General features: G+C 46.3%; 39 protein-coding genes (2 of these 39 only partly in view). 7 read left to right on the forward strand and 32 right to left on the reverse strand.

All coding sequences use genetic code 11. The features are described from left to right. The 5 genes from AC506A_RS16185 to AC506A_RS16205 all read right to left on the reverse strand — a co-directional run. A protein-coding gene (locus tag AC506A_RS16185; protein WP_495462049.1) for an extracellular solute-binding protein crosses the window boundary here: on the reverse strand, positions 1–1,293 show its 5' portion. It extends 174 nt beyond the left edge of the window; the window shows 1,293 of its 1,467 coding nt (coding positions 1–1,293); it begins with the start codon at positions 1,291–1,293; its stop codon lies beyond the left edge, outside the window. Between the two features lie 89 nt (positions 1,294–1,382). Continuing rightward, complete coding sequence (locus tag AC506A_RS16190) at positions 1,383–2,312, reverse strand: carbohydrate ABC transporter permease (RefSeq protein WP_495462050.1); 930 nt, start codon at positions 2,310–2,312, stop codon at positions 1,383–1,385. Between the two features lie 3 nt (positions 2,313–2,315). Then, complete coding sequence (locus AC506A_RS16195; RefSeq protein WP_495462051.1) at positions 2,316–3,302, reverse strand: carbohydrate ABC transporter permease; 987 nt, start codon at positions 3,300–3,302, stop codon at positions 2,316–2,318. Positions 3,303–3,332: 30 nt separating this feature from the next. Beyond that, the gene (locus AC506A_RS16200; protein ID WP_495462052.1) at positions 3,333–4,883 is read right to left on the reverse strand and encodes a GxGYxYP domain-containing protein; all 1,551 of its coding nucleotides are present in this window, start codon (positions 4,881–4,883) and stop codon (positions 3,333–3,335) included. Positions 4,884–5,053: 170 nt separating this feature from the next. Continuing rightward, positions 5,054–6,232, reverse strand: a complete 1,179-nt coding sequence (locus tag AC506A_RS16205) for a GntR family transcriptional regulator (protein WP_495462053.1) — start codon at positions 6,230–6,232, stop codon at positions 5,054–5,056. Positions 6,233–6,536: 304 nt separating this feature from the next. Between AC506A_RS16205 and AC506A_RS16210 the strand changes: the two genes are divergently transcribed. Further along, positions 6,537–7,520 carry a hypothetical protein gene (locus AC506A_RS16210; protein WP_495462054.1) on the forward strand — a complete coding sequence of 328 codons (984 nt, stop codon included), beginning with the start codon at positions 6,537–6,539 and terminating at the stop codon, positions 7,518–7,520. 85 nt (positions 7,521–7,605) lie between these two features. On the opposite strand, the gene AC506A_RS16215 is transcribed toward AC506A_RS16210, so the two are convergent. From AC506A_RS16215 to AC506A_RS16270, 12 genes are all read right to left on the reverse strand, one after another. Beyond that, entirely contained in the window at positions 7,606–10,440 is a 2,835-nt protein-coding gene (locus AC506A_RS16215; RefSeq protein WP_495462055.1) for a GxGYxYP domain-containing protein, read from the reverse strand. Between the two features lie 306 nt (positions 10,441–10,746). Continuing rightward, the gene (locus tag AC506A_RS16220; RefSeq protein ID WP_495462056.1) at positions 10,747–11,943 is read right to left on the reverse strand and encodes a GntR family transcriptional regulator; all 1,197 of its coding nucleotides are present in this window, start codon (positions 11,941–11,943) and stop codon (positions 10,747–10,749) included. Between the two features lie 83 nt (positions 11,944–12,026). Continuing rightward, on the reverse strand, positions 12,027–14,048 hold the full coding sequence (locus AC506A_RS16225; protein ID WP_495462057.1) for a GxGYxYP domain-containing protein: 2,022 nt from the start codon (positions 14,046–14,048) through the stop codon (positions 12,027–12,029). Positions 14,049–14,696: 648 nt separating this feature from the next. Beyond that, a complete protein-coding gene (locus AC506A_RS16230; protein WP_495462058.1) occupies positions 14,697–15,956 on the reverse strand; it encodes an FAD-binding protein in 1,260 nt (419 codons plus the stop codon). Between the two features lie 146 nt (positions 15,957–16,102). After that, positions 16,103–16,363, reverse strand: coding sequence for a hypothetical protein (locus AC506A_RS16235; RefSeq protein WP_495462059.1), 261 nt, complete (start codon positions 16,361–16,363; stop codon positions 16,103–16,105). A gap of 74 nt (positions 16,364–16,437) precedes the next feature. Continuing rightward, positions 16,438–18,606 carry an S-layer homology domain-containing protein gene (locus AC506A_RS16240; protein ID WP_495462060.1) on the reverse strand — a complete coding sequence of 723 codons (2,169 nt, stop codon included), beginning with the start codon at positions 18,604–18,606 and terminating at the stop codon, positions 16,438–16,440. Between the two features lie 16 nt (positions 18,607–18,622). Continuing rightward, positions 18,623–20,932 carry a GAP1-N2 domain-containing protein gene (locus AC506A_RS16245; RefSeq protein WP_495462061.1) on the reverse strand — a complete coding sequence of 770 codons (2,310 nt, stop codon included), beginning with the start codon at positions 20,930–20,932 and terminating at the stop codon, positions 18,623–18,625. Then, positions 20,932–22,194 carry a TRAFAC clade GTPase domain-containing protein gene (locus AC506A_RS16250; RefSeq protein ID WP_495462062.1) on the reverse strand — a complete coding sequence of 421 codons (1,263 nt, stop codon included), beginning with the start codon at positions 22,192–22,194 and terminating at the stop codon, positions 20,932–20,934. Before AC506A_RS16250 ends, AC506A_RS16245 begins: the two co-directional genes overlap by 1 nt. Positions 22,195–22,206: 12 nt before the next feature. Beyond that, positions 22,207–22,848, reverse strand: coding sequence for a hypothetical protein (locus AC506A_RS16255; RefSeq protein WP_495462063.1), 642 nt, complete (start codon positions 22,846–22,848; stop codon positions 22,207–22,209). 42 nt (positions 22,849–22,890) lie between these two features. After that, the gene (locus tag AC506A_RS16260) at positions 22,891–25,212 is read right to left on the reverse strand and encodes a hypothetical protein (protein ID WP_495462064.1); all 2,322 of its coding nucleotides are present in this window, start codon (positions 25,210–25,212) and stop codon (positions 22,891–22,893) included. Between the two features lie 63 nt (positions 25,213–25,275). Next, positions 25,276–28,668, reverse strand: a complete 3,393-nt coding sequence (locus tag AC506A_RS16265; RefSeq protein WP_495462065.1) for a tubulin-like doman-containing protein — start codon at positions 28,666–28,668, stop codon at positions 25,276–25,278. Positions 28,669–28,680: 12 nt separating this feature from the next. Continuing rightward, complete coding sequence (locus AC506A_RS16270; RefSeq protein ID WP_495462066.1) at positions 28,681–30,501, reverse strand: vWA domain-containing protein; 1,821 nt, start codon at positions 30,499–30,501, stop codon at positions 28,681–28,683. Between the two features lie 176 nt (positions 30,502–30,677). Here AC506A_RS16270 and AC506A_RS16275 point away from each other — a divergent pair, with 176 nt between their 5' ends. From AC506A_RS16275 to AC506A_RS16285, 3 genes are read left to right on the forward strand one after another with little or no spacing between them, the layout of a single operon-like run. Continuing rightward, positions 30,678–30,827, forward strand: a complete 150-nt coding sequence (locus tag AC506A_RS16275) for a hypothetical protein (RefSeq protein WP_495462067.1) — start codon at positions 30,678–30,680, stop codon at positions 30,825–30,827. Then, on the forward strand, positions 30,820–31,776 hold the full coding sequence (locus AC506A_RS16280) for a hypothetical protein (RefSeq protein ID WP_495462068.1): 957 nt from the start codon (positions 30,820–30,822) through the stop codon (positions 31,774–31,776). Before AC506A_RS16275 ends, AC506A_RS16280 begins: the two co-directional genes overlap by 8 nt. Position 31,777: 1 nt before the next feature. After that, positions 31,778–33,535: a hypothetical protein gene (locus AC506A_RS16285; protein ID WP_495462069.1), complete on the forward strand. Its 1,758-nt coding sequence runs from the start codon at positions 31,778–31,780 to the stop codon at positions 33,533–33,535. An 86-nt stretch (positions 33,536–33,621) separates the two neighbouring features. Here the strand turns inward: AC506A_RS16285 and AC506A_RS16290 are convergent, their stop codons facing one another. Continuing rightward, a complete protein-coding gene (locus AC506A_RS16290; RefSeq protein WP_495462070.1) occupies positions 33,622–34,530 on the reverse strand; it encodes an ATP-dependent DNA ligase in 909 nt (302 codons plus the stop codon). A 72-nt stretch (positions 34,531–34,602) separates the two neighbouring features. Next, positions 34,603–35,208 (reverse strand): MSMEG_1061 family FMN-dependent PPOX-type flavoprotein, encoded by a 606-nt coding sequence (locus AC506A_RS16295; protein ID WP_495462071.1) that lies wholly within the window; start codon positions 35,206–35,208, stop codon positions 34,603–34,605. 131 nt (positions 35,209–35,339) lie between these two features. Between AC506A_RS16295 and AC506A_RS16300 the strand changes: the two genes are divergently transcribed. After that, positions 35,340–35,813 (forward strand): YeeE/YedE family protein, encoded by a 474-nt coding sequence (locus AC506A_RS16300; RefSeq protein WP_495462072.1) that lies wholly within the window; start codon positions 35,340–35,342, stop codon positions 35,811–35,813. After that, on the forward strand, positions 35,810–36,211 hold the full coding sequence (locus AC506A_RS16305; RefSeq protein WP_495462073.1) for a DUF6691 family protein: 402 nt from the start codon (positions 35,810–35,812) through the stop codon (positions 36,209–36,211). Before AC506A_RS16300 ends, AC506A_RS16305 begins: the two co-directional genes overlap by 4 nt. A 66-nt stretch (positions 36,212–36,277) precedes the next feature. On the opposite strand, the gene AC506A_RS16310 is transcribed toward AC506A_RS16305, so the two are convergent. The 7 genes from AC506A_RS16310 to AC506A_RS16340 all read right to left on the reverse strand — a co-directional run bounded on the left by AC506A_RS16310 (position 36,278) and on the right by AC506A_RS16340 (position 47,919). Next, a complete protein-coding gene (locus tag AC506A_RS16310) occupies positions 36,278–40,900 on the reverse strand; it encodes an InlB B-repeat-containing protein (protein WP_495462074.1) in 4,623 nt (1,540 codons plus the stop codon). A 491-nt stretch (positions 40,901–41,391) separates the two neighbouring features. Then, entirely contained in the window at positions 41,392–42,606 is a 1,215-nt protein-coding gene (locus AC506A_RS16315) for an MFS transporter (RefSeq protein ID WP_495462075.1), read from the reverse strand. Positions 42,607–42,918: 312 nt separating this feature from the next. Next, the gene (locus AC506A_RS16320) at positions 42,919–44,967 is read right to left on the reverse strand and encodes an alpha-amylase family protein (RefSeq protein WP_495462076.1); all 2,049 of its coding nucleotides are present in this window, start codon (positions 44,965–44,967) and stop codon (positions 42,919–42,921) included. A gap of 149 nt (positions 44,968–45,116) precedes the next feature. Continuing rightward, complete coding sequence (locus tag AC506A_RS16325; RefSeq protein WP_495462077.1) at positions 45,117–45,296, reverse strand: hypothetical protein; 180 nt, start codon at positions 45,294–45,296, stop codon at positions 45,117–45,119. 12 nt (positions 45,297–45,308) lie between these two features. Beyond that, the gene (locus AC506A_RS16330) at positions 45,309–45,902 is read right to left on the reverse strand and encodes a hypothetical protein (protein WP_495462078.1); all 594 of its coding nucleotides are present in this window, start codon (positions 45,900–45,902) and stop codon (positions 45,309–45,311) included. Between the two features lie 515 nt (positions 45,903–46,417). Continuing rightward, entirely contained in the window at positions 46,418–47,164 is a 747-nt protein-coding gene (locus AC506A_RS16335) for an S-layer homology domain-containing protein (protein WP_495462079.1), read from the reverse strand. Further along, positions 47,161–47,919: a hypothetical protein gene (locus tag AC506A_RS16340; protein WP_495462080.1), complete on the reverse strand. Its 759-nt coding sequence runs from the start codon at positions 47,917–47,919 to the stop codon at positions 47,161–47,163. Before AC506A_RS16340 ends, AC506A_RS16335 begins: the two co-directional genes overlap by 4 nt. Before the next feature lie 167 nt (positions 47,920–48,086). On the opposite strand from AC506A_RS16340, the gene AC506A_RS16345 reads away from it, so the two are divergent. Continuing rightward, the gene (locus AC506A_RS16345) at positions 48,087–48,263 is read left to right on the forward strand and encodes a YjfB family protein (RefSeq protein WP_495462081.1); all 177 of its coding nucleotides are present in this window, start codon (positions 48,087–48,089) and stop codon (positions 48,261–48,263) included. A gap of 63 nt (positions 48,264–48,326) precedes the next feature. Here the strand turns inward: AC506A_RS16345 and AC506A_RS16350 are convergent, their stop codons facing one another. The 6 genes from AC506A_RS16350 to AC506A_RS16375 all read right to left on the reverse strand — a co-directional run. Further along, positions 48,327–49,910, reverse strand: a complete 1,584-nt coding sequence (locus AC506A_RS16350; RefSeq protein WP_495462082.1) for an extracellular solute-binding protein — start codon at positions 49,908–49,910, stop codon at positions 48,327–48,329. Positions 49,911–49,915: 5 nt separating this feature from the next. Then, positions 49,916–52,231 carry a helix-turn-helix domain-containing protein gene (locus AC506A_RS16355; protein ID WP_495462083.1) on the reverse strand — a complete coding sequence of 772 codons (2,316 nt, stop codon included), beginning with the start codon at positions 52,229–52,231 and terminating at the stop codon, positions 49,916–49,918. A gap of 106 nt (positions 52,232–52,337) precedes the next feature. Beyond that, positions 52,338–54,587, reverse strand: coding sequence for a glycosyl hydrolase family 95 catalytic domain-containing protein (locus tag AC506A_RS16360; protein WP_495462084.1), 2,250 nt, complete (start codon positions 54,585–54,587; stop codon positions 52,338–52,340). Positions 54,588–54,597: 10 nt separating this feature from the next. After that, complete coding sequence (locus AC506A_RS16365) at positions 54,598–56,235, reverse strand: extracellular solute-binding protein (protein ID WP_495462085.1); 1,638 nt, start codon at positions 56,233–56,235, stop codon at positions 54,598–54,600. Positions 56,236–56,338: 103 nt separating this feature from the next. After that, the gene (locus tag AC506A_RS16370) at positions 56,339–57,220 is read right to left on the reverse strand and encodes a carbohydrate ABC transporter permease (RefSeq protein WP_495462424.1); all 882 of its coding nucleotides are present in this window, start codon (positions 57,218–57,220) and stop codon (positions 56,339–56,341) included. 9 nt (positions 57,221–57,229) lie between these two features. Next, positions 57,230–57,671, reverse strand: the final stretch of a protein-coding gene (locus AC506A_RS16375; RefSeq protein WP_495462086.1) for an ABC transporter permease. 518 nt of this gene lie beyond the right edge of the window; 442 of the gene's 960 nt are visible here — the last part of the coding sequence; its start codon lies off the right edge, out of view; its stop codon occupies positions 57,230–57,232.

Below are 57,671 nucleotides of genomic sequence, written 5' to 3' on the forward strand. Positions count from 1 at the left end.
GTACATTTCCGGATGCTTCGTTTTGTAGTCATCCGACTCCGCGATTTCTTTCAGAATTGGCGAGCGCGTATTGGAATCCGCAATCAGCTGCTGTACTTCTGTGCTGTACATCGCTCTGATGTAATCAAATGCCGCTTCTTTATTCTTAGCATCTACAGGAACGGAGTGGAAAGCTGCTCCGATTGTTACGTTACCCGGCTTGCCGTTTGGCGACACTGGAATCGGCGCCATACCGCATTCTAGGCCAACATTCTTACATTCTTGTGCACGCCACGGACCATCAATCAAGTAGGCCAGTTGACCTTTATTCCAAGCATCGAAGTATGTACCTTCGTTGTTATTCAACATCAGACCTGCAGGATGGTTAGCGTTCAGTGCTCTCAGCAGCTCGACAACTTCAACGTTAGCATCGGAATTGAAGGTCGGTTGTCCGTTTGCATCGGCAAATGTTCCGCCGTTGATTGCAACCAGAGCACCGTAGCGAAGGTATCCGCCGAAGTTAGGAGCGCCATATACGCCGCCGCCGTAAAACTTGCCTTTACCTGCGTCCGTTACTTTCTTCGCGTTGTCTACAAGCTCAGCCCAAGTCGTAATGGCTTTCTCAGGATCCAAGCCCGCTTCTTTTACCAACTTCTTGTTCCAGAACAAGCTGCTTACACCTGGCTGGGAAGCCAAACCATAAATCTTGCCGTCGATTTCCATCGGTTTCCATGCTGCAGGAGCAAGCTTCTCACGAATTTCTGCTGCCATATCATCCGGGAATGCTTCAAGCAATCCTTGTTGAGCAAAACCAGGCATTTGCGTTTCGCCTACGATGATGTCCGGAATGTTCTTTGCTAGGAAACCTGCTGTTTCTTTCTGGATCAGCGGCTCGCCCCAGCCCCAGTCTTCGGTTTTGACGCTTATATTTTTTTCTTTCAATTTCTCGCTAATGAATTTTTGATAATAAAGACCGAATGCTCCGCCTTCAAATTGATTGCCCGGCGTATAGCTTGTATCTGTGCCGCCGTCTTTCAGCTCTTTCTCTTTCGTAACAAGCAATTCATCCACTAAGCCCACGCCAATGCCGACAGCGCCTTCATTCAATACAGTAAGCGTAACAGGTTCTGCAGCAGCAGGCGTATTCTCCGTGGTGTTAGCCGCCTCATTCGTTGCTTCAGTAGTATCCGTTGTTGCTGTGTTGCTTGGCTTCTCATTCTCTGCTGCGGTTTTGTTGTTATTCCCGCCGCACGCCGTCAGAGCAACCATCAATAGCGCTGTTCCCATCAAGGCTGTGGTCTTTTTTAATTTCACTTGAACCCCTCCATTTGTGGATGACTATTTGCTACACCTGAAATATAACATATCAATACAATATATTCAATATATTATTTAGATAATTTTTAACCTTTTATTCCGGTGTTCGCCAATCCTTGCACAATGTACTTCTGGAAGAAGAAGAACATCAACAGCGCAGGAATTGTTGCGCCAAGTCCGAGTGTAATAATGAGCGGCCAGTTCGGTATTCCGGCCGGGCCGGCTGCGGCTGACGACAGTCTCGTAATCGCAGCAGGAAGCGTCTGCAGGGAGTCTGTCGATGTATAGAAGAACGGTGTAGCAAAATCATTCCACGTACCAAGTGCTGTCGTAATTGCTATATAGGCCATAATCGGCAGCTGAAGCGGTAATAAGAGCTGAAAAATAATCCGGATCGTACTCGCACCGTCCACTTTTGCCGCTTCATCCAATTCAAACGGAACCTTTTCAATCGATTGCTTCACTAGGAATGCGCCCATAATGTTAATGCTTGGCCCGCCGATAAGGTACACCCACCACGTGTCCAGAATACCTGTGCCGCCATTAAAGATGTGATTGCCTCCGGCAAACGGAAATCTCGCATACTCCAGATAAGTAGGGATTAATGCGATCGTGCCTGGAATCATTTGCGTGCCAAGCAAGAACAAGAACAACTGATCTTTCCCTTTAAACTTCAACCGAGCGAACACATAACCCGCCAGGAAGGAGGTCAATAACGCCCAGAATGTGTTGTAAACCGTTCGAATGGAGGAGTTAATGAAATATTTCTGCACGCCTGCTTCAGTAGATCCATAGAACAGCACCAAATAATTTTTCAGCGTCGGTTCCTTCGGAATCGGGAGCAGCCCTAATACGGATGATGTGAATTCAGCTCTGCTGAAGAAACCCGCCAGAACCATAAATACTAAAGGATATAACAATATAAGGCCGACACCGAACAATACGATATGTGCGAATAAATGAGTTGGCTTTAATTGAACGGCGACTTGTTTACGAAATCCTGCTGTTGCTGCCATCGTTTATTTCCTCCCTTTCAACGGGATCGTATTGCTTCTGTCTGAATTCGTGGACCAGCGGTAGTAGAGCACCGTTACCGCGAATACAACGACTGCCATTACAAGAGATGAGGCTCCCGCCATTCCCATATTGAAATCCCAGAATGCATCCCGGTAGATACGGAACACGAGCACTTCTGTCTGTCCGTACGGACCGCCATTTGTCATAAACAAGACCTGCTCATAAATTTGAATCGCACCGATCAAACTCGTGATGACGATATAAGTTGCAATCGGCTTCAGACCGGGCAGCGTGACATTGACTAATTTCCCCCAGCGGCCGGCGCCGTCAATTTCCGCTGCTTCGTACAACGTCGGATCGACGGATTGAAGTCCGGCAAGCCAGATGAGCGCAGCACCGCCTACGCCTTTCCAAACCGAGTACACCACGATCCAGAACACGCCCCAGAACACGGAGTATTGCCATATAATCGGTTCCTTGCCAATCGACTTCAGGAAGTTATTAATGACACCGTTATTCGTATCCAGAAGAATGTTGAAAATTTGGGTTGTTGCAACTGCCGAGGTAACTGCCGGGATGTACCAGACGGAACGGTATACCCCTTTACCGAACAAGGGCATGTTCATCAGCATGGCTGCTCCGAAACCGGCCGCTAAGGTCACTACCGTCACCAAGCCGCCCATCCATATGGATCTCCAGAGCGCATTGTAATACAGCGGATCCTGAAAGAATCTGATGTAGTTATCTATACCAACGAACTTCGGACTGCCGGCAATGCCGATCCATTCGAAGAATCCAAGCAAGAAGCCGAATAGAATCGGAAAACCGGATAATACCAGCCACCATAATATCATTGGACCCAAAATTACCGTGGCTATAATTGCATCTCGATGTTTCTTGGTGAATTTCTTTAGTGAAGACTGCTTGCTCACATTTACACTGTTTTGCAGCGAAGCTTGGCCGCTCACAGTTAAACTGCTTTTCTCCATATTCACACGCCTCCCATGCCCCATGTCGAATTATTGTTCTTCTCGTTTCAAATCACGGTTTACTCGCTGGAATAACTCTTCAGGTGAAATGACTTTGACATGTTTATCTAAATGCTTAATCAAAGTGGACACATCATCCATCGTATGGCTCCAAGGGTGCACGTTCACAACCGTATAGCCTTCTTCTGACGAGGAGTCGGTCTGATAGCCGTTTATTCGCTCCGCCATTGCAACGGGGTCGGTCTCCCAGAGCGTCTCCCGCGCGCTTACGAAAGGTTTGCCGCCAATCCACCTGATTTTACCGTGATCTCCAGAATAACGATTTCCGAAATAGACGATGGCTCCATCTAACGAAGGTACGGCTGCATATTTCGCAAGCACTTCGTCTTCCGTGCGACCCTGATCAAGGATCGTTACAATGCTCATATCTGTCGCCTTCAAGTAGCCGTCCAGACGTTCCATGTTCAAGTTCATGGCCTCTTCCGGATAATCATTCGGATAGAAATAACCTGTGCCCGAAACGCCGGCAACGAAGTAGTCCTTCTTCGCATTGGCGTAGATCCATGACATAACATTCGGCGCCAAATCGCTTAATACGGGCGCCATCTGCCATCCCATCGGGAACTCTCCGCGAACTGCACTGCCGTAATACTTGGGATTGCGTGCAAAATCATTCAATAAATACTGCACATTGTCTCCATCACTCATGACGAAGGACACATAATGCACATCCTTCTCGCTGTCCCCTGCTTCGACGTGATACTGCTGCTTCAGCTTGCTATCTAGCTTTACACCGGAGAACACCGATAAATTCAATGCCCAATCGGTAGCAATGGTGTTCTTCCCGTAGAACGTCGCTAAGCCCACATGCCCTGCCTCATCGCCGGGTCCCCAGCCAAGCCGCGGCGCATCAGGCTCGATAGCATTCATAATAGCGGAATAGTCTTCTGTGGAAGCGCTGTTATAGATGTACATCGCTTTGTGCGCTACGCCGATATCGCGCAGGTATTGATTCCCCACATCTTGCTGCACGAAGAAATCCTTGGCGAACTTCGTTCCATACTCATTAAACATCCAGCCGTCATCTTTATCACTTACATCTTGTATTTGTTTCAATCCGATCTGCTTGGCTTTATCAATTAACGTGGCATCCACAGCGATTGCTCGCTCAATTCCGGCCAGTGATGTCGCGACATTCACGGAGGCGGTATGACTTTCATATTGGATATACCCATGAATGCGATCCTTAAATTTCGCCGCCAACTGCCATGGGTCGTTTACGGTTTCGGTTTCAACGCCGTAATTTTCTTCTAAATCTTTCAGCCATACGTCATAGTTCGCATCCGATATGTAAATTTCCGGCCGTTCCTGTGCCACAATGCCTTGAAGCGTCTCCACCATTGTCATTTCCTCAGCTGTCATGTCATCCTTCTGAATGACGTATAGATGCTCAGGCTGCTTCAGAGGCTCAAAGTAAGAAAACCTCGGTGAATCAGAAGAATTACACGCCACCACGGATATTGCAGCAGCAATTACAATGAATGCGGCATAAATGCGTCGAGATGACTTTCTAGCGGCCATCACTGTCCCCCCTCGTCTCATACGTAACATTCCATATATTAACCTCTATAATATAAATTATATTAATTATATCATTATAGTCAAATGAAATTTATAAAAAAAGACCGATAGCACTGTGAATGGTACATCCACAGCGCTATCGATCTTTCATTTGTGTAATCGCGCACCGGTTAGTTTAACTGACCTGTTGTTTTGCGAATGACAAGACTTGGTTGTAGGTTGATCTTCTTGTAGCTTGGCTGTTTGCCTCTATTGTCTATCACTTGCAGCAGCAAACGAACGGCTTCTCTGCCGATCTCTTGCTCGGATTGGTCAATGTGCGTCAGTAAGCTGAACTCCTCCAGCAGCGGACTTGGGTTATCGAAGGTAACAATCGAGATATCCTCCGGTACGCGCAGCCCGACTTGTTTGGCAATCGTCAGGATGTGGACACCGAGCGCACAGTTCAGCGCAATGTAGGCCGTTGCCATCCGATTCTTAATGAAGCGGTACAGCGGGTGCTCCTGATTCAATATGGTTTGATTCTCGCTCGACGTGGTGAATAACGTATTTACGCTCTCTTGCTTTGCATTTACAAGGAAATCGGTCAGAATCAGCGCCGGGTTAATGAGAGCGCCTTTCTGCTTCAGCGCTTCATTGTAACCTTGAATCCGTTCCTCAACCGATACCGTCATCAGCGGAGAATCCGAGCAGATCGCAATATTGCGGTGACCCAGGCTCCATAGATGATCAACCGCCAATATGGAAGCTTGGACACTATCAGAGGATACGACATTCGTTTCGACGCCCGGCAGATGTCGATCAATTAGCACGAACGGATAATTTTGCATCTTGAGCGCGATAATCTCTTCATTGTACACTTCAGCATCCACGGGGAAAATAATCAATCCGTCCACGTTATTCTTCAGTTCACGAATGACTTCTTTCTCCATTTCCTTGGAGTTGTAGGTGAACATGACCACTACGGAATACTTGCTTGCCTCCAGCACCTCGGTGATCCCATGAAGCAGCCGGATGGCGAAGTAATCGCCGATGAAAGGAAAGACCAACCCGATCTTCGCCCGGTATGTCGCCCGCTCCGGAACAGGGGTCTCGATAATGGTTCCTGCAGCAATATACGTCTCCGGAATCCCTTTGATAAAGCTCCCTCTACCAGGTATCCGATAGATCCAGCCGTCTTTCGCCAGCTCCGCCAAAGCATTAACAACCGTGATCCGACTGACCTCGAACTGATCCATTAGGTCTTTCTCTGTCGGAATTTTATCATCCTCTACCAGCTTCCTGGTTATAATCAAATCCTTAAAATAATTTTGAATCTGAATATATAGAGGCTCTCTATCTTGACTCATGAGCCACTCCCCCATTATCTATTTATTTCACCGCACGCTGCTTTATATCAAATATATCATAAACAATTTGGTTTATAAAGTAACCTAACATGGCATACGCAATAAAAAAATCGCAGCCTCCCCCATAACCAAACATTTATGCTATTTAATAGATATTCTGTCTTCTAAGCGGTTGTTTTAAACAATATAATGATCATGTTAAATGATGTGAACCCCAGTGTCGTAGGAGGTGATATCGGGATCAGCTGTTCCGGCAGGCTCATCAACCATGTAGTTCCATAACCAAGAAAGCGGGATGATGATGTTGAGAAAAAGCAAACTAGGCAGTCTCCTATTAGCCGTCGCATTGATTAGCTCCATATTCGCCGCGCAGGCATTCGCCGCCCCACCTTCAGATCCAATTCGAGCCGAACTCAAGGGTAAAATCGCAAACGTCACAGGCGCCGCCGCTAAGAAATTTAATGCCAAAGACAACCTCGGAAACAACATGGATACCGCAAAAATCATTGTAAACCCTTATGTATCCGGTCAATTTCTCGCCGTCTATCACACTTATACTTCAGGCGTAGCGAAAGTGAATCTCGCCAAGTCTACCGATTTGCTCAACTGGACCTTCATCCGCGCATTGGCTGGCTCATCCGGCAACAACGCTACGCAAGGTGCGATTAAGGCGGCATCCGACGGCGGTTTCGTCGTCGCTTGGGAGCAGGAGCCGAACAATCACTTGAAGGTTGCTTATTACAGCAGTTGGAGCAATCTGCAGAACGGTATCGCTTCCAAAACCTACAACTGCCCAAGACAGCTGTCCAGCTATGCCGAAGGTACGCCGAATATTTATTCCGCTAGCAGCACAAGCGTCGATATCGGCTTTCATTACTTCAAGAACGGCGACGTCGACCGGCAAGCGAGAGGCACGTTAACGAATTTCAATTCCTGGTCGAGCAGCGTTCAAACGAATATGGATAATGCCCTCTTGTACTGGGGGGTGTTAGGGAACATTGGCGATCGTGACTCGATGACTTATAAGGGCTATACATTCGGACTCATGGAAGGGCAATATACGAAGAATGATTTTGGCTCGTTCCGCCCTTTTATCTACGATTATGCGACAGGCAACGCGGAGCCGCTTGCTATGACTACCCCGGCAGGATCGACTGCTTTCGGTAATCCGTCCTTCACGAACGTGACGATTAACGGGCAAGCCGCTGTTGTTGTGTCGATGATTATATTCTCAGAAGGCGCCCAGGGCAGTGAAGGCGGTCAACTGATTTATTACTTCTATCAATAATTGAGCTGTTTGGGCTGATTCGCCAATACAACAAGAAAAAGAAACCCACGTTTAAGAACGCCGCGGGTTTCTTTTTCAAGTTATACTAATTAATCGTAATCCTATCTGCCGTTATTGCAGCCACATCGTAGAAATACACGCGGTATTCCAGCTTACGATTAGGCGTCTGATTAAACGTCAGGCTGAAATCCTGATACGTGTTAGCTGCCGTAAACTGCTGCCTCGTAATGTCTGCTTGCGCCACAACAGCACCTGCTTGCGCATCCCAGACATCGATTTTGGCGACATTCAAGTTGTTGAGCGTGTTGTTGTCCACCTTCAGGCGGAATGTTATTTTGCGATTGCCGATCGCTACATTGGAATCATAAGGTCCATAAACCATATGCCCGCCGTTGTCGAGCGTCGGAGTCGCCTGCCAGCCATCTCCGCTTACGCGTCCGACGCCATGCCCCAATACAGTTCCTTCTGCTTCATATTTGCCAACTCTAGTCGTTACCGCCACCTTATCCACGTTGATTGCGGCTTTATCCTTGTAATTCACCCTGAATTCCAGCGCACTTCCGGATGGATTGGTGAAGCTCAGGCTGAAATCTTGATAGGTATTGTTTGCTTTGAATTGATTCCGGTACACGTCCAGGGCAGCGAGACTCTGTCCGGTCGAATTATCCCGCACATCCAATGTAACGACATTATCGTTCACACCGGTGATGGAATCGATTTTCATCTTGAACGAAGCCGTCAATTGACCGACCGGAAGCGTATTGTCATACGGTCCCCACATCATGAAGCCCGAATTATCCTGGCTTGTGTTCGCGCTCCAGCCATTGTCGTTGGCACGGCCAACTGTGTGGGAGAACGCACTCTCCGCTTCATACTTCTTCACGACGGCAGCCGGATCGATCGGCAGCTGATTATTTTCACGCATGAGCTGGAAGTACGTGTCTGGTCTGACGAACACGATGTTGCTGTTGCTGCTGAAATTATTGACCGCATTGATAAAGCTCTGGTACGTGATGCCTTCCCAAGGATTCGATTGAATAGTGACGAAGCGCGGCGACGTTCCGTTCCAGCCTGAGATGGCTCCGTTGATTTCGGAAATGATGGATGCCTCCGAGTAGCAATACGTGGCATTCAACCCTTGGCTCGGCAGCGTATTATCATAAACCGAGATGGCTCCGCCTGCGTTCTGAGCCGTCAGGCCATACAGCGAAGGTGCATATTGCGCAAAACTGTTCCCGACGTTTGCATTCGTTGCGCCATTGATTTGATTCCAAACCGTAAGAACCCGGAGGCCCGCACGATTCATATAATCGTTGGTTAGCGCTACATAGTTGTTCAGGTAAGTCTGGTTGCCCCAGTAATTCGGATACGTATATCCGATTCCCGTCGGTCCGGAAATCAATTCGTCATTCGGAGTGGCCGTATTGTACAGGTAATTCAACACGCCTGGCATAGCATCCAGCATGGCAGGGGACACTGTCCATCCGAGCGGCACAGTTCCTCTTTGCGGATGATCCCAGAAGGTTTTGAAACGGTGCTCCAAATATTGAATATTATCGCCGTCACTTAAGATGAGTGAAATATAGATTTTGTTCTCCAGCGGCGGCTTATTCGGTGTCCCCTTCACGTTGACCGTTCTGGATGTACCGCCGAACACCGTCAAATTGGATGCAAAATCGCTGGCAATCGTAGACACGCCATACTCGGAAACGGTCTGAATGCCCAAGCCCTCATCCGGCCACCAGCCCATGTAGATGCCGCTGCCATACGGCATGTCGGCCAAGAATTGGCGCAGCAGTGTATTCTCAGCAGTAATAGCCGGGTTGAGCCAAATGGTAGCCGCACCTACCGCTGTCGCGTAATCGCGCAGAAAACCTTTAATGCCCGGATTTAATCCGACAATCAGCTTGTGGGTGACCAATGACCAGTAATTTGTATACAAGTATTGATAGACTTGCAGCTTCGTTGTGAAATCGCCGCGCAAATCATTCAGAATCGGCAGATTATACGGTGCTGCAGTGAGCTTCGCAACCATGCTGGGCGACGCTACAATCCCGCCGCTAAGCGATGCGATCGTAGTCGCCAGGTTCACGGTATCCGGTAGCGCATCGTCATAAACGACGATCCCGCTAATTTCACTTCTGTATTTGGTAATAAGCGTGAACTTATCTGCCACATCGGCATAACCAAGACCCAAGGAATTCGGCCAGTTGTACTTGCCTTCCTCGTTGTTAACCGCGTTATCGAACGTATAGATCCGAGGCTGGGTTTTGTTGACGAGTCCTTTGAGCGTCGTGAACAGCACCGCCTCTTCTTCTTTAATCAACGGTCTTGCGCCTACGCTATTCACTTTCATATACGCGCCACCGTGCCAGTACACCCTGAATTCAAGTGCATGCCCAGCGGTCGCATTCTTGAAAGGAACTTCAAAGCGCTCATAAACAGACGCTTGTCTCCATTCTTTCCGCGTAATACTTCGGCTCGCCAATACAACACCGCTTGTGCTGTCTCTGACATCAACGGTTACCATGACATTATCATCAGCGGTGTTATTGTCGATTTTCAAATCATAGAAAGCACTGAAACTTCCGGTAGGAATCGAGGTAACATTCGGACCGGTAATCATGTTAAGATTCGGCGCGTCAATAGAGGTCTGAGCCAGCCAGCCATCCCCATCCAAGTGACCTGTGGCGTGTCCTACTGCCGCGCCTTCCCCTTCATACTTGTATTCAACATCATCTGTTCTGACGTCGATCAGATCAAGCGTAGCTGCAGGTGCCGAGAAGGAAGGAAGCACTTGTCCTGATGGCCAAGTAAGCCCCGCTGCTGCTGCAGGTGAAGTCGGGAGCAGCGGCAGAGGAGACGCCGATGCAATAATGACAGCTGCCAGTCCCAAACCAATCCATTTCTTTACTCTCATTTTCATCCTCCTATACGATCATAATTTGGAATCTAAATGAATGCCGGCTATGCGTGTAATTCTATACTCGATATCACTTGTACCCTCCTTCGCCTCCGAATTATTTCCTCCCACCTGAGATGTAAGTGCTTACAATGTAAATTAAATATATCGTATATATCTTATAATAACAATATGCTTTAATGACAAAAATTACATAAAAGTCCGCTTTGTTTATAAGCTGCGAGAATGATGTCGTTTGATGAAAATATGACAAAAAGGCCGCCTCCTCCTATGTGGAGGAAGCAGCCTATCCTTAAGGGCCGACTACTTCTGACCCTTCGCGTATTGAACAACAGGCCCCGTCGACTGACCGACGACCAGCCTGGGTTCGAGAACGATTTTATGATACCTTTCATCATCGCTTGGACGGTCCAGCAAATCAGTCAAAATACTTGCCGCTCGGCTGCCGATTTCCTCTTCCGATTGTGCAATATGCGTATACCATTCCTGGCTGTCCACTTCTGAAGACGGATCGTCGAATGACAAGATTGACAATTGTCCGGGAACATCCAGTTTCATACTGCGGGCCAGTCCGGAGATGTAGAGAGCAAGCTTCGCATTCAGCGTAATATAAGCGGTTGCTTGACCGTTCTTGAGGCATCGAGCCAGTGTATGAGCATCGTCCTTCTGATCATAATCGATCACAAGCTCAGTTAGAATGAGTGCCGGATCAATCATTGCTCCCCTTTGCTTGAGCGCTTCAACATAACCGGCAATCCGCTCCTCAACCGTAACTGTCGGAAGCGGCGAGTCCGAGCAGATCGCAATATTCCGATGCCCCAGTTCCCATAGATGAGAGACGGCCAATTGCGCTCCAAGTCTGCTGTCCGAGCAAACGAAATGCGTTTCTACCCCCGGCAAATAACGATCAATGAGCACGAATGGGAAACGATTCATTTTGAGTGACAAGATCTCTTCATTATACGTCTCGGCATCAATCGGGAAGATGATCAGACCGGCCACATCCTTCTGCAGCAGCTGAACAATTGCTTCCTTCTCGAATGTATTGGAATGATTCGTTAAGATGACGGCTAAGTAATAATCGCTGTGCTTCATAATCTTGTTCATGCCTTCAATTAAACGCAGGGCGAAATAATCATCAAGCGACGGGATGATAAACCCGATCATTCTTTTGCCGATTGGACGCTCACGCTGGGCTCTTTCCTGCTGATCGCGCACAACGTCACTTAATGCAGGCAGGTTCTCGGATTGCGCAAACAGCTCGGGAACGAAAGGCATATCCTTGCTAACAAAACTCCCCCTGCCAGGAATCCGATAAATCCAACCTTCCTTGGCAAGCTGCGTTAAGGCATTGGCAATTGTGATCCGGCTCACATTGAAATCTACCATCAATTCCTTCTCGGAGGGGATCTTCTCGTCAATTGTCAGCTCCCCGGAACCGATCAGCTTCTTGAAATGCTCCTGTACTTGGAGATATAGTGGCTGCCGCTCTTTCTGCATCGTTTATGACTCCCACTCCAAAGTTAATAACCCATTCGATATAATAAATATAATACTTTGATATATCATTTGATGTCAATCAATTATTTAGTCGATGAATTGGGTTCAATCGGTAAGCCCTTGCTTTCACGAACCAGCTGGAAATACGTGTCCGGTCGTACAAATACAACATCCTTATTCGACAAGTATTGATCCCTTGCATTCACGAAATTCTGATAGGAAACCTGCCAAGGGTTAGCTTGTATGGCTACGAAAGCAGGAGATTTACCATCCCATTTCTTAACGGCTGCCTCAATTCCATTTGTCAGGTCACTTTCCGCGCTGCCATAAGAGACGTTCAGCTCTTGTCCGGGAAGTTCATTCTTGTACACTTCGAGTTTGCCCGTGCCAAATTGGGAGGTAAAGCCAAGCAAGGAAGGCGCATGTTCGGCGAAACGATTAGCAGCCTCCGGCGTAATCTCCCCTTTCACGTAGTTCCAAATGGTCAACACCCTTAGTCCTGCTCGCGACATATAATCATTCGTGCGGGTGACAAAGTTGTCTAGCCCCTCTCCATCCTTCCAGAAATTCGGGTACGTGTAGCCCATTCCCGAAGGACCCGATATTAACGCATCGTTAGGCGTCGCTGTCTGGTACAAGTAATTGAGTATGCCGGGCATTGTATCCACCATTAACGGCGAGACCGTCCAGCCGAGCGGAACTTCACCGCGGTCAGGCGTATCCCAGAACTTCTTGAATGAATGCTCCATATACTGCAAGTTGTCGCCATCGCTTAAGATGAACGACACGTAGATTTTATTTTCCAAAGGCGGTTTCTTCGGCAGTTCAGGCACGGTAATCTCGCGCGAGGTTCCGCTAAATACGCTGAGGTTGGACGAATAATCGCTCGCGACAGTAGCTAATCCGAAGTCGGAAGTTTTCTTCACCCCTTCACCTTCATCCGGCCACCATCCCATATAGAGCCCGCTTCCGTAAGGCATATCCTTCAGAAATTTGTCCAGCAGCTCGCTTTCCTTTGGCTCCTTCGGATTAAGCCAGACGACGGCGGCAGTGAGATTCATCGCATAATCTCTGAGATAGGACTTGAGCGAAGGATCTAGGCCGATGATCACGCGGTGCGTAACCTTTGGCCAATAGTGCTCAAGCATAAATTCGTATACATCCAGCTTTGATGTGAAATCACCGCGTAAATCCTCCAGAATAGGCAGGTTGTACGGAGCTCCCGTCAACTTCTCCACTAGTGCCGGAGGTGCGACAATTCCGTCCTTCAAGCCGGCAATCGTTGTTGCCAGATTCACGGTATCCGGCTGGCTGTCATCATACACAACAATGCCGCTTACTTCCGAGCGATATTTATCCAGCAGCTTCCAGTTATCTTTCTCTTCTTTATATGCAAGTCCGAGCGAGGTTAGCCACGAAGTCCCTGTGCTGCCATTCACATTATCTGTGAAGGCATACAAACGAGGTTTAGTTTTGTTGACCACGCCTTTCAAGGAAGTAAACACGAGGTTCTCATCCTTGCGAAGCGCCCAGGAAATGCCGACGTCGAACAGCTTTAAGGTCGATTTGCCGGTCCACTGAACCCGAAACTCCAGTGCATGCCCATTATCCGGTACGGTAAAAGGAAGCTCGAAGCTTTGAGACGCATTCGGCAGCTTGAAATCCCAGTTCGATACATCAAGCGAAGCGAGACTCGTACCCGCTTCTTGATCGAGTACTTCCAGTTTCGCTACAACCCCATTCTCATTCGCAAAACTGTCCACCTGCATATTTACAATCGCCTTGTTCTCGCCGGCCGGTATGTTCGTTTGATTCGTAATGTCCAGCATCGGAACATTCGGCGCATCACTGCCAGCTGCAGCGAGCCAGCCATCTCCGTCTGCTTTGCCGGTTTTATGGGCTAATGAGGCATCTTCCGCCTGGTAGTAGAAGTTATCTGTGGTGTACATCAGATCGAGCGTCGAAGCCGGTTCCTCGAACGAAGGCAGCGCCTGCCCCTTCGGCCAATGGACCCCCTCCTCATTACTAGGCCGGGCAAAATAAGTGGTGACGGCTGCAGCAGCTACGACAACTAAGGAACTGAATAAAATGAATCTGCCTTTCAATGGATCTCCTCCTATTTTGAATGATTGGTCGATGGGACGGTCACGTGATGTCAAAGTTCTTAATATTTACTATAATATATATAACAAATAATATCTAGAATGAAAAAGATCGTACAGGGGTTACCCTGCGCCACCCCACTATCACTGAGCTGAACATTCGCATACACCACGTGCCGCACTCTTTTTCCTGCGCCATGCCAAAGCTTACATTCTCATTCTTACTCCTGCGTCATGCCACAGCTTACATCTCGTAATCCGCATTCCGCATTGCATTCCGCATTGCATTCCGCATCCGCATCGCATTCCGCATCCGCATTCCACAACTCCCTCACAACCCAGCACATGCCAGAACTGGCGTCCCTCTTGCCGCGAAACTCTAACGAATCGTAGGAGGCTTATTCGGCCGAATATCGGGGCTCTGAGATTCTAACGAACCGTAGAGGTCTTATTGTGGGAGAATCAGCTCCAATACACCTTAAAACCGTCAAATAAGGCCCGTACGATTCGTTAGCATTTTTTTGGAGCTATATTCGGGCAAATAAGGCCTGTACAATTCGTTAGAACATTCCGTAACTAGAGTCGAGTGTCATAAACAACGAAAAAGCCGCCGACTAAGCCGGCAGCTTCACATACGAGGAACGACTTGCGTTACGTTCCCATTATATAGCTAGTTGTATAGTCATTACCGAATTTACCTTCCGGATCAAAGAGATGAACCAGCTGTTGAAAGTCGGGTAACTTCTCGTAATACGATTGCACCCGGGCCGGCGACATGGTGAACAGCTTTCCCCAGTGAGGACGAGCATGGTATGGTTCAAGCTGCTCTTCGATAACAGGCAACAATTGTTGAACAGCGGCCCAATTATCTTTCCATGTAAAATGGATGGCAACCATCTCCTCCTTGTAACAAGGACTCATCCACAGATTGTCTGCGGCAATGGTGCGAATCTCGGAAATATGAAGGAGCGGCGAAATCTGATCACGCAGGCAATTGATCGCACACAAAGCCGGATAGGCCTCTTTGCGCGGCACGAAGTACTCGCTTTGCAGCTCTTCTCCCGCGCTTGGAGTGAAGTCCATGCGGAAATGCGGCAGCCGTTCATACCATGGCCCTGCGATTCCCATCTGCTCGCTGCAATTCTCTGGTGAAACGCCGGGCACTGGGTGTAGATGCGAGGCTGCTAAAGTTGCACTGTGAAACTCAGGTTCTACTGGAGTCGCAGCTGGATCTGTCAGTTTCTTCTTCATCCACATTTGATTAAACGCCGCTCTCTTCCAATCCGTAAACAAACTAACACTGTAGGCACTGGAGAAGATCGCGTCAAACTGGTCTTCAAGCTGCGTTAGCGGTAAGTTTTCATAGATATACTGACTCATTTGGAAGGCTGGTACCACGTCTAGCGTGAGTTTCGTGACTACACCTAATGCTCCAAGTCCCACGACTGCTCCGGCGAATAATTGATGTTCGCGGGAGAGCTCGATAGTCTCCCCATCCGCTTTCACAATCTCAAGGGAATGGACCGCCGTAGCGAGATTGCCATTCAAATCCCCTGAACCATGCGTTGCTGTAGCTACTGCGCCTCCAACAGAAATGTGCGGCAGCGAGGCCAAGTTATGCAGCGCATAGCCGTTACGATGAAGATAGTGACACAGTTCTCCGTACCGTATTCCCGCTTCCACTGTTACTCTATTGTTCGTGCGATCTAATGCTACTACCCGGTTCAGTTTCCGGAGCGAGAGATGACATCCGATCGTATCCGCGATTCCATTAAACGAGTGTCTTGTGCCAAGCACCTTAATCCGAGTACTGCGAGCGACCAATTCTTGTACTTGCTCTACGGTTTCAGGAACATGGAGTTCCAAGGCGTTGTACCTGTAGTTCCCTGCCCAGTTTTGGTTATTTTCCATATCGTCATATCCCTTCGTGGACATATCGTCAGCGTTATTAGTTGCTTCGCTATCCCTTGAAGATATACCTGCTGATGTTGAGGGGATGGTAAAATCATAAATTAAAAAAGAACAGGTATTACGCCTGCTCTTCTCTCTTCATAAACTTAATTTTCTTCCTCTTGCTGATCCTGCTTTTCTAAAACTTGGGCAGCACCTTCGTGCCAACCCGAGAATCGATAAATCCGCTTTGTTACTTTACGTCCTTCTCCTGTTATTCCTCCCGTTACTGTTCCCTCGGTAGCTTGAATATTGAGTCCACCTTTACCACTAGCATCATAATATTCCTCAATTTCTACGGTTTCTGCAGTATTGATCCTTTGTGCTATTGCTAACTCTTGTGCCACTTTGGCTCGTGCTGATTCCATTTGCGCGATTAGTTCTTGTCGAGCGGACTCATGTTTAGAAATCTATTTATCAACTTTGAATCTCCTTCTTTTCTTCACTGCGTACCGCCGACTTCAACCGGCGGTTCGTCAGTAAAGACGATTGTATACGTCAAGATGGTCTCTTTTCCGTATTTGTTTACGGCTTTTATCGTAATTGTATTAATGCCTTCTTGTAAAATATATCGTGTACTGAAGGAGCCTGTCCCTTGATACGTTCCATTTAAATAAAGCTTTGGTGCGGTATCATTCTTATCAGTAACAGATGCAACAACCGTAATACTAGCCACTTCTGAACTCGTTGGCAGTGGCTCGACGACCAGAACCGGTGACGCTGGAGTGTAGACAATTTTAATCGTAACATAAGAGACTTTGTCGTACATGTTCTCTGCCCTTACGATAATTGTATTCTCTCCTTCGTTCAATGTAATCGTCCTTGTGAAGGATTTTGTACCCATATAGGAATTATTCAAATACAGCATGGGCGATGTATCGTTAAAATCGAATGCAGAAACCTCGAGATTTATTGTTGGAACATCTGTCGTCTCAGGGAGACTGTTTACTGATATGAGAGGCGCTAACACTAAATAGGTTATTTTTTTCGTAATTAAAGTCTCTTTACCCTGCGAATTCACGGCCCTTATCCTAAAGGTATTGTCCCCCTCTACTAAGGTGAGACGAGCGGTGAAGCTTGATTTCCCCTTATTTATGCCATCTAAGTACAAGGTCGGTGAGGGATCCGCCACATCTGTTGCGGTAACCTTGATGTCCACTATCTTCTTTGTCTCTACATCTTGCACGCCTTCTATTACGATGACGGGCGGCAAAATTACATACTTAACCATTTTTGTTACTGTAGTCGATTTTCCCAGTGAATTTGTCGCTACAAACACCAGTTTATTGTCACCTTCAGTGAGCTTAATCGTTCTCTTGAAGGATCCATTCGCCAAGAACTGATTATTTAGGGCAACTGGTGGTGCCGTGTCATTCCTATCCTCAACAGTGCCTTCAACTACAATGCTCTCCAAATTGACTGTTGTTGGCAGGTCTTTTACTGTAAAGATCGGTGGTTTAGGTGTAAAACTGACATACTCCGTATAATTAATTCTCTTATTATAACGATTTGACGCCATAATCGATACTTTGTTCGAACCCTCATATAAACCTAGATCACTTGCCCAATTGCCTGCACTATCAACATTGACAAGTTTACCATTGATTTTGACAGAAGGATGGCTATCGTTTAGATCAGACACATGTCCTGTAATATGAATACTTTTCAAATCCGTGCTACCAGGCAATTCAAAAGTAACCTCTGGTACCGGGATGGTATAGATCACCTTACGAGATAGTTTCATTAGCCTACCGTTCGGTTTCACAGCTTTTACTTCATAATTATATGTACCTTCACCCTTAGTAAAGGTCGCTACAAATGTATAATTTCCGTTCTGGTTAGGAATCTCCATCCCGTTAAGATACAACTTGACTCCAGCAATTGATGTACCAGAGATTGTTACTTTATTGGTATTCACATTACTAGGTATCTCCAATGTGAGTCCGATATTTTCAATATTTGGCATCATTGGAGATTCCAATATTCGATTGAACAACGCCATGCCTGCGGCGCGTGTAAGACCATTAGCAGGCTTAAAAGTACCGTCGGGATAACCGCCGATGAAGTTATATTTGAGAGCAGTTGCCACATGGACTCGGAATGCAGGAGTAATCTTCTCAAAATCTTTGAATTTCGCCTTTAATGTCTTATCCGCTTCCGATGCACTGACACTCGAAACGTGCAGCGCTTTAATAAGAGCTACCGCAACATCCTCCCGTGTCACTAACTTACTAGGTTCATAGAATGGTTTTCCAATAGGGAGCTGATAGCCCATTAGAGCATCCTTGACCGTCTCAATATATGGATACGACCACCGATCTGGTTTAACATCCGAGAACGTCTTACTCCCCTCATTTAAAGGAAGATCCAATGCCACCGTGAGAAGCTTAGCGAATTGCTCACGTGTCATGGACTGCTCCGGAAGAAACGTTCCGTCCGAATATCCTGTCGCAATGCCTTGATTGACCATCGACTGAATGGCGCTGTATGCCCAATAATTAGTCTTAACATCTTTGAAGAATGTTTGTCCATCAGCTGAGGCATGTAGAGACCCAATTAGGAAAGTAAGGAACAACGCGATTATCATGGTGAGGAATTTAAATTGCCTCATTGTGTTACCCTCCAAATTAGAATCGATTCCATAATACACATATGATCGCACCCAGTAGCATCGAAGTGACCGTAGCCCAAATCAGAAGACGATATCGAATGAAAAACTTGCGTACAACACCATATTGTTCTTTTCTAATTTTCGTCATTATATATTTCATTGATTTATTGTGGATAGCTAACAATCTGTTACGAATCTTCTTTTGAGCAAAAACCTTTGGCCGTTTTTCTCTAAAAACCCGATAGATCGCCCCTCTGTAATCATCATCGATGCCACTGACTGAAACAAAGTCCTGTTTAGTCGCTGTCCATTCCAAGAAGTCATACAATGAACTCTCTTCGCCATTCTCTTCCACGAAGAACAATAGCTCTTTATATTGATAGTTAGGGAGGCGATAGTCTCCCTCGACATTCCAGAATACATAGGTCAGCCTCTCAAAGAACGATGGATTCACATGCGGTTTTAGCAGTTTTTTCGCTAAACTTTGAACATCAGTTACCGTCCTGTAATCCATCTTTTCCAATCTTTCTCTGATCTTGGCTTCAGAAGAATTAACCGGATCCACGAATCTATATAACGTTAGCAATTGATCGTATTTATCACGGAATTCCGATCCCACCACGTCATCGAAGGAGAAATGCTCGTCCAGAAAGCGCCCAAAGACCAGTAAGCTGCTTTCAGTAATTTGCTGCAATGAACAGCTTTCAAGCAAGGCTTCAACAATACAAGTTTTAGCCCTATCATACAGACTTATCTGATGATTGAGAGCAAGATCTTGCCAGAGCTCAATAAAGAACTGTGCAGCCTTCAAGTTCTCTTCCTTGCCATTCGTCACAATGCTCTTTGCTTGTTTTTTGTACTGGCTTACAATTGATTCCAACCGATGTACATCCGGCAGATTTTCGAGCCAGAAGCGTACATCTCTTTGAAACGTTTGGGTTGTTTTCAATTGTTCAATACGAAGATAGGCATACTGCTCGATAAATTCGTACTTACTAACCCATAGACGACCTAGCATGGCCTTGTATAATTGTGGATCAGCAGCTATTACCTCTAACAGTTCAACCGCTTGCTCATAACCATCACGGCTCAGAATACGAATTATAGACAATAGCAAGAGTGTCTCCGGGGTTGCTTTCCCTTCTTCCGGTAGAATGGCATAACTCTTCACAATGGCTTTTACATATTCAGGCGAATTGGCAGTATAATCTGCTCCCATCTCGCCGCGATAAATTTGAAGCAGTAAACTCCGAAGCTCATGTTTAACGGCGATGTCTTCCGCATTTAAATAACTCAATATGCTGTTAACGACACCCTCCCTGTTGGAGGTATACTGCTCCATGTCCCCGTTAATAATTTGGTACAAAACGTATAAACGATAATATTCGTGTAATTGAAGCGATTCGATCGCCTTACCCTGAAGCGACTCCGAACAGAACGCAAAGAACTTGTGGAGTTCTTCCGCATGATCCTTGTTGTTCCACAAATAATCCAGCCATTTATGCTCGCTTCCGGGGAGGGCCGTATTTACGAAACGTCCCCCGGCAATATCGAACTGATAATCACGTTCGATATTTCGATCAGCAGGGCGTATACTCCCATTCTCCACGAACATAATGTGAATGGATTGTTTACCAACAGGCTCCTTATTGTACGTCATGAAGCCAAGCTTCTCGCGCACAGCAATAGGCAGACAGGTGTAAAGCACCTCCAACAAGCGAGATGCATGAGTAGACAGTTCGATAATGGGTACGTTCAACGTTACGTATATCTTCTTCTTATTCGTAATCGATTGAATGATCGCATACACCAGACATTTGAAAATTGTCTCATCAACACCAAGCTGAGTTAGAAGCTCGCTGCGATTCCAGATTCGCTCCCCTTCTTCCAGCGGAAGCTCTTCCAGTTCGGTAATTACCTTCCCATTGGTGATATCATAGGCTCTTGAAAATCTGGCACCAAATAACCAATCTGGCTGCAACAGAACTTCAGCCTTATTTCCTTTTGGAATAATATATTGATGGGTGAACGATGTGCTTCTCTTGCCTACATTCTCAGAGGCCACATACACAGATTGTCCAATTACTCGATCACCATTACTCGCTTGGAAAGCATATCTGGACGGCGGGTAGAGCTCACCAGATTGTTCTCCACGGGAAATCAATTCCTGCGGCGCAGAGTAAGCACAATAGGTTTGAAGAGTACTTTTGATAAAAGCATTGTCCAGTGATGGTGACTTTGCTATCGAATCAAAGCCTTCCGTCGTATTGAATAGCCCCTCTTTAGCGCGGGCGTAGTAGTGTTGCTGAATGAGGCGCTTAGACACTATGCTTCTCTCCTCTCCACGTAGTCTAACTTGTGCAGCAGCCAGATGAATGGTTCGTCAACTCGAATCGGATTGATGACACTATCAATTTGTCCATTGACTGGGTTGGTACCTAATGCCGAAACGGCAAAATAAGCCGCATCCGAGAAATAGACGTCGATTGCATCTTTGAATGGGCGATCTACCTTCTCAAGAAAACGTCCAATTTCTCCATTAATATTTTGAAACTCCGTGTTGTTCAAGAAGCCTCTATGTACGACATTCTTAAATACGTTGCTGTTGGATGGTATATATTCACCTTGTTCGTCTTTTAAATATTGCAACATATCGCTCTTTGCCAGTACCACAGCAGTTGGAATACTCGTTCTACCGGACTGTTGGTGAGCAATAAAGTTCTCGAATAGCGTCGCTACTACATCAACTGGCGGTGCGGCCAGGCTCGTAAAGTCCCCCTCGTCCGTCCCGGCTCGGAGCTTGATTTTATCCCGAACCGTCTTGATTTGCATCGGATCCACTAGGAATAAAATACCTGATGAATTCTTGATATGAGGACCGAACAGCTCCAAGTAATCACGGCTTGACATCCCCTCACCGGCCACATCAAAGAAAACTAGCGTAAGTGGATTTCGATCGTCTTTGAATTTAAATTGGAATATGAGTGGTTCAGGCTTCGTATTTGGATTTGTCGCGGACAACATTGCCCCGGTCTCGAAAAGCGGTTCTTGATATTCCTGTCGGAACCTTCGGCTAATTTCTGCATTCAAAGGTACGCAAGCTGCGTTGAAGTTACTAGCCGTCATATTCTGGAGCGTTTGGATTAGGGAGGTCATATACACCGTTTTACCGGACTCAGATGCTCCGACCAACGAGATAATATTGCTTGGAACGAGCCCCGAGTTAATAGGCAGTTCATTGTGGCATTCCGGACACAATCGACGTTTGGTAGACTGACTGTAATCATCATTAATTTCTACCAATACCTTACCTGAGTAAGTGCGGTTCTCATATGGAATGGAAACTGGATCGATAATCGCTTCCATATCACCCATCTCCGCCATCTTGAACTTGCGGCGCCATTGATTCAACTTCATATCTTCTTGAAGTGCATAATTCTCGTTGTCATCCTTGTAGTGCGATGCTCGAAACATGACGTCATCCGGTTGGAACTTGCTCATGCAAAATGGACATACAATGCTATAGAAATCCGGTTGTTGCTTGAAAGAAGGCTTTTTCTTGAAAATATTAAACAAACTAAAGAGCATGTATACGCCTCCTTAAATATGAATCAATTCGTAACTGTCTCCGTATACCTTAACGTCCGTGAAGAAAACACGAACATGCTCATCCTTCGCAATCGTAATTTCTGCAGGAGCATTACTACCAGATGTAAAGTCATGTGGAAAGGCATAAACGGTGCCATCATCCTTCGACATCGGAATAGTTCCTGCTTTTTTCACATAGCACAATGTTTCCTTCATCACAGGAGCCTCACTAAATATGGTGATCTCAGCCCTTCGTGTTTTAGCAAACAGAGGCTGCCGATATTTAATCCTGCAATTAATCCTGCATTTGACTCCTTTAATGCGCACCACGTTGTCTTGATCCTGCTGATCGTATGCTGTTAGTCCTCCGTCATGATTCGGAACACAAGGAAAGATTCGGTATAGGCTGGATCCGATCCAATCCACTCTATCCCGATATCCTCCATGTGTCTTGAACTCATTCCGTGTATAAAGGCGCAGCATAGACTCTTTCAGTAAAGATGGCTGTATCTCTTCGCCTTCCTGGTAAGAGTAGATGAAGACATACTCTAGACTCTTCGGCCAATCCCAAGTAATGACGCATACGTTACCGTCCATATGACCCTTTGTTTTCCTAATACGCAGGTGTTCGTCGACTATGTCCCATTTCATCATGCTATAAACCTCCAACGTGCAAGGTACAATCCCACATTTCCATTAGTTCTGTCCAACATGGAACCGGTAATCTTTTTCCAGATAACCATTGTAATATCTTGATGCGTTGCGGTAAAACATCGTATCTTGAATGCGGAAGCCACCCATAAGGTGCAGTTTCTCGATACCACTCTTCTGTTTCTCATTGACACATCCAAGTTTATAAGTCCGTGTTGCATGGTCAAGATTGTAGGCAAACTTTAAGAACTCGCTATCAAAATCTCCAAAGAAATATTTCTCACTATATCGCAATTTCTGCGTTGAACGGTAAATATCAAGGCGAATCGCCGATTCCTCTTCAAGGTTATCAAACAGCTTTCTATAAAGCTCATCTTTCCTAAGTACGACTGTCTGACCGACAAGATTTACATTCGCGCGTGCCAGCAGCTCGTCCTCAAACGATTGACGGAAAGTTGGATGACTAAAAATGTCGCGCTGAATGACCTCAATTAACCGTTCCAATACTGCTTCTGGCTTCTCCATGTTCAATAACGACAAATTACCAAGATACCTCTCATCCCAATAATACTGGTCTCCTTGTACCGCTTCAGCCTGAGACAAAATGGTTTCAATAACAGATTCATAATATTCACTAACATTTCGGTCGAAATCCCGATGGCTTTCAAGTAGACTTCTGCGACTTGCCTCAGTTAGCAGCTCTTGAAGATATACAAATACGTTCGCTTGTTTAGCAAAACGCTCATGCAACCGTTCTATTACTGCAATCAATACTTGAACATAATTCAGCTTCATCTTCGCTTGTAACAAGTCCAACTTTACATCATATATCTTTCCTAGGAGATGATTGATGAAGTTGCGCCGCGTCTTCTCTTGAGAGAATAGTATCTTCCCAAATGACTGAATTCCCGCACGTTCTTCATACATGGTTTCCAGTTTGGCAGAAAGGCCATCAATCGCCTTCACAGTTTCCTTCTTCCATTGCAACAGAGTGCCCAGTACGGAAGACTCAACATTCTGCGAGGTCCAAATAGAAGCACTGATATAACCGTATCTTGGATTTCCGATGATCTGTTGTTCAACCGTTGCGGTCAATTCTGCTTCAATATCCGCTGCATTGAAAGCCTCATTAGCAGCTTTTTCCCAATTATCCGCGAAAAACTGTTCTGCCAAGTCACCAAACAACATCATTTCTGATTGTCGAAGCGTCTGCTGTTTTAGTTCATTGAATGATACGCCGCTTGGAATAATGCTCATTAACTGTTCGGACAATACGCTGCGATCTGGTGTAAGTGAAATCGCCCACCGTTCAATTGAACCAGCATCGATTTTGAAGGCCTCTTGGATTGTACGCTTATCTTGCTCGGAATTACTCCGCAACCTGGCAAAGATATAGTCATAATAGTGATGTAACGTCGCCAAAGCTATCGCCGCATTCGGCCGTCTGACTTTGGAGTAACCTGCACTCGCAAAATAAGGACCGCCTGCATCAAACGTTATATTAGTCCTGAATTGTTGATTATTATAGGGATGATGTTGCGGATTCACCGCCAAGGTAGCTTGTCGGTTCTTAAGCAAGTTGATTCCGCTGATAATATCACTCAGCTCCTGCCAACATTCCGTGGAAGTCAGGCCTCTCTCGTCCTTGTTGCTTAGGAGATAAGCCAACTCGAAAAGTGGTCCGCCAGTGTGTTCTACATCAAGCTCCAGCCCCTTCGTCATTTGAAGTGCTGCAGCTTTAAAGGTATAATCGCGACTCTGATATCTCTCCAATTCACTCAGGAAGCTTATCCCTAATGCCGCGGATAGATCAAAATCTTCTCTGTTGTCTACCTCTTTCATCAGTCCATACAGGTCAATTAGTACTGTACGGAAACTTTCGCTAAAGGTAGCCTTTGTGAGCAACGCTACCTCCTGGAGGATGACATTGGCAGGATCGTCGATACGTGTCACTACCGCAATATTCAACCTTTCCAACGAGGTCACCATACGGCCGTACTCTGCTATTCGACCGTTCATTCTACGCAGTATCCCATTAAGTTCAATTAATAGATCGCGATTTCCCATAAACCGGCTGTACCAATCCGGTCGAAGGGAGCTTAGGTCACTCCCGAGCTCTGGCACTCGGATGGAATAAATGTTATCCCGGACAACCGTCTCATTCATGTAGATGTGAAGGTAGACAACGCTATCGCTGTTTCTCCACTTCTTAACGTTGGCCTCATGCACCTGCTCAAGTGTATCTTTTACCTCATCGCCAATAAATAGGAAGACGAGGGGATACAGAATGCTATATTGTTCATCATAGCTGGATTGCTCCATCTCCATTGCGTAATGGCTTGCGAAAGCCTGAAGTCGTCCATTCATAATACCTCTACCTCCCACATCGCATTGCCACAATCGATGTATAAGCCAATTAGGAAATCGGCATTATTGAATCTTCTGCAGTAATTCCTGCACCTTAATTAGAGATTCCTTGTAGAAGGAATAGGCTTCTTCGCCATATTGCAATTCATTACGTCCATAATCCAACGTATTCTTCGCCTCTTGGAAGCTGTTCAATAACGTATTGAGCTTCATTGTGAGCTTCTCGATATTTTCAGGAGACACAAGTTCGCCGCTGCGCTTGTTCGATTTCTTCGTGAGCAAGCCTATACGCTTCTCATCCAGCGACTTTAACTTAAGGTAAATTTCGAAGTCTACATATTTGCCTGTTTGCATCAGATTGACAAGCGGTTCCCACGCTTCCTCATTGAAGTCATGATCATATACAAACAGAGCACCTTTCTTGATAATGGTTTCGGTATACATCAATTCGATGTAGCGAGTCAGGTATCTTTCTTCGTCTTGTTGGGTACCAAGTATACCCTCTACCTTAGCAATTTGACTGTCGATCTGGGCTAGCTTACCAAGCTCTTCCTTCACCATTGCAAGCAGTTTCGGGTAACGAATCAAGTTCTCCTTGGCCATCTCGATATTTACGCTATTAAAAATGTCCAACCTAGTCGTAGATTCCAACCCTTTGACATTAAATCTATTAAGATCAGCAGCATAACGACGGAGTTCGCCAAGATTAGGCTTGGAGGTATCCAGCTGTAAGTTATATCCTGCCGTAAATTTATCTGCATCAAACGGTACAGTTACGATGACCTCGAAGCGGTTCGATGCACTGCTTTCTTGACCTTTCTCACGAATGATGCCCCGTTTCAACGCCAAATCGAACGTTTGACGAATCTCAGCATTTCGGTTGCGAATCCGCGAATTCACATACGTATCTCCCCATGACTGCTCAGGAATCGGCGAGGGCAGATTCGCCCAGCTAATTTTCTCTGTTTGTACTAAATGCCGACCAATCCCTTCTGCTTCTAGGACCGTTTTCTCATAACTTTCTTCGAACAGCCGCAGCGGCGTATATAAATAGAGCGGAATACCATTTTGCGTATTTAACCAGAAAATCCGGTTCTTGACCTCGCTCTCCTTGACAGTGTATTTGGAGTTGGCTACAGCATTGTTTTGGAAGTTCTTGATCCCCTTGAAAATATTCGGAGCCTTAACCGGCACAGAAACAAAGCCCCATGACGGGAAATTGTAATTACCCAGACTATTACTCAGATGGAAAACCGGCTTCGCTTCCTCGTAAAGCTTACTCGCGATTCGCGTTTCCACCAGACTGTCTAGCGAACCGTCGCCGCCAAACTTAATAGTGAGATACTCTTCCATAGATTTCGTAATCAGATCTCCAAACTGATCAGTCAAGAACTCGGAGACGGCACCTACGATATCGAGCTCTTGCTCACGGATCCATTTGTCCGACTTAGTGAGTAGGTCGTTTGTAAAATCACGAATTAGGCCATCTACGCTCTTCTCTTCCAATACATTGCCGAAAAGTTTAACAACATCAGGCACGCTAACAATATTCCAATAATATGTTCTGTTACCTTTATGATCCACTTTCTCCTGGCCATTCGTCAAAATCTCACCGTTCTTCTGGAACACCTCACTCAATTTATTGAGAAGTTCAGTGAATACACCATAGATCTTATTGTTCTCTTCAAGAATGGAATTATAGAGATCATTATAGAAATCAATAATGTGCTCCTGACGAATTTGATCTGCTCTAAGCTGATACTCGTTGATCTTCGCCTCGATGTACGCATCTTTCTTTCTCTCCTTACCGATGAGAGTGAAACCTTTTGCCTCTGCCATTTTACTAAACGCGACGTCCTTAGCCGCATCGATGTCTCGCTGTATATGGTATTGTTGGGACTGAAGCGCCTCAATAGAGGTCTTGATATGCTCTAATAAGCAGTAAGCGTTATGAGAGACTATCGCCCGGTTCACGTAGAAAGGACCCTGATCAGGCTGTTTAAAGCTTTGAGTAATTTGTTCTTGAAAACGCTCCATAATGCGAGCAGGCAGTTGCCTCCGCTCTCGGAGATACTCCTCGCGGGCTCGAGCTAGAAAGTTCTGTTCCAGCTCCGTATCTATATTTACAATCTGATTCTTAATCACATTGTTGTAATTCAGACGTTCACTATGTTGATAACCAGACAGAGGTTCGGTTACAGCTTTATTAAATTCTCGATGAACATCTTCAACATCCAGACCAAGTTTGTGCGCCAGTCTTTCTACATCTTCGCGCGTCGGTTTTACCTGGAACATTTTCTCCATACGTTTAAAAACTCTATACGCTAAATAGGTGGTCATTTCCTCAATTGGCAGTACCGCAGATGAAGCACCAAGAATGTTATATTTATAGTTTGCTGCGTATGGCTTATTCATCTGGTTAATGTTTGTTTGTATATTGCTTATATAATCATGAATGGCGAACTCCCCGCCGGATTGTCTGTCCTCACTTGCCATAAAATTGGTAATATTCTCGGCAGTAACATTCATGCAATAATCATAAGCATTCTCCAACAACTTGCCATCCAGGTTCGTCGCCGCAATAAGATGTGCCAAATTAAATGGCGCCCTCCAGGATTGCACCTTCAGGATGCTGCCGTATTGCTGCTCGAAACGCTCACCGCGCTCTTCTGTATTCATCCAATAATCCAATTCTTTTAGAGCTGCAAAACCGTTCTTTTTGATATATTCACGCGTATGTTCAGTCAGAGCCGCGCTAGCCAAATTCACATCCGGCGTGAATAAATAACCAAGAATGTTAACCTTGTCGCCACCCGCATCTCCGTAATCGCGATCCATAATCCCACGCACAATATAAGGAATATCCAAAAATGTACCGCTGCCGGTTCCTCCGGATATACCTGTCAGGATAAATACAACTAACTTCTTGCTCGTACCAATCGAAAGCGCCTTAATTTTGCGTTCAATCGTCTGTACGACTTGATTAATTTTAGTAAATAGTAATAGACGTCCCGCCTGGCGGTTGCCGGAAGCACCATTAATACCGTCTGTAATCGTCAACTCTGGTGACAACCACTCTTTAATATACGGTTCCAGCAGACTACGATTCTGCAGAACACTGCCAATCTCAGAATTGGATAACAAAACGAACTCTGTAAGAGGGTCAAGTCCGATTCCATTGAACTTCTTATTCTTTTCTTCCTCGTTCGTTTCGAATCCTAAAAACTCGATGTTAGCTGGCTTATCCTTGACTTTCTTGGTCATTGGATCCACCGGAAGCTTGAACCGTCGATTAATCTGATACTTTAAACGAAGCATCGCATCGATCCCAGTCCCTCCAAGTCCAATAACCAGCATAGGGTTATCAATTGTGTCGACACGGATCTTGTCGCTGACAATCCCCCCGCCGTTTGCTACTTCCAATTGTTCAATATGCTCCCTGACCGATGCCTTCATTCTTCCTGCCCCCTATTTGATATATTCCAATGTAATAGACCTGTTAACGGATTGAAGCAAAATCTTAATTTTGTCATTATTTGCAAGAGTCAAGCCATTTGTCGCATCAATCGCTCTTCCTGCCTTCTCAATTGTGATACTCGACGGATTTAACAATTCGAGCGAATCACCTTTTCCGTGTTTAAAAACAATCTTGGACGTCTCTGCATATTCGGTAGCCAGATTGAGCAGTTGATGTAAACTGAATTTGCCCTGGAATGAATTAAGTTTCTTATATTGCGGACTTGTTCGTTCTCCCGTATCCTCATTTCGGACTTCAATGATTACTTGGCCGAAGAAGCCACGTTTATTTCGTTTCATTAGAGAGTAGACAAAATAGAAAATCACACCAGCAACAGCAATACCAACCATGGAGAGGATTGCAGTCACCAATGGGAAAGGCTTATTTTCCTTCGAGGCAGTAGAAGTTGGTGCCTTTGGTTCAATTGTTTCAGTAGCAGAAGGCTTTATCGGAGTCTGCTCAACCGGTTTGGATACAATTTCTTCGATTTTGATGGCAACGGGGTCCGTTTCTCGCTGGAAGTTAGTGGCCTTCGCTACAACCTGAATCGTGTATGCTCCATCACTAGGAACTGTAAAACTTCCTGTTATACCTAGATCATTTATAGTGAGCTTTGTCTCCTCTTCCTTACCGGTGACCGTATTCGTGGCTATCAGTGAAGCACTGATTCCGTTGTATAAAGAAGCGTCATTGACTTGCTGGCCTGCACTTTCAAAATGAGCAGAAATTGGAACTATATCCCCCGGCTTATAGCTATTGGCTATGATAGATTCCAGCATTAGTTTTAAATCATAGTTATAAACGAGACTAATAGAGATGTTTTCTTTAGCTACGCCTTTCACTTTCAAGAGCCAATCACCCGGTTTTGGTGAAACCAGCTTGAGCAATGAATAAGCCTTGGAACGCGACAGCAGCACATTCTCCGATGGAAGCTTTACTTCAGTACCATCCGGATTCGTCAATTGGAGCTCCACCGGTTTATCTGACAGAATCGATATATTCGCTTCCTGTATGCTTGCATTTGGAACGCTGACAGACACATCATGAAAGTTTCCGTCGGCCGTGTAACTAGATAGCGGTATCATTTTCACTTTCATGTGGTTGGCATAAATTTCACTTAGGATTTCCGGCAGTTTATCCGCAGTGCTTGTAACGAACAACTTCCCTCCCGTTTGCTCAGCAATCGGTTTCAGCAACTCTGTGTTCAGTTTCCCATCTGCATTGAGACCGATCATATAAATCGGGTACCCCTTAGACTTGGCAGTCTTTACAGCATCATCTAGTCTATTATTGGATTCCTCCAAGGAAACGCCATTACGCAATGAAGTGTTCCCATCTGTCAGTACAACGATTAAAGGCGCATGGCCTTCTTCTAACCCTGAATCCAGTACTTTCAGCGCCTCACCAATGCCTATACCTACATCTGTAAAGGACCCGCGGGTCAGTTGATCAATGAATGTCTTTAAGTCTTTCTTGTCTTGTGCGGAGTTGATCTTCAGTAACGCCTTTTCACGGATAATTTGATCGGTATAGGATATAATTCCGAGTTTGTCTCCTTGAGTAGATGCCATATCGATAAACATCTTCATCGCTTCATAACTTACATTATTAACGTCGCTCTCCTTCATGGAACCGCTCACATCTACCGCAATAACTGCATCAATATTCGTCGCGCTTGTCGATTCTGCATGGACATAACCTTGCGCAATCGACAAGGAACACATCAATGCAACAGAAATCGAGCTCAGTACATGTCTAATCTTGACGTTCATTCTTGTTCCCCCACCGTATTATGATATTTCTTAGATATTTCGCAATAGATAAAAACGACAAAGAATAGTACAATAGTCTCTGATCGCTCCCTATATTTTAACTGCAATACTAGTAAATTACTATATGTGTTTAGTTATTATCCAGTTGGATTCTATTACGAAATTAGGAGACTACAATGATTACTAAAGCCTTGATAGGGGTTATGGGAGCATACCTGCTCTGGAAATGGTTCTCTTATGCCAAAACGATGAGAAATAACCTTCCCTCCGATAAGATTGATGCATTTTTCCATGAGAAATTGAATACAGGTGAGCCACATGAATAATAAAATAGCTGTCCAGTTCCGAAAATCATTCCGTACCAGCTATCTGTATCAACGTCTTCGTCATTGCCTGGATTGCGGCAGTTTTACTACATTGGCTTGGCAGGACAAATGCCCCAACTGTGGAAACGAAAAACAGCTTGTGGATTTGGACACAGTTGCTCAAAAGGTAACCTCTCATCGCCGACAGACCGATTATTTTAGAGTGGCAGCGCTTGCATGTGCGGCGGTTATTTTTGCTGAAAACAAATCTGATCTTCTACTGTGCCTCGTGAGCCTCCCGGTTGCAATTGGGCTTTTATTCTTTCTTCAGAATAGATATAAGTCTTTCCTGAAGAACAATGTTTTGCAGCAACTCCTGTTAAACAAAACCAACCAGGTAAAGCGGGGCATCGCAATTGATATTGCCCAAGCTGATCAAGAATTCGAACAAAACCACTATAAAGAGGCTTATGAAAAGCTGCGCGAAGTTGGTGCACTATTAACAGATGATCCCATCAAGCTCAGTAGGCTTCAGTGTCTGAACCATTTTGTGCTGAGAAATGATATGGACTTAGAGTTAGAAACGATAGTTCCTGATTGTTTCAGCCCCGAATTCGTCCAATATTTGAATCAAGTCATTAAGGTCAATCCTCAATTAGCCAAATCGAGTGTTTTTAATTATATTGTAAAGCACCAAAAAGCGATTCAATCCATGGAAGAGGGACCTGAAGTGATGCTTGCAATCGCCGGTGCAACCCTTCGAATGAAAATTTATATTACACAATATCGAGATTTAGTGCTTCTCTATATGATTGGATTTTCAAGAGAAAAGCTACTGAGATTATGCCAGCTGTTAGAAGGCGATGTAGAAGAGGAACTTCGACCTCTTAGAAAACGTGCTTTAGAACTTGCCAAAACAAACTATCATTTTGATCCGGAATTCCAATTATTCATAGAAAGGGTAAAGTGATATGACTTCGTTTCCCTCGGTATATAAACGGTCTCGCCGTTCACGAATAATTCTTCAGCTCTTGTTGCTAGCAGTCGTACTCGGAGCTGTCGGAAAGCTTTACTATAGCTGGAAAAAAATTAACGCCTATCAAACTGCTGTGGAGTATGATCGTGTTGGTAACGCAATAGAGGCGGAAAAGTGGTTCAAACAAGCCAATGACAGCACTGTCATCACCTATAAAGAGCAGGAAACAACTACTGCTTTAAAGAAACTCAAACCCATTTCTGATATGATTCATAGCGTTCAATTACTAGATAACCAAATTGATACCGCTGCAGACAGCGGCAACCAGGCCGAATTATTAGTCGTTTATCAGTCTTCGAATACACTTAGAACCCAGAGCGAGAAGATTGGGGATGCGACTAAGAAGCAACAATTTCAACAAATTTTGCTTGATTATAAAATTGAATCCAAGTTAAAGGACGCCTTCAAGGAATTGAACCGTACCAAAGTCGAAAGCATCCAGACCAGTATCAAAAAGAACAAATTCAATGCAGACAAAGACATCATAGAACTACTCAAATTACCAGCTAGTCAGTTTGATAATCCGAACGCCCATAAGCAGGTAACTAATGAACTTATCATGCAATACTATAAGAGCAAGCTTGACGCTGTTATTTCACGCAGCTCGCTCTCTGACATATTTAAGGAAAGCGAACAAATCATTACTCTCTTCGTGACTGATCTCAAAATGGATTCCGGTTGGGTTCATTCTGAAGTAGAGAATTATTTCCGAAAAACTATCCTAGCACAATTGAGTAAGAACGATATCACATCTATGATTAAACTAACCAAACAGTATCAAGATTCTAAAGCATACCCTGGTGAAAATTCTAAAGTCGCGCATTACATTGATGATATTGTGTCTGACCAATTTAAACACGCCGCAAAACTTGCCGACAGTGGCAAATATATGGATTCGATTGCACTTTACAAAAGCCTATCCGCCTTCAAAGACACAACAGCGAATATAAAGTCTGTACAAATGCGTTTATATGAAGCAGACCCTGAGGCGCTTCTTGCTAATGCATTCCCAAATCAATCTTTCAAGCTTACTACCACGTTTCGTTCCTTCTGGGGTGCAAGCATTGTCGTCGTGGGAGTTGGTTCAAACAACCAACTTTACACCGCCAAGATCATGAATGATGTAACGATTCAAAAAGCTTCGTTTCCACTGAAAACCGGTTTAACGATAAATTCGATAAGTACGGACAATGAACTTAGTAAAAATGGTCTTCCGACTCTTCTCTTCAAGGCAGCTTCAGGGACGAACAACCAAAGATTCCTCGCCTACGAAATGCAGAAGAATGGTATTCGTGAGATTATGGACTTGAAAGCGAGCAGCTACAGTGTTGCCTCTTCTGGATTACTTATTGTAACTAACCCAATTGAAGCACCTGGTGAAGAGACAATCTTCAACTATTCAAAGGGATACTATTCGTTTGTTGGTATCAAACCTGATTATGTCGAGATTTCTCTAGCAAATATAAGCAAATACAAGAATATTAAGGTGCAATTTAAGTGTGTCATCATTGCTGCCGATAGCGGCACTGCCGTCGTAGCTTTGAATGATAAGTATGTTCTGTTGAAAGGCAACTTCCCTTTTACTACAGGCACCGCCACAGTCACCGGTATTATGACCGGAACAAGTAAGGTTACGAAGGGGGCACAAACCATCGTTTCTTATGAAGTCAGTGTAAAAGCGTTAAAGCAGTAATTAAATTATCCGAATAACTGCAGAAATGACGTTCTATCCACCATCAAAAAAAAGACTACCTCCTATCAATCAGGAAGTAGTCTTTTTCACTCATAAGCCCAGACACAATCCTCCGGTTGTTTATCCGGCAGGAACCCTCTGAAAATCGTAGTCCGCAGCTGATGCATATCCGTCCGCTCCAGATAATCAATGCGGCAGCATATGTGCGGCTCGATCCACTGCGTCTTCCGATCGTTCACGGTATGGAGCTGCTGCGCGATCGCTAGGAAAACCTGCTTTTCTTCAGGCTTGAGGCCAAATTCAACCGTTCCTACAGGCTTGTTCTTTATCGTCTTGAAGTGAAGTCCGAGGACAAGCGCAAACGGTTCTGTCCGGTAGCCTAGAATAACGGTGTCAATGGACTTGAAATGCTTGATTTTCAACCAATCCGGCGATGTCTTATTCAGTTGATAGCTGGAATCCTTCCGTTTGGCGACAATGCCTTCCATGTCTTTCTCCTTCGTCATCGTGAACAGCGCCTGGCCCTTCCCTTCGACAAACATGGTCTTCGTGAGAACCGGAGAATTGGTCACCACATCGGCTAAGCGTTCCTTCCTCTGCATCAATGGTTCATGCAAATGCGCTCGATCCGTATATAAAAGATCAAACACCACGAAGGTTGCCGGATGCGTAAGCGTCGCTTGCGCGATTCTTGAAGAATGGCTCAGCCTCCCGCGATACGCGAAATCATCAAACACGGGCCGTCCTCCGCGCATGCAAATCCCTTCGCAATCCAAAATAGCCGAGCCCGCCTTGATTGCCGCCGCCACCTCCTTTAATTCAGGAAACTTGGCCGTAACAAGGGTTCCGTAGCGCGTGTAGGCTTCGATACGATCGTTTTGCTTATGAATGAGCATACGCCAGCCGTCATATTTGGGCTCGAATATATAACCTTCATCATCGAAGGCTTCTTTTCCAATACTTACAATCATGGGCTTTAATGCAGAAAAGAGCATAGGCGGCTTTCCTCCCCCTACACTCTATTGTCGCCGCAATGAATAAAGAGCAAACCAGCTGGCTCTATCCTGTTACTTCGAATCGCTCTCAATTACGTATCCATTTTTCGTAATATGATCTTCGAACATACGCTGAATATTAGGGAACTGCTCACGTTCAAGCCACGTCTCCGTTTTCCATACGCTCGACGTATTCAGCGCCCGCGGGCAATGCACGAAACACTCTTCCACGGTTACTTTGACTGCGAATTGCGGAGGTCTGCCATTCAGAGCCATGCTCTGCTGCAACGATTCGTTAAAGACCATTTGCGCAGTTCCGTTTATGCGAAGCACCTCATTCATCCCAGGCAGAATGCAGATCATGCCGAGCCGCGGATTTTCCAGCAGGTTCATCATCGAATCCACCCGCCTGTTTCCCATTCGCTCAGGGAACGCTAATGTATGGTCATCCAATACCTTCACAAACCCAGGCTGATCGCCGCGTGGTGAAACATCGCATTGGCCTTTGACATTCGCCGTTGATAGGAAGAACAGTGGACATTTTTCCAAATAAGCACGGATATGATCATCGATATGATCGATGGTTTTCTTCACAACTGCCTCATGCGGAACCCCTACCAGCTCCCGCAGTCGCTCAATAGAATTAATAATTTCGTCTTCCTGCTCGTTATATACCATAATTGATATTCCTTCCTTTATTGAATCTTAATATTCATTGTACAATTGTCTTCGATAGGATTCCACCACGTAATGACCTTATCCTTACAGTGCATAGACTGGACTATTACTTTGAATTGGGGGTTTTAATCATGGCCTTATTTCAAGATCATCCGGAATGGTACATTCTTGGCCCATTATTTGGCATTACGGTTGCCGCTATGTATGCGGTTTCTAATAAGCCACTGGGTGCTACTGGATTTTACGCTCAACTGACGGACATGATGCTGGGTCGCCCAATGAAAGAAGCATGGCGTCTTTGGTATTTGTTAGGCGTTATGATAGGCGGTGGAGCTGCCGCTTGGATTGGCGGCGATTTGGGTCCTGCCTCCTATTACGGAAAATTGGGAGAACTGCTCCCGATACAAGCCCTTATCCCTATTTTGTTCATAGGCGGTCTGCTTATGGGGATCGGTGCTAGATTCGCTGGCGGATGCACCTCAGGACATGGCTTATGCGGAACATCCACGTTATCTCCCGCCAGTATCGTATCGACTATTGTTTTTTTCGGTGTGGCTGTTCTCGTAACCTTCATCCTTCATGTTATAACCGGAGGTGCTCTATGAAACGTACGGGTTTCCTATTTGGCTTATGTTTTGGGTTCTTAATCGCTCTGGCCCAATTTACGGATTATAACGTGATTCATCAAGGGCTGTTAATGAAGCATGCTTACATTTATCTCGTCATGGCTTCATCCGTCATCGTATCGATGGTTCTGCTTTGGGTATTAATGAAGCTTAAATGGCACACGCTGCTTGGTGGTCTTCTTAAACTACCGAAACTTCCGATTCGCAAGCATCACATCTGGGGCGGCGCTCTCTTCGGAACAGGTTGGGCTATTACGGGAACATGCCCCACCGTTTCGGCGGCCATGCTTGGCACGGGGAAGCTTCTGGGTCTGAGCGTAATGGCCGGCTTATTCGTTGGGGTATTGCTGAAGGATGTTTGGAGCAATCGCAAATAAAAAACGGCCTTCGTCCGATTACATTCAGGACTAAGGCCGCCTTTGTATGGCATAGTGATGTTTACATTAAATCAGTTCTGATTTCTGAAGCAGTCTCTGCACAATTGCCGCAACCTCAGCTCTTGTCATGTAGGCTTGCGGAACAAGTACATTTGTACTTCGACCCGTGGCGATTCCGGCCTGCAAGCAATCTGTTATCCCCGCCTTAGCCCAATTCGATGCATGCACAGCATCTGTGAAAGGGCTTAGCAGTTCTTCCACTGACTTGGACGGAAGGTTGTCCTTCAGTCCAGTGATCTTCATTGCTTTTGCAATAATCGTCATTGCTTGTTCCCTCGTAATGTTGTCCATCGGACGGAAAGTGCCATCCTCAAACCCGTTAATCAAATGATACGAAGATGCCGTGTGGATCGCGCTGCTGTACCAACTCGCGGCATCCACATCCGTGAATGGAGTTGAGCCTTTTTCAAGTTTGAGTCCTAATCCTCTAACCATAATCGCCGCAAATTCCGCACGTGTAATATCCTGATCAGGGTTGAACAGATCCTCGCCAATTCCATTAATAACCATGCGAGAGCCCATATCATTTACAGCCTTTTTTGCCCAATGATTCGCTACATCCTTAAACTCCAGGGGATGCCATACGATTCCGTATGTGCTGTTCGTCAAGCTGTTCACTTTGGCATAATAGTTGCCATCAATGGTGACAACTCGGGTCGGAACGTGACGCACCGTACCATCCGGCTCAATGACGATTCCAGTTGTAATTTTGTTAGGATCCACACCATTTGGGATTGCTACTGTTCGTTCCACATAGACATTGAATTTGGAGACTTCAATCGTCTTATCGCCATAAGTGCCTCGCACCGTAAACTCAAGCGGTGGAACTACAAGAGAAAACTCACCAGCTACACCTGCATTGTCTACAATCTGCAGCGTTTCTGATAATGTCGTGCCAATCTCGATCTGAATCTTAATATCCTTGAAAGCAACATTTGTACCGAATTGATCCGAAATGGCATCGATATTAATTTGCTGTGCTGGCAGCGTATAAGTAGCCACATTCGTTTGGATCGCGATCACCGCCTGCTGTTGTTCCATGTCTTGAAGCATCTGGCCATTCAGTTCACCAATGACTACATCTGCCTTCGAATTAACCGGAATTACGATAACAGCGCCTTGACCTGCATGAGCCAGTCTTTCCTCAAGCTTTTGTTGGTCTACGGTAATGGTCGTGACCGTTTGATCATCAACAGTGGTGGTCTTTGCCTTCCCCGCATTTTCCACTTTCCCATTTACGAGTACTTCGACGAACTCTGTATCAGTCGAAGTAACAGACCCTGTTGATTGATCTTTTGCAAAAGACGCAGTAACACTTAAGTCTGCCGTCACATTGGCGTCTGTCCGTATAGCCGTCGCCACATTATCGCTCCATTTTACGAAGTGATAACCGGCATTCGGCACGGCTGTGACTGCCGATCCGCTGGCGCCACTGTCCACGGTCTGGGAAGCCGTTCCCGTAATCGTTCCATTTACTTCCGCTGTATAATTCAACGTGTACGTGTTCAGTTCATATTGCGCAATATATGTGATTGCTCCGGTAACGGTCGATGCTTCCACCTGCGCCGTGGAAAGCTTCGTTTCTCCTCCGTCGCTGATCCAGCCCGCGAACGTATAGCCGCTGTTCGGCGTTACTGTAGGTACCGATGACGGATGCCCTCCGTGCGTTACCGTCTCGCTTGTTCCACTAATCGTTCCGCTGGCACCTTCCGCATACGTCACCGTGTACGTATTCTGCGTATAGTACGCCGTGTATGTAATTACGCCGGTTACTGACGATGCTTCCACCTGCGCTGTCGTCAGCTTCGTTACTCCACCATCAGTGCTCCAACCCGCGAATGTATAGCCGCTGTTCGGCGTTACCGTAGGTACCGATGACGGATTTCCGCCGTGTGCCACGGTCTCACTTGTTCCACTAATCGTTCCGTTGGGACCTTCTGCATACGTTACCGTGTACGTGTTCTGAGTATAGTACGCCGAATACGTGACTGCTCCAGTAACGGTCGTTGCTTCCACCTGCGCCGTTGTTAGCTTCGTTGATCCCCCATCTGTGCTCCAACCCGCAAACGTATAGCCGCTGGTTGGCGTTACTGTCGGCACCGATGCCGGATGTCCGCCGTGTGCTACAGTTTCACTAGTCCCACTAACCGTTCCGTTCGCACCCTCCGCATACGTCACCGTGTACGTATTTAGCGTATAGTACGCCGTGTATGTGATTGCCCCGGTTACTGACGATGCTTCCACCTGCGCTGTCGTCAGCTTCGTTGATCCTCCGTCTGTGCTCCAGCCCTCGAACGTATAGCCGCTGTTCGGCGTCACCGTCGGCACCGATGACGGATTTCCGCCGTGTGCCACGGTCTCACTTGTTCCACTAATCGTTCCGTTCGCACCTTCTGCATACGTCACCGTGTACGTATTCTGCGTATAGTACGCTGTGAATGTGATTGCCCCTGTTACTGACGATGCTTCCACCTGCGCTGTTATCAGCTTCGTTGATCCTCCATCTGTGCTCCAGCCCGCGAACGTATAGCCGCTGTTCGGCGTCACCGTCGGCACCGATGACGGATTTCCGCCGTGTGCCACGGTCTCACTTGTTCCACTAATCGTTCCGTTCGCACCTTCCGCATACGTCACCGTGTACGTATTCTGCGTATAGTACGCTGTGAATGTGATTGCCCCGGTTACTGACGATGCTTCCACCTGCGCTGTCGTCAGCTTCGTTGATCCTCCGTCTGTGCTCCAGCCCTCGAACGTATAGCCGCTGTTCGGCGTTACCGTCGGTACCGATGACGGATTTCCGCCGTGTGCCACGGTCTCACTTGTTCCACTAATCGTTCCGTTCGCACCTTCTGCATACGTCACCGTGTACGTATTCTGCGTATAGTACGCTGTGAATGTGATTGCCCCTGTTACTGACGATGCTTCCACCTGCGCTGTTATCAGCTTCGTTGATCCTCCATCTGTGCTCCAGCCCACGAACGTATAGCCGCTGTTCGGCGTTACCGTAGGTACCGATGCCGGATGCCCGCCATGCGTTACTGTCTCGCTTGTTCCACTGATCGTTCCGTTCGCACCTTCCGCATACGTCACCGTGTACGTATTCTGCGTATAGTACGCCGTGTATGTGATTGCCCCTGTTACTGACGATGCTTCCACCTGCGCTGTCGTCAGCTTCGTTGATCCTCCGTCTGTGCTCCAGCCCTCGAACGTATAGCCGCTGTTCGGCGTTACCGTCGGTACCGAGGCCGGATGCCCGCCGTGCGTTACCGTCTCGCTTGTTTCACTAACCGTTCCGTTCGCACCTTGCGCATACGTCACCGTGTACGTATTCTGCGTATAGTACGCTGTGAATGTGATTGCCCCGGTTACTGACGATGCTTCCACCTGCGCTGTCGTCAGCTTCGTTGATCCTCCATCTGTGCTCCAACCAGCGAACGTATAGCCGCTATTCGGCGTTACCGTCGGCACCGATGACGGATTTCCGCCGTGTGCTACAGTTTCGCTAGTTCCACTGATCGAACCATCCGATCCAGCAGAATACGTCACCGTGTAGGTATTGACTGCAGTTGTGAAACCTGTACTCCCCACACTGCTCGCATTATTACTGCTATCTTTCGCGACAAAATAGACATAATATTGCGTTCCGGCTGTCAGCCCTGTTACACCAAAATCTTTGGCAGAATCGGCAGCCGCCGCACCACTATCCGTTTTCAAAGCATTTGCTCCTGTATGATCCTTTCCAAGCATGACCTGCGCGCTCGACGGAGCCGATGAGCTTGTCGTAATCACATAGTACAGCATGCCCGCTTCGTTGCTTGTAGCGCTAACCGTTGCAGTAGTTGCCGTTACGTCACTACTTCCCGCATTAGAAATTGTAGGCGGAGTAGAGTCATCTACGACAGGATCACTCATAGCGAATGAATTAAAGAAAAACCAAAGTCCAGCATTTATTCCAGTAGCAAAAGGCGAAGATGAACTCGGGGTTATTACGACGCGATCCACATTTTGAAAAACACTTGCTATGAGCTCAGTTGAAGTTAGTTGAGATATACATGTCTGATCTGATGCAACCTCGACAGTAACTGTTCCCGTTGATACGCCATCCTTATATCCAATTATATCTAGATTTGCATTATTCCCCGTTATTTCAAAGGGGTTAAAAATATGTAATCCACTAAACTTAAACTCACTTCCATCACTTGATTTAGCGACTAAATACAATCTAGCGCTTCCATCACCACCATACACGCTCTGCTGTGCATTCATTAAATAAGATCTTTCCCCGTTGAAGATATAAGGAAGCGCAGAAGTTAAAATTTCACTATCAGGGTGATTATAGAGTCCAATATTATCTGAGCGAACATCACTTAAAACGGACTGAGCAAAGAAAATTTCAAAATTTTGGCCGGAAATATCGATTGAATTTTGCTCGCCATCTGTTAGCTCCGGCCCTAAGCCATACCATTGCCCCAGTGTTCCCGTCGGTTTAATCGTACCTGTAGCCGCTTCCGCTGCCGAATAAGGGATATACAATAGAATAATTGCCAGCACCATTACCATAGCAAAGCTTTTCTTCGTTAATGCAGCTGCTCGAGTACTACGTTTGAATCTCTCTAGTAAACTAATCATCTTGTCCACGTCAACTCCTCATAGATGTCTAATCATGCAGTTCAGTGCTCCGTATCTCCGCAGGTTATCATCCTGCCGCTCAAGATAGCCGATTAGTTCTAACGTACTAATTTTACATTTTTTACTACAAAATTAGCAATCTATTTCGACATATTTCGCCATCAAGTATGGTAATTGTGGAAATAGCTTGGCAGGATGGAATCGAAGACAACGAGTAACTGCTTTTGTGCTAACGAACCGTGAAGGCGTTATTTGCTCGAAAATAATCGCTTTTCAAATCTAACGAACCGTGAGGGCCTTATTAGGGGGAAATACAGCCGAAAAAGTCATTTTTTCACGAAATAGCGTCTGTACGGTTCGTTAGAATTTCAAACCCAATCATTTAGCTGAACTAAGAGCTCTGCGGTTCGTTAGCGTGAAAAGCATACCCTGCGTTCAGCGTTCCGCAAAAAAAAGCCTCCTACAAGTTCAATGAACTCATAGGAAGCCTCTTATTCATTAGATAGAGATCGCAGCCGTCTAAGCGACGGAAACAGGAACATCCACAAGCCTGCTACCACAATCGTTCCAATGCCCCCAATGAATGCCGCCGGCACGGGTCCAACCATGCCAGCAAGCGTTCCCGACTCAAACTCGCCTAGCTGATTGGAGGTTCCGATGAAGAGCGAGTTTACCGCATTTACACGGCCCCTCATTTCATCCGGCGTTTGGAGTTGCACAAGCGAAGAACGAATAACGACGCTGATGACATCCGATCCCCCAATAAGCAGCAAGGCAACCAGCGAAATGATCAAATTCGTCGATACCGCGAAGAGCATGGTAGCTAATCCAAAAACACCGAGTGCTCCGAACAGTATCGGACCGAGCGCTTTCTTCAAGGGGAAGTAGACGAGCGCAATGGACATCAGCAGCGCACCTACGGCAGGCGCGGTCCGCATGATACCTAATCCCAGTGGACCTGTATGCAAAATATCCTCCGCGAAAATCGGCAGAAGCGCTGTGGCACCGCCAAGAAGAACGGCAAACAGGTCAAGCGATATCGTTCCCAAGATGACCGGGTTGCGTCTGACAAATACCAAGCCGGAAAAGATGGAACTGGCCGTAAGCGGCTCCGGCTTTCTAACGATCCTTTCCATGCGGATGAGGAAAGTAAGGATTCCGGCTACTAACAGCGCCACCGCTGCTGTAACATAGACGAACACCGGTCCCACTGCAATAAGCACACCGCCTAGGGTCGGTCCTATGATCTGAGAGGTTTGTCCGGTTGAAGTCGTCCAGGCAATTGCTTTCTGCATGAGTTCCTTCGGAACCAGCATCGGCAGCAGCGACGAAGACGATGGCCCTTCGAATGCCCGGCAAGCACCAAGTATAGCAGCAGCCACCAGAATCTCATTTCGTCCGAGCCATCCTGCCAAGTTCCCAACAAGCAGCAGTGCAGCAATACCACTTTCGATGATTTGGCATAAGAAAACGATTTTCCGCCGGTCGAACCGATCCGCGACTTGACCGACAACTAACGTTAGCAGCATCATCGGCAGAAACTGTGCCAGCCCTACGAGTCCAAGGCTGTAAGCATCATGCGTCAGCGCATACATTTGCCAGCCAATCGCAACCGAGAGCATCTGGAAGGATGTCGAAGATAACGTACGCGAGACCCAGAATTTCGTAAAAGAAGGCTGCCGGAGCGTAGATTCCGCTTGCAACATGGAGCTTCTCACGACCTTTTTAATAGATTTATACCGTACTACTAGTCATGGGAATTGTACTCGATATTCGCTAAATAGACTACCTCCTTAGGATAAGGAAGTAGTCTTCAACGATGAGATTTAACCCCATTTCTTCTAATTGGAATGGGGGTCATATTCTGTTTCGCTATAGAGCTATCTCGGTTGGCATTCTCCTCATCTTGCATGCCGCGAAAATCTAACGAACCGTAGGGGCGTTATTTGGCCGAATTTCGGGGCTTCCAGAATCTAACGAACCGTACAAGCCTTATTTGGGGATAATCGGCTCCTGCACTATTTCATCATGCCGACTATCACTCGGAGCAGCGTGGAATCCATCGGCGACAGCTCGCACACGATCGCCTCTTCGTCCCAGGACAAGAGAGACGTCTCCGCCCATAAGTTATCGACCCTCTCGACGAGACTGGCATCGATCTGCAGCTGCTTATAGGAAACCCGCTTACGAACCGTATCGGTCTCGCTTGTATTGAATAAAGCGACGTAAACGGCCTCATCATCAGGACTCCAAGCCGTGAAGATATGGGCGCTACGTTCGCCGTGGACTTCTTCCGCCGGACGGAAGGTGAGCTGTCTTCCCGCCAGCTTCACGATTTCTCGATTGGCGAGCAAACCTTCTACCCGAGTTCTTGCTTCGTCTCTGCGGAAATCATCGCTAAGCAGCAGCACGGATCCCCCGATAACGGTGGCGTTTAACCGGCTCCTAGCTTCGTTCAAGCTCGATATGCCTTGCTGAAAGCTTTTGTACATCACCGTATGGTCCGGGTCATTGTACGCATAGATGCGGTGGTTCATCCACCATCCATGCGTAATGGAATTCAGCAAGTATTCGTTATCCTTATTCAGGCCGAAAGCATCACAGGAGATTCTCCGACTGTGCGCAAAATTGTAAGGGAACAACGGAGCGATCGACAAATTAATGAAAATACGCTTCTCAGAGCCTTGCGGTTCCAGGCAATCGCGCAAGTAACACATCGCCATGTGATAAGCAGCCGTACCTGTCGTAATCTCGCTGCGGTAGTGCTTCCCCTCCATAGCGGCATGGCTCAAGAAGTCTAGCTTCAAGTACTCGTAGCCCCACTCCTTGAACTTGTCCATGTAATATTTGATCCGCATGAGTGTTCCCGGATGAGTCGGGTCGATTGGCAAGGCCCGGTCCAGAAGCGGCAACGTATTCCCATCGTCGTCCCGCAGCAGCAGATCATCAATCTTATATTGGCCGTTCGTTCCCGGAACTACTGCATTCCGATCTTCGAAGAACCCCCAGAATGCGAACGGCGCCCAATATATGCCGGCTTTCTGTCCGTTAGCGTTCACGTGCCGGACGGTCGCCAGCAGTTCTTCTTCCGGCCAGCGGCTCCACAAGGCATCTAAATTCAAGTATACGACACCGTTCTGATGGACTTCGTGCTTATCCGACATATCCTTTAAGAAATCGGAGGCATTCAAGTATACGTCCGTCGTGAGATCTCCGCCAATCGCAGCAAAGCTGTTCCATCCGAGCGGAATTTCCCCGTCCCAAGGCATGGCAGGAGACACTTTGTGGTTGGCTTCTCCAAAGCTCTCCATTCCGTTCCGGTAATCCTCGAAATAGCCTAGGAATATGCGCGGCGAACGGATGATGCTGCCCTCCACCTCGCCATGCGGCAAGGAATCCCGCGTTTCCTCGCTCGACACACCTCCATAAATCTCGAAGGCGTCTATACCGCCAAGTGTGCCCTTAATCGTAATGCCGGTTTTCCACAGATCATGTGTAACCGAACCTGTAACTACGCCTCTACGATCGCCGGATTCGTAGAGCGCCGTAACCTCATAGCTTTCCTTTGCCGCATGTACGTAATGAGAGCCATAACGGGTCCATCTATCGTTATCGTAAGGAACATAGAGCATTTTCAAATCCGTTGCGCCCGTAATCTTAAGCTCGCCTGTCCGATATTGGTTGACCGCTAGGGGAGCCATACGGTTGCTCTTAATCTCCCCAGCGGACTCTGCTTCCAATTCCGCAAACAAGTAGGGCAGTTGATCATAGGCGCGGAAGATCTGCCGCATAATAGGACGGCCAGCTGACCGATGCTCGACAACCAGTATGACACCGCTTCCAAAATCATCTTCAATTGCTCCTGATCGATCTACCGCGATCGTATGGCTTTCATAATCTGTCGTATAGAACCTTTCTCCGAACATCTCCATATAAGCGTAGGAACTCCGAAGTTCCCACTTCTCGTTGCCAGTGATCGTTACGGTACCGCTATCCAGATCAGCCATAATCGAATAAGACGAATGCTCTACTATTGCCGACTTTTCCTTCAGGTGAATTGCATTCATTGCTCTCGGTCCCTCCCTCGAGTCATTACTGCCAATATTCAACCTATTTGCATATTGTCGGATAGAAAAAGACTACCTCACCTTATGAAGTAGTCTTTTCATTTGAAATCTACACGAATAGTGATCAATAATTGAAATGTATAACTCTATTATTGATCTAACTTCTTCTTCTTACTGCTAAATTCCTGTTTTAAATCATAGAGCACTTTCTCTGTATTATGTAATTTAGTCTCCAACATCACATGCATATCATACGGACTTTTCTTCGCACTATTTCCTTTATCACTTTTTCCGGTATCCTTCTTAGCATAAGGGTCAATTTCTGTCACATTATCACCTCCTTAAATTACAAATAAAATAAGATACAAAAGAACTATGAGTACCCCTCCAATTCCAGCGTTTATCAAACCAAAAATAAAATATTTGCTCTTCTTTCCATTTATTTTAACGTTTTCTTCCGTTACTTTTACATATGTCTCCATTAGTAGTGATGCATTTTCCTCCTCAGATAGTTCTGCTGTCTTTGCATTAAAAGCCGTTAACTTTAAACGACTATACTTTTTAGCAACAAGAACGTGAACAAAGCAATACAAGGCTATAATTAACTGACAAATAGGCAGTAAGAAAAAGATTGAAAAAATTAACGCATACTTTGTAAAATCTTGAGGCTGTACTTTATCAAATATTGATAAGTCAATATTTCTTGAAATAAAAGTAAACAATACTCCTGTGAACGCTACGAAAATACCTGCTCTAGTCTCTAGTGTTTTTTTTCGATCTATCTCGTATTCATATTCTTTTTGAGCAATACCCAGCATCAATTTTGCTGACGGCATTGCAATAGCTTCATTTTTTTTCTCTTCGTCTTTTAATTTACTTACTTCTTCTGGCTTTTCTGCCACTAGAATTTCTTCATCTGGATTCTTTTTTACCATACTGCTCTTTGCCCCTCTAGTTTTTTATTCTATTACATTCTATATTTTACCAGTAGTTTAATTTTCTTTCAAACAAATTAAAGATGAATACATAGAAAACAATGTGAACCAAAAAATAAACCATGCACGCATAGCTTCATCGAAATTGCCGACTCGAAAGAAGGGGCCGCTGAGTTCAATCTGACAGGAAAACATCTATCTGACTATTCAAGCGCTTTAATAGGAAACCCACTGCAGCATGCTATGTGAAATTGCAGAGAAGATTCCACATTCCAGTACAAATGGTTACAACGTAAGCCAAGGTTTGTGATCTAGCAAACCAACCACTCGCAGAAACCAGAATTCAAAAAAGGAGATTATAATTAAATTGTTTATATCCGCCACCTGGCAACATGCTTGAGACTTTTAATCCTTATTCGATGCGCTGCCAAGCGCAAAAAAACTACCTCCTTGAGGTTAGGAAGTAGTCTCATCCGCTAGAAAAGGGGATGAAGGTTCTTTTATTTGTTTGATCGTTATTTCCCGTTCAGCTTCTGCCGAATAGCTTCCTCGATAGAGTCGATAGGATCGGCTCCAGGCTCCGGTGTGTAGAAATCGCCATCGGTATCATTGGAAGTCGTTGTATAGAGTCCACTAGCAACAGCCGCTGCGGCCGAGATTGCACCTTTGTCTTCGACAAGCGTTTGTAGCAGCGTATGTTTACTGCCAGCTGGTTTGGCAATTAGTGCTGCGTAAGCGGCTTCGACCATATCGCCTCGCAAGAACGGACTTGCTCCAGTCAGCCTTACTGCAGCATCCGCCTGCAATAAACCATTTTTCTGTGACAGCTCGGCTGCCGTGGCAGGTACGGCATCAGGGTATCCGAGCAGACGATTAATCAGCGTCAGAAATTCCTTGCCCGTCATCAATCGATCAGGGGCAAAGCTGGAACGACCAATCCCTTTCACATACCCTTTGTCAATGGCATAGGCGATGGAGGCGGCTGCCCAGTGCGAGCTTTTCACATCAGTGAAAGTCGTTTTTAGCTTTGCTTTAGCCGCAGCACCGTCTTCACCGGCGAGACGCAGCAGCATGGCTGTGCCTTGCGCACGAGTAAACGCAGCCTCGAGCTGATAACCAGCATTGCCCATGCCGTTGAATAGACCGAGTTGGTGAAGTATATCGGCCTGTTTCAGGCGATCATCGGATACCCCATTGACTGGGGAGGCCAATAGAAGAAACATTGCAAGCAGTAGAGATAGGGTGATGCTGTGTTTTCTCATGGCTGCTTCAACTCATCTTTAGGCTGCTCTGGTTGAGGTGAGTCCGGAACAGGCTGTTCATTGCCTTGCTCCATACCCGGTTCTTCTGTATGTGGTGTTTCAGTCTTTGGTTCCTCAGGCTTCGGCTCTTCCGTCTGCGGCGGCTCTACTTCCTTGCCATTCACTTCGCCAGTGTGCTGAATGCTGTTTGGATCAGACGTATAAGAGCTGACGTAGTTGGCGAATGGATCCCATGCATCACCTGGGAATATAAGATTCTGCGCGTAGAAATTGAAGCCCGTTACATTTCCTTGGGGATCGAACGATTGAACGAGCGTAACCGACTTCTGAGGCTGATTCAGCTCCTTTACAACCGCTGTTCCATCTAGCTTTTTACCTGACCAGAACTGTACGGAGGATTGACTTAGCAGCGTACCATTTGGATCAAAGTAATCATTGCGCTGCGAGTTGCTCAAGAATCGCTCCGATCCGCCTTCGCCGGACATTTTAATAAATTGTTCATCGATGTAGCTTTCACCGCTGTACAGATGAAGAATCCCATACATTAGCTGGATGGGCTTATCCGGACCGCCGGCAAGCTGTGTCAGCCAGTGATCAGATGGAACAGAATTGGGATAAACGGTAAATTCAGCCGCATACACGACCTCGATTCGGTCAAATTCATACTTCAAATCCGCTGCTGAAGTGCGAGTCAACGGGACAATTATTATCATTGCCAACAGCAGAGGCAGCAGTTTGTTGCGCAAAGCGGTCATCCTCTCAGCTCCTTCTCTATCAAAAATATTCATTTTCCAATAATACTAATGAGCCCCTTATTTGTCACTAGATTCCTAATACTTAGCACAAAAATTCGTTGAATTCAAAATTGTAGGTGAATCTTCCGATAAACAAAGTGTTAAATCAATTATTAAGGAGGATCCTCATGGATATCGCAGCGCTATCAATGTCTTTAGCCCAAATCAATTTATCCCAAGCTGTCGGAATTAGTGTCCTTAAATTAGCCAAAGATCAATCTACTGAACTGTCACAACAAATGGTTCAAATGATGGAGCGCAGTGTGCAACCACACTTAGGTGGACATCTAGACATAAGTGGATAATGTACTAGGAGGAGAAGGATATTTCTTTCTCCTTCTTCTTTATCTATTACATTGATGATCCATTTACCGGATGATCTTATTCAGCTTTTTCTGATCTTCCGGCAACTTTGCGAACTTCTCGCGGTACATGTCTAATACACGCTGGTAGCCCATTCTGCCTAGCTCCTCTTGAAACGAGTCCCAGTCGCTATCCATGTTCAGCTCACCTGTGACGAACTTGATCAGCTTCCCTGTTATAAACTTTTCCAGCGGGGTCATGACCTTCGTAATCATGTCCAGTTCATCCTGCTGGAACGGAACAGTCGGTCCATCGAAAAAGCCAATCTTGCTCGCATTGTCATTATAGGCCCGCTGTGCTTCGAGCGCCAACGCTCCCCAATCTCTCTCATATTCCGCGTCTTGATCGTAGGGCACCCATACACCGGTTCGACCGTCGACACCCTGTTGCTTAGGTGAAACGGTCCCCAGCGGATTCAATTTCGTTTGTAGCTTAGACGTATACTTACGCTCCCCGTTAACCCAAACGAACGTATCTCCTTCGATCCCCCAATTGACCAGCTCCATCATTTCATCGGAGTATTGCGAATCAAGCAAGCGAATCAATTCGTCGATATGTTTGGATTTGGCGTTAATCGCGATGACCCACGTACCCTGCGAATTCGGGTACTGAACTTTCTCGAGTGCTTGAAGGCCGGTATCGGTAACGAAAGGAGGGACCGCTTTCAGGCTAAACAAGGAATCCTGCTTCTTCCCTTTCTTCTGCCACAAGTCCATCTCATTAAAATAATCGTTAAAAATAGCGAATGTTTTGCCGTTTGTAATGTGATCAAAATACTGCGACTCCGCGGTTGTTGCAAAATCAGGATCAATCAGCTTCGCCTCGTAAAACTTCCGGGCAAGCTCGATCGCCTTCTTATAATTGCTCTCCACAGGGCCGAACTTATAAATCAATTCTTCGTTATTGAAGTAAATGCCATTGTGCGTGTGATAGGCCATAATAAAGCTTTCCATGAGTCGGTTTGGTCCCCACCGATTCGAAATCGGCTTCGAATCCGGGTAGATTTCCTTTAGCCGCTTGAGCGAATCGTATAATTCATCGAACGTCTTCGGCAGCAGCATCCCGTTGCGATAGAAGATGTCCGCACGCAGCATATAGCCGACCGGCATTTGTCCATACGTGTTTAATCCGTCAATCCCATATAGCTTGTCATCCTCGGTAACGATGCTGCGGTATATTTGCGGGTACTTGTTTATCCAGCGCTGCAAATTCGGCATCCGATCCAAGTAGGGGTGCAGATCGAGCAGCATTCCTTGCGGACCGAATCGCTGCACCATTTCTTTATCGATGATAAAGATATCCGGTTTCTCACCAGTAGAGGCTAGCAACTGCTTAATGCGTTTGAGATAATCGTTCACCGGAAACTGAATCCAATCGAACTTCAACTGTGTGCGACGCTCGTACTCGAGGTCGATCACCGTATTCCGTTCCCTAGCGAAGGAAGGGACGGCGGCTTTTATTACAATCTGCGGTTCAGACTGCTTGTCTCCTGCCTTTTTATCGAATACGACGAACAAACTAGTAACTGCCGCCAGAAGTACTGCGGCCAGGAAGAGTGCAATGATCATTTTCTGATTTCTATACAGCATGTCTATCACCCCTCAGCTGCGTCAAGCTGGCGCTGCGCTTGGTTGCCCTTTCGGTATTCGTTAGGCGTCACGCCTTCGAGCTTTTTGAACATGCGAATAAAAGCGTTCGCATTATTGAAGCCAACCTGCTTGCCGATGTCATTTGCAGTGAATGTCGATCCAAGCAACAATTCCTTTGCTCTATCAATTCTCAACCGATTGATGTAGTCCGTAAATGTAACGCCGAGCTGCTTCTTAAAATATTGCGAAACATAATTGGCATTCATTCTGAAATAATCGGCAATAGACGTTAAATTTACTTCCGCCAAATGTTGCGCAATATATTCCTGCATACCGATGATTGCCTTCGACGATTGGTTCTGGTTATTTAGATAAGTCGATACTTTGAAATAGATATCCCGGCATATGGATTCGATTATACGAGGATCTTGAATGGTACCGATATAAGGTATGACTTCGTTTGCAGGGATCTCAAAAATGGATTGTTCGTCGATGCCGCGAACATAAACAATCTCGACTGCAATAAAGAGCAGATCGCTAGCCAGCTGTTTGAACGATTTAAACGGCATGTCCTGATTATGGGCTCCTTCAAGCAGCTGCTCCAGCAAATTCGCGGAACCCTCCACATTCCCGTTGTCCAAATACTTATACATCATTTCTTTCTTGTCCGCCGCGATATAAGCACTGGTTCCACTCTGGTCCCCATCCGCATCTGTAAATATGATGCCTTCTTTGTTCATACTCCGCAAGTCCAAGACAGCGCATGCTTCTTTATAGGCCTTCGAAGTGTCCTCTAATTGATTAAAAATCGGGCTGATACCTACAGCAATCGTTACACCGTCTTTATCAGCATCCATGAATTCCGCGAATAAACCGCCTAAGCGCCCCACAGTCGCATTCAATTCTTCCGTATGATGCTCCTGTAAGAACAGAACGCTCTCATGCTCGGAAATATCAAGCACCGGCTTGTTGAAGTCGGCTAAATGCCGTTTCAAATCTGCAGATGACCGTTCGCCCCTAGCGGAATAGCTTACTCTGACAACCGCAAGGGCAAAGCTGTCCCCTTTCCGGAAGAAATCGTATTTGTGCTGCAGACGCTCAATGTCTTCCTGATCCACCCGCTGATTCAGTGCACGGTACAACAAAATTTGCAGGAGCGAAGGCAAGCTTTCCTGTTGAAACTGCTGCAACGACGTCATATTTTCCTTAATATAATCGTACTCGGATCGGCCATCCTCGAAAGATGAAAATGCAAATCGTTTCACCTGCGTGACCATTTCCGCGAGCGGCGAATAGATGTCCCGCGTGAACACGACCGATATAAACGTGCCGATCAGCATGAACAAGACAATTACACCTATGGTCCAATACAGAAAAGTGTTCGTTGGGCCGGTCAGTACATGCTCAGGAGTTGCGATCAGAAATCCGAGATTATTCCATGTCGATTGTTGAAAAGACAACATGAACCGCTCACCGTCGATTTTTACAACCGATTCGGCTTTGCCGTCCGTCACATTTAGGCTGAGTGTCTCCGCGTTGAACGTTTCGCCCAGCATCTTGCGATCTGTTGCGCTAATTAGCCTGTTATGAAGCGTATCGACGAGGTAAATATCTCCCTTTTTCGTAATGTTCATGTCATCGATTAATCGATATATTTTTTGCTCGTCTATATTAATGATCATGTAGCTGCGCGCATGAGCAAGGCTTTCGATGTTTAGAAGGAGCGGCACGATGGTCTTATATCGTTGCTCGCCGGAGACGCCGCTCTGCGTAGTTACGTCGGTAGCAGGGAAGATGGAAGAATCGATGCCATTCGCGAGCGCATTGTTCCAGAATGATTGCGGGTAGTCCTTGTAGCGGTAATGAAGATTCAAATAGAATGTCGGGTCGTAGGATCCGGAACCGGCCAGCACCGTATCGATATTCTGGAAATAAATAAAAGCATCATCTACCGCATCATCGCTGATGTACAGATCGTACAGCTTATTGCTCAATTCATATGCGGTGGAGCTATAATTTTTTTGCGATTTATCCGTCATTGCAACCAGATTGAGAAAGTCGTTGTCGGAGGCAAGGCTATAGCCTTTATCCTTAATTTTGTTGAACAGCCCATCAAGCGTCGAGGAGACGGCGCGTAAATAGTTCTGGTTCGATTCTTTCGCGTCATCGATCATCCGGTAGTTCGAATAAACAGCTATCGTAATCGACGAAACCATAAGCAGCACAGTCAGCACAAAAAAACGCAGGAAAATGTTAACCAGCGTCTTTTTCTTCATGCTATCAGTCGCTTTGCGTGGAATCGACTTCAATAGTTGTCTCATAATTTCCTCCTGTGACTGATAAGGGGTATTCATAGAATTATAGCATGAATTTAACGAGAGAACGCCGACTCATAGGAACGGCGTTCTCTCGTCAAGTTGATCGCTCTTAAAGCGAAGTAATGAAACACGTTTCTCCTTGTTTCAACGCGATCGTGAATATCTCGCTTCTGTTACAATGAATCTCTTGATTGCTGCTACCCATTCGCAGCTTCAGTCTGTCTCCAGTGAAGCCGTTCTGTACACGGAAGACACCTTCGCGTTCGGCATGAAGCTCCATATATTCAAGCTTGTCAGCATTCAGCTTCGCCGAAACCAGCACGCCCATCTCGCCGCGAAAATCGCGGAATTCGACGCTTTGCTTTGCCCAATTGCGAGGAATCGCCGGGAATGCGCGAATCGTTTCTCCGTCCGTATGAAGCAGCATTTCCTGCAGGGCACTTACGGCGGCAAAATTACCTTCCAGAGTAAAAGGACGATAATGGTACATGCAGACGCCTGCTCGCTTATAGTCCCCGTTTAGATGAAATCCGTTCGGCGAGCACGTATACTGCCACATTTGCTGAAGATGATGAATCGCTGCTTCTCCATTGCCTTGCTGCGCATAGAAGGCAGCTGCCCAGGCAAACGAATATCCGACCCATTGTCCTTTGCCGAGCCTCTCTAGGTTAGCAATCGTTGCAGCGGAGATCTGGCGATCGCGCTCAGACTCACGATGATTAAGCAGTTGCAGCGGATAAATAGCCATCATGTGCGAGAAGTGCCGGTGGCTTTCTTGGAGCGATTCTTGCGGATTCAGCATCAGCACATGGCGTGCATTAACGGCAAGCTCCGGAAGACCCTCCAGCACATTCGCCCATCTATCAGCATCAGATTCATAATTCAGACGACCCGCCATTTCCTTCAATCGGCGGAACAAGTAAATCAGCAGTGAGAGGTCGTAATTGCTCATTGGATCTAACCAAGCCTCAAACGAATTGTCGTGAGCTTCAGGCGAGCTCGATACCGGCAAACGCAGCTTGCCGTCTTCACCAGGTATTAGCCATCGCTGCACACAGTCAGCGGTTTCTTTGAAATAGACATAAGCTTTATCGCGCAGAAAATCACGGTCGCCTGTATACAGCCAGTAATGATCGAACGCCTGGCACAGCCAGATGACATTGGTAATGCTCATGGAGTACATCGGCCAACCGCCCATTGCTCCGCCAGTAAGCGTCATGACAGAAGGCAAATTGAGGCCCGGAGCGTCGAAGAAGCTTTGCGCGAACCGCTGGCCTTGCGGCCTCAGGTCCCACAAGAAATCGATAAAGCTCTCTCCTTCTTCCAGATGGTTGGCTTTCAAGTAGTGCCAATAAGAAAGCTCTGTATTCAAATCGTGATGATAATCGCCTTTCCACGGCGGAAGCAGCCCTTCGTCCGCTGTCCATACGCCTTGAAGCGGCATCGGCGGTGCCCCTTTGCGCGAGCATGAAGCAAACAAATAGTTGTTTAAATACCAGTGCTTCTCTGCTTCAGCGTCTGGCAGCGCGATAGAGCTCTTCCCCCAATAACGCTCCCACCATGCGCAATGCTCGTGAAATGCACGATCGAATCCATCGTCCATCGCGGCCGTTACTTTACGCTTAGCATTCTCTAACCAATTCTCTCCGTCGTGATTGGCCGTTATCACATAAACCCATTCTCGCGAGCCGTCATCGGACTTCCGTTCAGCGATAACAATTGCATATTCCAGCTCATGGCATGTCCGCTGATAGAACCATTGCAAGTTGCCTTCCGCGTGTTTAGTCGCTGCTGGGTATTCAAGCCGAGTAAGGCTTGTAGCAAAGACGGGGTTGCTGTTCTCATCCTGAAACGCTCCAGTGTAATCCGGAGGCACAACTTCCATTCGTCCGTCCTTGCCTGCAGCTCCGATCAATCTAATATAACCGAGCCCGTTCACGGCATGCAGGAAGCTTGATACTACAGCAATCTGATCGCCGAACGTCAGCTGGACATGCGCGCAAGCTGCGTGCAAAGCAAGATGATTCTTTATTTTGTCGGCGTTTTTGCTGAAGTACAGCTCAAGACGGCCTGCTGGCAATTTGGTCGGGTAGGGATAAGTCTCATAAAAGCTGTCGAACCGGCTAAGAAGCGAATCCTGGTCACCACGGCGCACGCAATCGATCATTTCTGAATAGGTGAACCCTTTATCCATCGCCTCAGGCGCCAGCCGCAAATCCCATATATCGCCACGATCCAAGCTGAACCGAAGGGGAGCCCCGTCCCCCCATAACAGACAACCGGTCAATCCGTTGCCCAGAGGCAGTGCCTCATCCCATCTATCGATGGGTTGATCAAGGATTAAGTCATGCTTATTCATCACTCTAGCCTCACTTCTTCACTTTACTATTCTGCAAATCGAGTACCGATTGCAAATCTCCCATTCTCTTGACCGTATCCAGATAAGTATCCCATTGATCGAAGCCCATGTCGCCTTTAATAAATTTGACCGCTGATTCTTTGATATAAGTGTCGATAGGCGTCATCGTATTCGCCACTTCATCGGATTCGTCTTTCGATAACATAATCTTAGGCGCTCTGTCATTCGGCGAGATCGACTCGTTGCCACCGTAATTGTTCGACGCCATATAATAGTTTTCCAATTGCGCTTTACCGTCATGGTAGAACAGCACATCTGGAATTGAAGTATATACGGCGATCCGTTCTTGCGGCGTAAAGACGATACCGGGACGTGTGCTCATCGATGCGGAAACACCCATTTTCGCAAGCTGGTCTACGAAGTCCGGCGCGGATTTGAGCGCTGCCAGATATTGCTTTTGGCCGTCCTTCATTTCATATGATTTACCTTCAATCCCCCACATCAACAGATCAATCATTTTGTCACTGTATTGGTAATCAAGCAGCTTCACGACCTGCTCCGGATGTTTCGTTTTCGCGGAAATGACGATGCCATACCCGTTCCGAAGCCCTTTTCCTTTAGGCTCGCTGTCGTACTTCCACGCTTTTCCGTATGTTGGGTTATCGGCCGTCATCGCAAGCGTCCATGTGACGCCGGCTTCCTTATTCGCATTAAAATCAGCAACATAACCCGACCACAGCTGCGGATAAATAAACGTTTTGCCACTCGTAGCTTTCGGTTTCGCCTGATCCATCTCATCCGACCAGAAGGCTGGATCGATCAGCTTCTCTGAATAAAGCTTGTTAAGGAACATTAGGCCTTCTTTGTACGTATTTTCAGTCGGTCCGTATACATACTGCGTACCATTCCAGTAGATGCCGCTAGCCGTATGGTTGGCGTTCATAATACCGTCGTAGCCCAAATACTGTTCGCTTTGACCGATTGGATAAGAATCCGGATACAACGCCTTCAGCTGCTTCGCAGCATCATACATTTCGTCTTGCGTAGTCGGCACTTTGATGTTGTTTTTCTCGAATACGTCAAGACGGTAGGCGGCAGCATATTGGCTTGGCTCTACGTCAGAAGGATTCGAGAAGCCGTCGTAGAATGCAAACAATTGATTGTTCTCGGTCATCAAGTATTGCTCTTTATTATCGGTAGCGTCGACGAAAGTGTTGTAGTTCGACACATGATCCGTATATTGGTTCAGGTCAAGAAACAAGCCTTGCTCGCCGTATTTGACGATATTTTCATTGCCAAGCACGAGCATGACGTCTGGAATATCGCCGCTTGTCAGCATGACTTGCGTTTTTTCCTTGTACTCGCCCCACGGAATACGCGTCCACTCGATCGAGACTTTCGTCCCCAAATAGGCTGCGATTTCTTTCTCATATTCCTCCTGAACAAGCGTTCCTGACGGATCGCCTCCGAAGTGCGGGACCACAACCTTGAGCTTCAATTCTTCCGGTGCGGAAGCTTGGTTCGCGGAAGCGTTGTTTGCGGATGAAGCGGTATTATTATCATTCGATTTGCTGCATGCACTCAGCATAACTGTCGATACAAGCGTAATTAGTACGAGTACTTTCAAGATCGAAAACGATTTTTTCATACTAGATCCCCCTTAAAGTTGAATGAAAATAGCTTATGTAAGCAAAACTCGCTCTCCCCGCAGACCTCGCTTAACCGTTCACCTCCTTTCATGGGTTCTGTCATTAACCCTTGATCGAGCCTACCATGACTCCCTTGACGAAATACTTTTGCACGAACGGGTAGATACATAGAATCGGAGCCATCGTGATGACGATCGCCGCCATCTGGATGTTTTTCGGATTAATCTGCCGGTTCATGATCATTTCCTTTACCTGCGAGCTTTGCCCCTCCTGCTGCGTGAAAATGATAGATCTCAAAAACATTTGCAGCGGGTACCGATTCTCGTCCTTCAAATAAATCAGCGCATTAAACCATTCATTCCAATGTGCCACGACAGTAAACAAGGCGAATGTGGCCAGCAAGGCCTTAGACAGCGGCAAATAGATGCGGAACAGCACGATCAAGTCATTGGCTCCGTCTATATAAGCCGATTCTCGAAGCTCCGATGAAATATTTTGGAAGAATGTCCGAAAAATGATCACGTTATAGGCGCTGATGCAGCCAGGCACGACCATAACCCAGAAGGTATTGAGCATGTCCAGCTGTTTGATGATCAAGTAGGTCGGAATCATGCCCCCGCTGAAAAACATCGTAATGGCTAGAAATACGGTGATGCTTTTCTTGAGCTGAAACTTCGAAATCGTCAGTGGATACGCCATCAACGATGTCAGAAACAGCGTCAACAGTGTTCCAGCTGCGGCATAGAGCACCGTGTTTCGATAGCTGATGTAGAGCATAGGCTTATCGAAGATGATGCTATATCCCTTCGTATTAAACCCTCTTGGGAACCATGTCACCTTACCTAAGGAAATATAATCGGAGTGACTTAATGAAACCGCAATAACATTAAGCAGCGGATATACCGTTGCAACAACTAGCAGCAGCATAAGTCCGATATTAACCGCATCAAAAAGCCGGGAGCCGAAACTTGATTTATACACCATGCGATTCACCTACCATAAGCTCGTTTCCGAATATTTGCGGGACAGTCGATTAGTAATGAGGACGAATAGGAAGGATACCGCCGATAACATCAATCCGACGGCTGCCGCATACTCGAATCGTCCACCCTCAATCCCTAATCTGTAAACATAAGTACCGATGACATCGGCTTTCTCATAAGTGCTAGGGTTGTACATGAGCAGCACCTTCATAAAATCGGTACCGAGAATTCCACCTACGGACAAAATGAACAATATGATAATCGTAGGCATAATAGTCGGAATGGAAATATTTCTGACCTTCTGCCACCGATTCGCTCCGTCGATCGATGCCACGTCGTACAGCGTCGGATCGGCATTGCTGAGCGCGGCTAAGTATAAAATCGTCCCCCAGCCGATCCCCTGCCAAATGCCGGAGCCGATGAACAGAGTACGGAAGTATTTCGATTCCGTC

Source organism: Paenibacillus sp. N22P23 (genome assembly GCF_059383735.1).

Excerpts from the sequence above, each read along its gene's own strand:
- AC506A_RS16220 (WP_495462056.1), bottom strand. The coding sequence starts at position 11,943 with ATGCAGAAAGAGCGGCAGCCACTATATCTCCAAGTACAGGAGCATTTC.
- AC506A_RS16310 (WP_495462074.1), bottom strand. The coding sequence starts at position 40,900 with ATGATTAGTTTACTAGAGAGATTCAAACGTAGTACTCGAGCAGCTGCA.
- AC506A_RS16345 (WP_495462081.1), top strand. The coding sequence starts at position 48,087 with ATGGATATCGCAGCGCTATCAATGTCTTTAGCCCAAATCAATTTATCC.
- AC506A_RS16260 (WP_495462064.1), bottom strand. The coding sequence starts at position 25,212 with ATGAATGGACGACTTCAGGCTTTCGCAAGCCATTACGCAATGGAGATG.
- AC506A_RS16295 (WP_495462071.1), bottom strand. The coding sequence starts at position 35,208 with ATGGTATATAACGAGCAGGAAGACGAAATTATTAATTCTATTGAGCGA.
- AC506A_RS16265 (WP_495462065.1), bottom strand. The coding sequence starts at position 28,668 with ATGAAGGCATCGGTCAGGGAGCATATTGAACAATTGGAAGTAGCAAAC.
- AC506A_RS16200 (WP_495462052.1), bottom strand. The coding sequence starts at position 4,883 with ATGGCCGCTAGAAAGTCATCTCGACGCATTTATGCCGCATTCATTGTA.
- AC506A_RS16355 (WP_495462083.1), bottom strand. The coding sequence starts at position 52,231 with ATGAGACAACTATTGAAGTCGATTCCACGCAAAGCGACTGATAGCATG.
- AC506A_RS16280 (WP_495462068.1), top strand. The coding sequence starts at position 30,820 with ATGAATAATAAAATAGCTGTCCAGTTCCGAAAATCATTCCGTACCAGC.
- AC506A_RS16190 (WP_495462050.1), bottom strand. The coding sequence starts at position 2,312 with ATGGCAGCAACAGCAGGATTTCGTAAACAAGTCGCCGTTCAATTAAAG.
- AC506A_RS16235 (WP_495462059.1), bottom strand. The coding sequence starts at position 16,363 with ATGGAATCAGCACGAGCCAAAGTGGCACAAGAGTTAGCAATAGCACAA.
- AC506A_RS16195 (WP_495462051.1), bottom strand. The coding sequence starts at position 3,302 with ATGGAGAAAAGCAGTTTAACTGTGAGCGGCCAAGCTTCGCTGCAAAAC.
- AC506A_RS16285 (WP_495462069.1), top strand. The coding sequence starts at position 31,778 with ATGACTTCGTTTCCCTCGGTATATAAACGGTCTCGCCGTTCACGAATA.
- AC506A_RS16270 (WP_495462066.1), bottom strand. The coding sequence starts at position 30,501 with ATGAACGTCAAGATTAGACATGTACTGAGCTCGATTTCTGTTGCATTG.
- AC506A_RS16340 (WP_495462080.1), bottom strand. The coding sequence starts at position 47,919 with ATGACCGCTTTGCGCAACAAACTGCTGCCTCTGCTGTTGGCAATGATA.
- AC506A_RS16230 (WP_495462058.1), bottom strand. The coding sequence starts at position 15,956 with ATGGAAAATAACCAAAACTGGGCAGGGAACTACAGGTACAACGCCTTG.
- AC506A_RS16315 (WP_495462075.1), bottom strand. The coding sequence starts at position 42,606 with ATGTTGCAAGCGGAATCTACGCTCCGGCAGCCTTCTTTTACGAAATTC.
- AC506A_RS16365 (WP_495462085.1), bottom strand. The coding sequence starts at position 56,235 with ATGAAAAAATCGTTTTCGATCTTGAAAGTACTCGTACTAATTACGCTT.
- AC506A_RS16350 (WP_495462082.1), bottom strand. The coding sequence starts at position 49,910 with ATGCTGTATAGAAATCAGAAAATGATCATTGCACTCTTCCTGGCCGCA.
- AC506A_RS16305 (WP_495462073.1), top strand. The coding sequence starts at position 35,810 with ATGAAACGTACGGGTTTCCTATTTGGCTTATGTTTTGGGTTCTTAATC.
- AC506A_RS16370 (WP_495462424.1), bottom strand. The coding sequence starts at position 57,220 with ATGGTGTATAAATCAAGTTTCGGCTCCCGGCTTTTTGATGCGGTTAAT.
- AC506A_RS16205 (WP_495462053.1), bottom strand. The coding sequence starts at position 6,232 with ATGAGTCAAGATAGAGAGCCTCTATATATTCAGATTCAAAATTATTTT.
- AC506A_RS16360 (WP_495462084.1), bottom strand. The coding sequence starts at position 54,587 with ATGAATAAGCATGACTTAATCCTTGATCAACCCATCGATAGATGGGAT.
- AC506A_RS16275 (WP_495462067.1), top strand. The coding sequence starts at position 30,678 with ATGATTACTAAAGCCTTGATAGGGGTTATGGGAGCATACCTGCTCTGG.
- AC506A_RS16250 (WP_495462062.1), bottom strand. The coding sequence starts at position 22,194 with ATGCTCTTTAGTTTGTTTAATATTTTCAAGAAAAAGCCTTCTTTCAAG.
- AC506A_RS16300 (WP_495462072.1), top strand. The coding sequence starts at position 35,340 with ATGGCCTTATTTCAAGATCATCCGGAATGGTACATTCTTGGCCCATTA.
- AC506A_RS16255 (WP_495462063.1), bottom strand. The coding sequence starts at position 22,848 with ATGATGAAATGGGACATAGTCGACGAACACCTGCGTATTAGGAAAACA.
- AC506A_RS16335 (WP_495462079.1), bottom strand. The coding sequence starts at position 47,164 with ATGAGAAAACACAGCATCACCCTATCTCTACTGCTTGCAATGTTTCTT.
- AC506A_RS16320 (WP_495462076.1), bottom strand. The coding sequence starts at position 44,967 with ATGAATGCAATTCACCTGAAGGAAAAGTCGGCAATAGTAGAGCATTCG.
- AC506A_RS16330 (WP_495462078.1), bottom strand. The coding sequence starts at position 45,902 with ATGGTAAAAAAGAATCCAGATGAAGAAATTCTAGTGGCAGAAAAGCCA.
- AC506A_RS16215 (WP_495462055.1), bottom strand. The coding sequence starts at position 10,440 with ATGAGAGTAAAGAAATGGATTGGTTTGGGACTGGCAGCTGTCATTATT.
- AC506A_RS16290 (WP_495462070.1), bottom strand. The coding sequence starts at position 34,530 with ATGCTCTTTTCTGCATTAAAGCCCATGATTGTAAGTATTGGAAAAGAA.
- AC506A_RS16240 (WP_495462060.1), bottom strand. The coding sequence starts at position 18,606 with ATGAGGCAATTTAAATTCCTCACCATGATAATCGCGTTGTTCCTTACT.